General features: G+C 63.4%; 52 protein-coding genes (2 of these 52 running past the window's edge). 26 read left to right on the top strand and 26 right to left on the bottom strand.

The genetic code is table 11. From position 1 onward, the window contains the following. Positions 1-810, bottom strand: the 5' portion of a protein-coding gene (locus tag AC0L2Z_RS05460) for a hypothetical protein (RefSeq protein WP_473626991.1). Its footprint begins 690 nt before the window's first position; the window shows 810 of its 1,500 coding nt (coding positions 1-810); the start codon lies at positions 808-810; the stop codon falls past the left edge of the window. 348 nt (positions 811-1,158) lie between these two features. Here AC0L2Z_RS05460 and AC0L2Z_RS05455 point away from each other — a divergent pair, with 348 nt between their 5' ends. Further along, the gene (locus AC0L2Z_RS05455; RefSeq protein WP_473626990.1) at positions 1,159-1,737 is read left to right on the top strand and encodes a biotin transporter BioY; all 579 of its coding nucleotides are present in this window, start codon (positions 1,159-1,161) and stop codon (positions 1,735-1,737) included. Beyond that, positions 1,734-2,153 (top strand): DUF1284 domain-containing protein, encoded by a 420-nt coding sequence (locus tag AC0L2Z_RS05450; protein ID WP_473626989.1) that lies wholly within the window; start codon positions 1,734-1,736, stop codon positions 2,151-2,153. The genes AC0L2Z_RS05455 and AC0L2Z_RS05450 overlap by 4 nt, the downstream gene beginning before the upstream one ends. 46 nt (positions 2,154-2,199) lie before the next feature. On the opposite strand, the gene AC0L2Z_RS05445 is transcribed toward AC0L2Z_RS05450, so the two are convergent. From AC0L2Z_RS05445 to AC0L2Z_RS05400, 10 genes are all read right to left on the bottom strand, one after another. After that, complete coding sequence (locus AC0L2Z_RS05445; RefSeq protein ID WP_473626988.1) at positions 2,200-3,597, bottom strand: NAD(P)(+) transhydrogenase (Re/Si-specific) subunit beta; 1,398 nt, start codon at positions 3,595-3,597, stop codon at positions 2,200-2,202. Between the two features lie 6 nt (positions 3,598-3,603). Further along, a complete protein-coding gene (locus tag AC0L2Z_RS05440; protein WP_029347614.1) occupies positions 3,604-4,029 on the bottom strand; it encodes an NAD(P) transhydrogenase subunit alpha part 2 in 426 nt (141 codons plus the stop codon). Then, positions 4,029-5,300 (bottom strand): Re/Si-specific NAD(P)(+) transhydrogenase subunit alpha, encoded by a 1,272-nt coding sequence (locus AC0L2Z_RS05435; RefSeq protein WP_473626987.1) that lies wholly within the window; start codon positions 5,298-5,300, stop codon positions 4,029-4,031. Before AC0L2Z_RS05435 ends, AC0L2Z_RS05440 begins: the two co-directional genes overlap by 1 nt. Positions 5,301-5,386: 86 nt before the next feature. Further along, the gene (locus tag AC0L2Z_RS05430) at positions 5,387-5,611 is read right to left on the bottom strand and encodes an aa3-type cytochrome c oxidase subunit IV (protein ID WP_023796798.1); all 225 of its coding nucleotides are present in this window, start codon (positions 5,609-5,611) and stop codon (positions 5,387-5,389) included. Positions 5,612-5,811: 200 nt separating this feature from the next. Then, a complete protein-coding gene (locus tag AC0L2Z_RS05425; protein WP_023796799.1) occupies positions 5,812-5,961 on the bottom strand; it encodes a DUF3096 domain-containing protein in 150 nt (49 codons plus the stop codon). Between the two features lie 128 nt (positions 5,962-6,089). Continuing rightward, on the bottom strand, positions 6,090-6,869 hold the full coding sequence (locus tag AC0L2Z_RS05420; RefSeq protein ID WP_473626986.1) for an N-acyl amino acid synthase FeeM domain-containing protein: 780 nt from the start codon (positions 6,867-6,869) through the stop codon (positions 6,090-6,092). A 147-nt stretch (positions 6,870-7,016) separates the two neighbouring features. After that, complete coding sequence (locus AC0L2Z_RS05415) at positions 7,017-9,329, bottom strand: putative bifunctional diguanylate cyclase/phosphodiesterase (protein ID WP_473626984.1); 2,313 nt, start codon at positions 9,327-9,329, stop codon at positions 7,017-7,019. Positions 9,330-9,461: 132 nt separating this feature from the next. Continuing rightward, positions 9,462-12,941, bottom strand: coding sequence for an indolepyruvate ferredoxin oxidoreductase family protein (locus AC0L2Z_RS05410; protein WP_473626983.1), 3,480 nt, complete (start codon positions 12,939-12,941; stop codon positions 9,462-9,464). A gap of 220 nt (positions 12,942-13,161) precedes the next feature. Further along, positions 13,162-13,701, bottom strand: a complete 540-nt coding sequence (locus AC0L2Z_RS05405; protein WP_473515164.1) for a hypothetical protein — start codon at positions 13,699-13,701, stop codon at positions 13,162-13,164. Then, the gene (locus AC0L2Z_RS05400) at positions 13,694-14,302 is read right to left on the bottom strand and encodes a CGNR zinc finger domain-containing protein (protein ID WP_473626981.1); all 609 of its coding nucleotides are present in this window, start codon (positions 14,300-14,302) and stop codon (positions 13,694-13,696) included. Before AC0L2Z_RS05400 ends, AC0L2Z_RS05405 begins: the two co-directional genes overlap by 8 nt. Before the next feature lie 100 nt (positions 14,303-14,402). Here AC0L2Z_RS05400 and AC0L2Z_RS05395 point away from each other — a divergent pair, with 100 nt between their 5' ends. From AC0L2Z_RS05395 to AC0L2Z_RS05380, 4 genes are all read left to right on the top strand, one after another. Beyond that, a complete protein-coding gene (locus tag AC0L2Z_RS05395) occupies positions 14,403-15,308 on the top strand; it encodes a branched-chain amino acid ABC transporter permease (RefSeq protein ID WP_473626980.1) in 906 nt (301 codons plus the stop codon). A 274-nt stretch (positions 15,309-15,582) separates the two neighbouring features. Continuing rightward, a complete protein-coding gene (locus tag AC0L2Z_RS05390; protein WP_473515166.1) occupies positions 15,583-16,167 on the top strand; it encodes a TRAP transporter small permease subunit in 585 nt (194 codons plus the stop codon). Next, a complete protein-coding gene (locus AC0L2Z_RS05385; RefSeq protein WP_473626979.1) occupies positions 16,164-17,936 on the top strand; it encodes a TRAP transporter large permease in 1,773 nt (590 codons plus the stop codon). Before AC0L2Z_RS05390 ends, AC0L2Z_RS05385 begins: the two co-directional genes overlap by 4 nt. Positions 17,937-17,955: 19 nt before the next feature. Beyond that, positions 17,956-18,978: a zinc-dependent alcohol dehydrogenase family protein gene (locus AC0L2Z_RS05380; RefSeq protein WP_473626978.1), complete on the top strand. Its 1,023-nt coding sequence runs from the start codon at positions 17,956-17,958 to the stop codon at positions 18,976-18,978. A 60-nt stretch (positions 18,979-19,038) separates the two neighbouring features. Here the strand turns inward: AC0L2Z_RS05380 and AC0L2Z_RS05375 are convergent, their stop codons facing one another. Continuing rightward, positions 19,039-20,148, bottom strand: coding sequence for a TRAP transporter substrate-binding protein (locus tag AC0L2Z_RS05375; RefSeq protein WP_473515169.1), 1,110 nt, complete (start codon positions 20,146-20,148; stop codon positions 19,039-19,041). A 288-nt stretch (positions 20,149-20,436) separates the two neighbouring features. Between AC0L2Z_RS05375 and AC0L2Z_RS05370 the strand changes: the two genes are divergently transcribed. Continuing rightward, positions 20,437-21,210 carry a gamma-glutamyl-gamma-aminobutyrate hydrolase family protein gene (locus AC0L2Z_RS05370; RefSeq protein WP_473626977.1) on the top strand — a complete coding sequence of 258 codons (774 nt, stop codon included), beginning with the start codon at positions 20,437-20,439 and terminating at the stop codon, positions 21,208-21,210. Between the two features lie 21 nt (positions 21,211-21,231). Here AC0L2Z_RS05370 and AC0L2Z_RS05365 read toward each other — a convergent pair whose 3' ends face one another. The 4 genes from AC0L2Z_RS05365 to AC0L2Z_RS05350 all read right to left on the bottom strand — a co-directional run bounded on the left by AC0L2Z_RS05365 (position 21,232) and on the right by AC0L2Z_RS05350 (position 24,406). After that, positions 21,232-21,627, bottom strand: a complete 396-nt coding sequence (locus tag AC0L2Z_RS05365) for a hypothetical protein (RefSeq protein ID WP_473515171.1) — start codon at positions 21,625-21,627, stop codon at positions 21,232-21,234. A 90-nt stretch (positions 21,628-21,717) separates the two neighbouring features. Further along, a complete protein-coding gene (locus AC0L2Z_RS05360) occupies positions 21,718-22,701 on the bottom strand; it encodes a 2-hydroxyacid dehydrogenase (RefSeq protein ID WP_473626975.1) in 984 nt (327 codons plus the stop codon). Then, the gene (locus AC0L2Z_RS05355) at positions 22,698-23,720 is read right to left on the bottom strand and encodes a LacI family DNA-binding transcriptional regulator (RefSeq protein WP_077375012.1); all 1,023 of its coding nucleotides are present in this window, start codon (positions 23,718-23,720) and stop codon (positions 22,698-22,700) included. The genes AC0L2Z_RS05360 and AC0L2Z_RS05355 overlap by 4 nt, the downstream gene beginning before the upstream one ends. A gap of 278 nt (positions 23,721-23,998) precedes the next feature. After that, positions 23,999-24,406 (bottom strand): DUF2000 family protein, encoded by a 408-nt coding sequence (locus AC0L2Z_RS05350; protein WP_473515173.1) that lies wholly within the window; start codon positions 24,404-24,406, stop codon positions 23,999-24,001. A 35-nt stretch (positions 24,407-24,441) separates the two neighbouring features. On the opposite strand from AC0L2Z_RS05350, the gene AC0L2Z_RS05345 reads away from it, so the two are divergent. Next, complete coding sequence (locus AC0L2Z_RS05345) at positions 24,442-25,320, top strand: AraC family transcriptional regulator (protein WP_473626974.1); 879 nt, start codon at positions 24,442-24,444, stop codon at positions 25,318-25,320. Positions 25,321-25,336: 16 nt separating this feature from the next. On the opposite strand, the gene AC0L2Z_RS05340 is transcribed toward AC0L2Z_RS05345, so the two are convergent. Further along, positions 25,337-25,807: a MarR family winged helix-turn-helix transcriptional regulator gene (locus tag AC0L2Z_RS05340; protein WP_292480745.1), complete on the bottom strand. Its 471-nt coding sequence runs from the start codon at positions 25,805-25,807 to the stop codon at positions 25,337-25,339. Between the two features lie 218 nt (positions 25,808-26,025). After that, on the bottom strand, positions 26,026-26,757 hold the full coding sequence (locus AC0L2Z_RS05335; protein ID WP_473626973.1) for an intradiol ring-cleavage dioxygenase: 732 nt from the start codon (positions 26,755-26,757) through the stop codon (positions 26,026-26,028). Positions 26,758-26,954: 197 nt separating this feature from the next. Here AC0L2Z_RS05335 and AC0L2Z_RS05330 point away from each other — a divergent pair, with 197 nt between their 5' ends. The 5 genes from AC0L2Z_RS05330 (at position 26,955) to AC0L2Z_RS05310 (ending at position 33,002) form a co-directional block, all read left to right on the top strand. Next, complete coding sequence (locus AC0L2Z_RS05330; protein WP_473626971.1) at positions 26,955-28,013, top strand: CobW family GTP-binding protein; 1,059 nt, start codon at positions 26,955-26,957, stop codon at positions 28,011-28,013. Between the two features lie 261 nt (positions 28,014-28,274). Then, the gene (locus AC0L2Z_RS05325; protein WP_473626969.1) at positions 28,275-29,249 is read left to right on the top strand and encodes a WD40 repeat domain-containing protein; all 975 of its coding nucleotides are present in this window, start codon (positions 28,275-28,277) and stop codon (positions 29,247-29,249) included. Between the two features lie 126 nt (positions 29,250-29,375). Beyond that, entirely contained in the window at positions 29,376-30,758 is a 1,383-nt protein-coding gene (locus AC0L2Z_RS05320; RefSeq protein ID WP_473626967.1) for an aspartate aminotransferase family protein, read from the top strand. A 13-nt stretch (positions 30,759-30,771) separates the two neighbouring features. After that, positions 30,772-32,193, top strand: coding sequence for a glutamine synthetase family protein (locus AC0L2Z_RS05315; protein ID WP_473626965.1), 1,422 nt, complete (start codon positions 30,772-30,774; stop codon positions 32,191-32,193). An 86-nt stretch (positions 32,194-32,279) separates the two neighbouring features. After that, the gene (locus AC0L2Z_RS05310; RefSeq protein ID WP_280806757.1) at positions 32,280-33,002 is read left to right on the top strand and encodes a UdgX family uracil-DNA binding protein; all 723 of its coding nucleotides are present in this window, start codon (positions 32,280-32,282) and stop codon (positions 33,000-33,002) included. A 3-nt stretch (positions 33,003-33,005) separates the two neighbouring features. Here AC0L2Z_RS05310 and AC0L2Z_RS05305 read toward each other — a convergent pair whose 3' ends face one another. The 4 genes from AC0L2Z_RS05305 to AC0L2Z_RS05290 all read right to left on the bottom strand — a co-directional run bounded on the left by AC0L2Z_RS05305 (position 33,006) and on the right by AC0L2Z_RS05290 (position 37,379). Next, entirely contained in the window at positions 33,006-34,271 is a 1,266-nt protein-coding gene (locus tag AC0L2Z_RS05305) for a glycerate kinase type-2 family protein (RefSeq protein ID WP_473626964.1), read from the bottom strand. Continuing rightward, complete coding sequence (locus AC0L2Z_RS05300; protein ID WP_473626962.1) at positions 34,268-34,771, bottom strand: heme-degrading domain-containing protein; 504 nt, start codon at positions 34,769-34,771, stop codon at positions 34,268-34,270. Before AC0L2Z_RS05300 ends, AC0L2Z_RS05305 begins: the two co-directional genes overlap by 4 nt. A gap of 74 nt (positions 34,772-34,845) precedes the next feature. After that, positions 34,846-36,159 carry a guanine deaminase gene (gene guaD / locus AC0L2Z_RS05295; RefSeq protein ID WP_473626961.1) on the bottom strand — a complete coding sequence of 438 codons (1,314 nt, stop codon included), beginning with the start codon at positions 36,157-36,159 and terminating at the stop codon, positions 34,846-34,848. Between the two features lie 2 nt (positions 36,160-36,161). Further along, complete coding sequence (locus AC0L2Z_RS05290; protein ID WP_128168396.1) at positions 36,162-37,379, bottom strand: urate hydroxylase PuuD; 1,218 nt, start codon at positions 37,377-37,379, stop codon at positions 36,162-36,164. 243 nt (positions 37,380-37,622) lie between these two features. Here AC0L2Z_RS05290 and AC0L2Z_RS05285 point away from each other — a divergent pair, with 243 nt between their 5' ends. After that, positions 37,623-38,543, top strand: a complete 921-nt coding sequence (locus tag AC0L2Z_RS05285) for a LysR family transcriptional regulator (protein WP_023796825.1) — start codon at positions 37,623-37,625, stop codon at positions 38,541-38,543. Between the two features lie 21 nt (positions 38,544-38,564). Here the strand turns inward: AC0L2Z_RS05285 and xdhC are convergent, their stop codons facing one another. From xdhC to uraH, 4 genes are all read right to left on the bottom strand, one after another. Continuing rightward, positions 38,565-39,560, bottom strand: coding sequence for a xanthine dehydrogenase accessory protein XdhC (gene xdhC, locus AC0L2Z_RS05280; protein WP_473626959.1), 996 nt, complete (start codon positions 39,558-39,560; stop codon positions 38,565-38,567). Positions 39,561-39,633: 73 nt separating this feature from the next. Further along, on the bottom strand, positions 39,634-41,982 hold the full coding sequence (gene xdhB, locus AC0L2Z_RS05275) for a xanthine dehydrogenase molybdopterin binding subunit (protein WP_473626957.1): 2,349 nt from the start codon (positions 41,980-41,982) through the stop codon (positions 39,634-39,636). Continuing rightward, positions 41,982-43,463, bottom strand: coding sequence for a xanthine dehydrogenase small subunit (gene xdhA, locus AC0L2Z_RS05270; RefSeq protein ID WP_473626956.1), 1,482 nt, complete (start codon positions 43,461-43,463; stop codon positions 41,982-41,984). The genes xdhB and xdhA overlap by 1 nt, the downstream gene beginning before the upstream one ends. A 3-nt stretch (positions 43,464-43,466) precedes the next feature. Beyond that, on the bottom strand, positions 43,467-43,841 hold the full coding sequence (gene uraH / locus AC0L2Z_RS05265; protein WP_128172889.1) for a hydroxyisourate hydrolase: 375 nt from the start codon (positions 43,839-43,841) through the stop codon (positions 43,467-43,469). A 175-nt stretch (positions 43,842-44,016) separates the two neighbouring features. Between uraH and puuE the strand changes: the two genes are divergently transcribed. The 12 genes from puuE to AC0L2Z_RS05205 all read left to right on the top strand — a co-directional run. After that, positions 44,017-45,450, top strand: a complete 1,434-nt coding sequence (gene puuE / locus AC0L2Z_RS05260) for an allantoinase PuuE (RefSeq protein ID WP_128172888.1) — start codon at positions 44,017-44,019, stop codon at positions 45,448-45,450. 29 nt (positions 45,451-45,479) lie between these two features. Further along, the gene (locus AC0L2Z_RS05255) at positions 45,480-46,343 is read left to right on the top strand and encodes a bifunctional allantoicase/(S)-ureidoglycine aminohydrolase (RefSeq protein WP_473626953.1); all 864 of its coding nucleotides are present in this window, start codon (positions 45,480-45,482) and stop codon (positions 46,341-46,343) included. Next, complete coding sequence (locus tag AC0L2Z_RS05250) at positions 46,340-46,843, top strand: ureidoglycolate lyase (protein WP_027151451.1); 504 nt, start codon at positions 46,340-46,342, stop codon at positions 46,841-46,843. Before AC0L2Z_RS05255 ends, AC0L2Z_RS05250 begins: the two co-directional genes overlap by 4 nt. Then, positions 46,843-47,436, top strand: coding sequence for a nucleoside deaminase (locus tag AC0L2Z_RS05245; protein WP_473626951.1), 594 nt, complete (start codon positions 46,843-46,845; stop codon positions 47,434-47,436). Before AC0L2Z_RS05250 ends, AC0L2Z_RS05245 begins: the two co-directional genes overlap by 1 nt. Positions 47,437-47,520: 84 nt before the next feature. Next, positions 47,521-49,506 (top strand): CocE/NonD family hydrolase, encoded by a 1,986-nt coding sequence (locus AC0L2Z_RS05240; RefSeq protein ID WP_473626949.1) that lies wholly within the window; start codon positions 47,521-47,523, stop codon positions 49,504-49,506. Positions 49,507-49,662: 156 nt separating this feature from the next. After that, on the top strand, positions 49,663-51,252 hold the full coding sequence (locus AC0L2Z_RS05235) for an ABC transporter substrate-binding protein (RefSeq protein WP_128171041.1): 1,590 nt from the start codon (positions 49,663-49,665) through the stop codon (positions 51,250-51,252). A 16-nt stretch (positions 51,253-51,268) separates the two neighbouring features. Beyond that, on the top strand, positions 51,269-52,228 hold the full coding sequence (locus AC0L2Z_RS05230) for an ABC transporter permease (RefSeq protein ID WP_023796836.1): 960 nt from the start codon (positions 51,269-51,271) through the stop codon (positions 52,226-52,228). 11 nt (positions 52,229-52,239) lie between these two features. Next, on the top strand, positions 52,240-53,064 hold the full coding sequence (locus tag AC0L2Z_RS05225) for an ABC transporter permease (protein ID WP_128244537.1): 825 nt from the start codon (positions 52,240-52,242) through the stop codon (positions 53,062-53,064). After that, complete coding sequence (locus AC0L2Z_RS05220; protein ID WP_473626947.1) at positions 53,064-54,716, top strand: ABC transporter ATP-binding protein; 1,653 nt, start codon at positions 53,064-53,066, stop codon at positions 54,714-54,716. Before AC0L2Z_RS05225 ends, AC0L2Z_RS05220 begins: the two co-directional genes overlap by 1 nt. Before the next feature lie 8 nt (positions 54,717-54,724). Continuing rightward, positions 54,725-55,564, top strand: coding sequence for an alkaline phosphatase family protein (locus tag AC0L2Z_RS05215; protein ID WP_473507824.1), 840 nt, complete (start codon positions 54,725-54,727; stop codon positions 55,562-55,564). Positions 55,565-55,889: 325 nt separating this feature from the next. Next, a complete protein-coding gene (locus AC0L2Z_RS05210; protein ID WP_192355652.1) occupies positions 55,890-56,456 on the top strand; it encodes a sigma-70 family RNA polymerase sigma factor in 567 nt (188 codons plus the stop codon). Continuing rightward, on the top strand, positions 56,453-56,581 hold the 5' end (the start) of the coding sequence (locus tag AC0L2Z_RS05205; protein WP_473626945.1) for an anti-sigma factor. The gene runs 537 nt beyond the window's last position; only the first 129 of its 666 coding nucleotides appear in the window; its start codon is at positions 56,453-56,455; the stop codon falls past the right edge of the window. The genes AC0L2Z_RS05210 and AC0L2Z_RS05205 overlap by 4 nt, the downstream gene beginning before the upstream one ends.

The raw sequence follows: 56,581 nt of genomic DNA, 5'->3' as shown, positions 1-56,581 counted from the left end.
GAAATCGGCCCACAATATCTGCAGCAGATCATAGGCGATGATCGATCCCAGGCTGTGCGAGACCAGCACGATCCGGTCGTAGCCATCGTCCGTCATGAGGCGCCTCAACAGCGTCAGGCCACGGTCGCGGACAAGCGCGCGCTTCTCGACCGTTGCCGCTTCAGCCCGCACATAGGCGGCCACATCACCGAAATAAGGAAGACCGAACCGGTCCACCGACCAGACGACGAACGAGGCCAGGACCGTGACGAGCATGCCCGTGGTCCAGGAAATATGCCCTTGCAAGGCCGACGTCGCGAGCACGAACGCCGCGCCCAAGACTGTTATGACGGCCAGAAGCGTAACGACGTAGAGCCCGCGGGCGTCGCGCGGAATCTCGGCGGGCTTGCGCCAGAGCAGATTCGTCACCCAGGCGGCAAGCCGGCCCCGCGTCGTGCCTTGCGTGATGTCGGCCCAGTAAAGCTCGTAGAAATCAGTGCGGCGGCCATCGACATCATAAGGGGTGGTGATCCGGCGAAGTTCGTGCGAGTTCGTCCGGCTGTCAGGCGTGATCCAGCTCCGGTTGATCTTCGAGCCGGCGGGACCGCCCGGATCGGCGACTTGGGCATAAAACGGCGCGCGGGCGGGGTCATGACTCCAAACAGCCTGAACAAATTCCCTCAGCGTGCCCATCGGTCGCTGTTCGCCCATGCCATGCACGATGATCACGGCCTGGCTGAGCTTGCGCGGCGCCTTTCCGGGGGCCGGCAAGTTGGCCTTCGCGGGCGAGCCGGACTTGGTCGGCGAAGCGACAGGCTGGGGGCCAGACACCGGTGCCTCCGTTGGTGACAAATCCGTCCATCGGAACAGAACTTGCCCATCGTAGTGCTGAATCCGAAGCAAGTGCAAAAAGCGTCGCAGATATCTGTCGCAAATCGCCGACTTTTGCGGGAGGGTTTTGCGACAGAAATTTGTTGAAGAGTTCAACGCTGGCGATTTTGTCGCGAAACTTAGGACTGTGACTTCCGGCGCCGTTTGTCGCGCCGCCATGAAGCATCGGCAAGCCGCCGTTGCCGACAGCCGCCTGATCCGCTACTCCGTCCTCCCGGGCAGCACGTCGTTCAATCCCGCAAGTCAGGCATAGCGCCTGCTTCACAGCCAGTACGAAAGAGAACACATATGCCTCATAACCCCACCGCAGCCAGCCACGCGGCTTCAAGCGCGCCGCGCATCCGCGACTGGTCGCTGTCCTGGCAGATCGGGGCGGTCGTCCTGGGAACCGTATTTCTGGCGCTGGCGTCTTACATCGAAGTGCCTATGGTTCCGGTGCCCGTGACCATGCAGACCTTTGCGGTCACCCTGATCGGTGCGGTCTACGGCTGGAGACTCGGCGCGGCCACGATCGTTGCATGGTTGGTCGAAGGCGCGATCGGGTTGCCGGTTCTATCTGGCGGCGCTGCCGGTGCGCATTACTTTGTCGGCCCGACCGCCGGATACCTCTTCGCCTTCCCCGTGGTCGGCGCGCTCACGGGATGGCTGGCGGAGCGCGGCTGGAACGGCAACCGCCCATGGCTGGCGTTCGTCTCCATGCTCCTGGGCAACGCGCTTTGCCTCGTGCTGGGCGCGGCATGGCTTTCCGTCGCCATTGGCATCGAACAGGCAATTGTCCACGGCGTCGCGCCGTTCCTGATCGGCGGGGCGCTCAAGTCGGCATTGGCCGCGGTGACGCTCAAGCTCATGACCCGCGCGCAAAAATGACCGTCCGGCTGCGGCCGCACCATCTCCATTGCCTGCTGACTTACGCAGGCAAGGGTTACAGCGCTGCGTTCGTCGCCAATTTCGACGCGATCGCGGCTCGGCTCTCCGCAGGCGAACACATCCTGATCGTCTCCGGGCCTGACGATATTTGCGCGCCCCTGCTCGGTGAGGCGGAGCCGCACTGCCTTCGCGACAGCGTGACGGAGCGCGACCGTCAGGCGGCGGCCAGTGTTGGTACGCTTCTGGGGTACTCGATTGCCGAGGACATGGAACTTCAGCTCCATCCCTCGCTTCTGCGAAGTATGCGCGATGCGTTCTCTTCGGGCCGCACCCGGGGTGCTTGCGGCGGGTGCGAGTGGTTTGACCTTTGCAGTTCAATCGCCGCTTCAGACTATGGAACGGTGGCACTCCGGTGAAAGGCAACGTTCGCAGTGGGACGATTGTCGGGGTCGCCAACCCGGATCAGTGATCCATGGCCTTGACGATCTCTTCGGTCATCTTCTTGGCGTCGCCGAGCAGCATCATGGTGCCGTCCTTGTAGAACAGCGTGTTGTCAATGCCGGCATAGCCGGAGCCGAGCGAGCGCTTGACGAACAGACAGGTGCGAGCCTTGTCGACATCGAGGATCGGCATGCCGTAGATCGGCGACGATTTGTCGTCGCGGGCGGACGGGTTGGTGACGTCGTTGGCGCCGATGACATAGGCGACGTCGGCCTGCGCGAATTCGGAGTTGATGTCCTCGAGTTCGAACACTTCGTCGTAAGGCACGTTGGCTTCGGCCAGCAGCACGTTCATGTGGCCGGGCATGCGGCCGGCGACCGGATGAATGGCGTATTTCACGTCGACGCCATTGGCCTTGAGCTTGTCGGCCATCTCGCGCAGCGCGTGCTGCGCCTGGGCGACCGCCATGCCGTAACCAGGCACGATGACGACCTTCTGCGCGTTCATCATCAAATAGGCGGCATCGTCGGCCGAGCCCTGCTTGACCGTGCGCTCGATGCCGTCGTCGGCAGTGGCGGACGTCTCGCCGCCGAAGCCGCCGAGGATGACCGAGACGAACGACCGGTTCATGCCCTTGCACATGATGTAGGACAGGATCGCGCCGGACGAGCCGACCAGTGCGCCGGTGATGATCAGCGCCAGATTGCCGAGGGTGAAGCCGAGTGCCGCAGCCGCCCAGCCCGAATAGGAATTCAGCATCGAGACGACCACCGGCATGTCGGCGCCGCCGATCGGGATGATGAGCAGGACGCCAAGGACAAGCGATGCCGCCACGATCAGCCAGAACACCAGCTTGGACTCGGTGGTGACCAGCAGCACGATCAGCACGATCAGTCCGATGCCGAGGGCGGCGTTGATGAAGTGGCGGCCGCCGATCATGATCGGCTTGCCCGACATGCGGCCGTCGAGCTTGAGGAAGGCGATGACCGAGCCGGTGAAGGTGATGGCGCCGATGGCAACGCCGAGGCTCATCTCGATCAGCGCCTGGGCGTGGATGTCGGCGACCGTGCCGATGTCAAAACTTTCCGGCGCATAGACGGCGGCAGCCGCCACCATGACGGCGGCAAGCCCAACCAGCGAATGGAAGGCTGCGACCAGCTGCGGCATCGAGGTCATGGCGATGCGCCGCGCGGTGACCGCGCCGACCGAGCCGCCGATCAAAAGACCGAGCACGATGAGGCCGAAGCCTCCCGCCGAAGGGGTCGCCAGCGCCAGCGTGGTGGCAATGGCGATGCCCATGCCGATCATACCGTACATGTTGCCCTGGCGGCTGGTGGTCGGGTGCGACAGGCCGCGCAATGCCAGGATGAACAGGATGCCGGAGACCAGATAGAGGAAGGAGGCGAAGTTGGCGTTCATGGCGCTCTACTTGTCCTTCTTCTTGTACATCGCCAGCATGCGCTGGGTGACGAGAAAGCCGCCGAAGATGTTGACCGAGACCAGCATCAGCGCGACGAAACCGAAGCCGGTGGCGATGCCGGACGCCGAGATGCCGACGGCAAGCAGCGCGCCGACGACGATGACCGAGGAAATGGCGTTGGTGACGGCCATCAGCGGCGTGTGCAGCGCCGGCGTCACCGACCAGACGACGTAATAGCCGACGAAGATCGCCAGCACGAAAATGGCGAAGCGGAAGACGAACGGATCGATTGCCCCGCCGGACAGCGCGTGCGCGGCGTCGCCCGCCGCATCGGTGCCGCCTGGAGCTGTGGCCAGATCCTGCACAGCGAGCCGGACGGCGGCGGTAGCCTGGTCGAGCTGGTCGAGGGCTTTCTGCAAGGTCTGGTCCATCACGCGATCCCTTTCGACTTATTAGCGGGCGATTTGGGTGCGGCAGCTTTCCTGGATGCGGCAGCTTTCTTTGGCAGGGCTGGATCTTTTGCAGCGGCGGGCTTCGCAGGCTCAGCCGAGGCGATCATCACCGCCGGCTTGCCGGCGAAAGCCGGATGCACGACCTGGCCACCATCGGTCAGCATCGTCGCCTTGACCAATTCGTCGTCGCGGTTGATGGCAAGCGTCTTGGCGGTCTTGTCGACCAGCGTCTCGAGGAACGCAAACAGGTTCCTGGCATAGAGCAGCGAGGCGGAGGCAGCGACGCGGCCCGGCACGTTGAGATGGCCGACGATTTTCACGCCGTTGGCCGTGGTCACCACCTGCCCGGGCACGGCGCCCTCGACATTGCCGCCGCGCTCGACCGCCAGGTCGACGATCACCGAGCCCGGCTTCATCGAGGCGACCATCGCGGCTGAAACCAGCTTCGGCGCCGGACGGCCCGGAATCAGCGCCGTGGTGATGACGATGTCCTGCTTGGCGATGTGCTCGGCAGTCAGCGCGGCCTGCTTGGCCTGGTATTCCCTGGACATTTCCTTGGCGTAGCCGCCAGCCGTCTCGGCCGCCTTGAACTCCTCATCCTCGATCGCCAGGAACTTTGCGCCGAGCGAGGCGACCTGTTCCTTGGCGGCGGGACGCACGTCGGTGGCGGTGACCACGGCACCGAGACGACGCGCAGTAGCGATCGCCTGCAGGCCGGCGACGCCGACGCCCATGACGAAAGCTTTCGCCGCCGGCACGGTGCCCGCCGCCGTCATCATCATCGGCAGCGCCCGGTCATACTCGGCAGCCGCGTCGATCACCGCCTGATAGCCGGCGAGGTTGGCCTGGCTGGACAGGACGTCCATCGATTGGGCGCGCGTGATGCGCGGCATGAACTCCATCGAGAAGGCGGTGACGCCGGCCCTTGCCAGAGCATCGACGGCAGCATCGTTGCCATAGGGATCGATGATGGCGATGACGGCACTGCCCGGGCGATAGGCCTTCAGCTCCGCCTCATCAGGCCGCCGCACCTTCAGCACCACATCAGCCTTGGCGACATCGCCGGCCTTACCGATCGCAGCGCCGGCCTTGGCGAACTCCTCGTTGGGAATGCGCGATGCCGTGCCGGCGCCGCTTTCGACGATGACGTCAAACCCCAGCCCCGCCAGCCGCTTCACCGTGTCGGGCGAGGCAGCAACGCGTGGCTCGTTCGCATCGAGCTCACGAGGGATGAAAACCGTCTGTCCCACCGCATGATCCTTTCGGCTGGAACCTGTCTGCGCAGGACGCCGACCGAACTTCCGGCGATGTCGCGGGCAAGGGGGTTTTGAAGAATTTACCGGAGAATGAAAGCGCCGACGGCGAGGATCAGAACGAACAGGACAAAGCCCGAGAAGAAGCCGCCCGCAAAGAAACCGAACGCCATTGCCAGAAGCACGGCGGCGCAAAACAGCGACCCGTATTTGGCGAGCATGATAAAGCCGGCATAGGTGCGGTCGTGCTCGGCATAGTCCATCTTCGCGCCTAGTTCGACAGGACCGGTCGGCGAGTGATCAGCCATAGGAATACCCCTTCGAAGACATCTTTCAGGCACATAGCGAAAAGCCAGGCCGAGGGCAATGGCGCTATTGCCGCATCGCTGGAGACAACAGCCTCAAAAGAAAATTGGAGCCGCCAGATGCAGGATGTCGTTTCGGAGGCGCTCGCGGCTGCCGCCCTCGCGCTTGCTTTCCGGCTAACGCGCCGCGCCTGCCGACATTTTCAGCCGGCGAGCTGCGGAAACAGCCCAAGCAGGCCGACGACGATCAGATAGAGCGCGACGATGTAGTTGAGGAGTCGCGGCATCACCAGGATCAGCACGCCGGCAATCAGCGAGATCAACGGAGTGAGCGCGAGCGTGGGAATGGTCATGTCGGGTTCCTCTCTATAGAATTTCCGCCGAAGCGACGCAGATTGACGTCGCCCACGCACCACCGGCGCGCCTCCCAGAACGCCGAAGCGGCCTGAAAGCTCCAGCCGCGCTTTAAATTTGCCAACTGTCAGGCGGCTTCGCGGTAGTATTTGGCGGTCGGCAGAATGGTCAGCGGCGCGAGTTCACCGGCACCAGGTGTCTCAAACAGCATGCGCTGCTCCATCGGCGTCGACCGAAAGAATGGGAAACGGGAGAAAGACCGTTCGCGAATGGCGCTGACGTCGGCGCGGTAGAGCACGACCTTGTAATTCAGGCCCGGATAATTGCGCAACTCGCCAATTTGCTCGGAACAGTAAATGCGACGATAGAAGCCTGCATGTTCCGGGCGGATGGTGGAGAGACAATAAGGCGCGTCGAAGTAGAAGCATGCCATGCCAGCGAGGCGCAGCGTCAGATACGGAATTTGCGGATAGACCCGCGACCAGTCCGGATCGGCGGCAAAGCGGCTGGGATCGGCAAAATGCAGACCAGACGCCAGCATGGGGCGCAATATGTCGCCATAAACCGTCGTGGAAGGCGACTGCGGCGTGGCGCTGCAGGCATGGTGAATACGCAGCGTACTGACCAGAACGCCGTCGATATAGATTCCGAACTTGGAGCAATTGGCCGCTTCGTCGAGCTCGTCATGCACAATATGGTCGGGATTCTCCGGGACCATATCGCTCAGACGGTAAGATTTGTAGCGCAACCTGTAAATGTCTTCGAGATCTTCGCCCTTGTCGCAGCGGCGATATTCCGTCCGCTCAAGCATCGCCGAGACGTTCTTGGCAAAGCCTGACATATCGTCAGACGCATTAGTCCCGCCCGCACCCGCCGCCTGGCGAGGCGAAGTCAACTCGACAATCATCAACTCGTTCCCCGCAACTGCCGCCGCGATCAACACTACGGCAGGGCCGTATGATGTAAAGATGAAAAAAAGATAGAGATCATTTACCAGCTATTAAGGTTAACAATTGGCATAATTATACTAAAGTACCAGTTTTTTCGGTAGAATTCAGCGATGCGTCGCCTTGCTGGCCGTCTTGATGTCCTTGGCGAAGGGCCAGACCGTGCTCGCCATCGTTTCGATGCCGGATGCGCTGAGCGCCGAGCCGAACAGGAATCCCTGAACCAGGTCCGGCTTGACCTGCAAGGCCAGGATCTTGAGCTGCTCGAAAGTCTCGACGCCCTCGACAGTCACCGAAAGCCCCAGCGGCCGTGACAGATTGACGATGCCCTTGAGCAGTTCGAGCGAACGGCTGTTCTGGGTGACGTCCATCAGGAATGAACGGTCGATCTTGATCTTGTCGAGCGGCAGTTTGTGGAGATAACTCAGGCTCGAATAGCCGGTGCCGAAATCGTCGAGCGCGATGCGCACGCCAAGCCGCTTCAATTCCTCGATATACTGACGCGTCAGCGACTTGTCGTCGAGCAGCGCCGTCTCGGTGACCTCGATCTCCAGGCGCCCGGCGGCGAGGCCGGAGCTGGCGAGCGCATCGCGAACCTTTTGCACAACGTCGCGGTTGCGAAAGTCCTTGGCCGAGAGATTGACCGAGACACTGGTCCGTGCTGGCCATTTGGCGCATTCGACGCACGCCGCATGCAGGACGAAGGTGCTGATCTCGGAGATGATGCCCATTTCCTCCGCCAGCGGAATGAAGATGCTGGGCGAGATCGGTCCGAGATCGGGGTGGTCCCAACGGCACAGCGCCTCGCAGCTGGCTATGCGCATCGTGCTCATCGCCACGATCGGCTGGTAAACCACCCGCAACCCCTTGCTTTCCACCGCAGTGCGCAGATCCGCCTTCATCAGCTGACGATTGCGGAAAGCGGCATCCATCGATGCCTCGAACAGCCGCCAGGTGTTCTTGCCGAGTTCCTTGGCTTTGTAGAGCGCCAGGTCCGCCTTGACGATCATGGCGTCGACATCGGTATCCCTGACCCGCGACAGCACCGCGCCACCGCTGGCCTGGATACGCAGTCCGTGGCCGGCGACGTCGACCTCGCCCTGCAGTTCAATGAAAATCCCGTCGATTTGGCTGGTCAGGTGGCTCTCGTCCTCAACGCGGTCGAAGAAGGCCATGAACTCGTCGCCGCCGAAACGGCTGATGGTGATGCCTGGTCCGGCGATCGCTGCCAGCCGCTCCGCGACGGCGTAGATCAATCCGTCGCCGACCGGGTGGCCAAGCGTGTCGTTGACGCTCTTGAAGTCGTCGAGGTCGAGCACGGCGAGCCCGCAGAGACGCTCGAGGTCACCGGATGCCATAGCCTCTCCGATCAGCTCGTGGAAATAGGCGCGGTTGGGCAGGCCGGTGAGGCTGTCGTAGCGCGCCATGAAGCGGATCTTGCCTTCTGCCTCGACGCGGGCCGTCACATCCTCGAAGGTGATGACGCCCAGTTCCTGGCTGCCCTCACGCGCCGAGAACTCATAGTGCTGCCCGTTCGCGAGCGAGACGAGAACCTTGCGGTCGCGGCCCTCGCGCAGGGCGCGCGTAAGCTGGGCTTCGATGTAGCGGCAGTCCTTCGGCGCCAGCATGCCGCCGGCAACGCCGCGCATCAGCAGGCCGTGGATCGATCGCCCGAGCAGCGCGTCGGGCGACTTGAGCGACATCAGATGCGCGGCTTCGGCGTTGGCCACCACCACCCGGCCGTCAGGGCCGAGCATGACAAGCCCGTGCGACATGGTGTTCAGCGCCCGATTGAAGCGCTGGGCGAGGCGGTTCGCCTTCTTCTCTTCGGACAAGGCGGCGAAAAGCACCTCCCTGACCACATCGGCGAAGCGTTTGATCGCGAATAGGAAGGGAGCCGACATCAGACCGAGGATCACATGGTAGACATCGCCACGCAGGATAAAGCCCAGCGAGATCGACCACGTCATGGTCATGATGAAGATCATGACCATCCTCGGGGAGCCGTAATTGCGGCCGGCGATCGCCGTGGCGGACGCCAGCGTAACGCAGACAGCGGCGATTTCGGCATAGTTGTCATGCGCCAAGTAGATGCCGGCGAAACAGAAGGCGCCCAGCATGAAACCATGCATGGAGCCGTAGAAAATGTAATCATTTTCGCGGCGGCGCGCCTCCTCCCAATTCCTGGGTGACGGGGCGTGGCGGTATTTTCTGATGTTGCGCAGGCGCAGAAATGCGACGATCAGAAATCCGGCGACCACCGCAATGTAGATCGGATCCCTGGTCTTCCAGTAGACCAGGGCGACCAGCAGGGTTTGGGCAAAGAATCCAATCGAAAGCGTCAGGCTGTCGCGGAACAGAGTTTCCACGAACGGAATGTAGACGTCGACCGGGATCTCGTTTTTTCTTTTCAGATTCACGCCTGAGTCCCACCCTGGGGAGGCAAGCTGTGTCACATCAGCCTTAAGAAAGATTTAGAGAGGCGGTTCCGGGCCTCACCATCAGGTCGGCTAACGCCAGGGAAGCTACCCTTCAGGTAAACAAGACATCGATCACTCGGCGGCCTGGAGTTCCGGCCGAGCCGCTGTCTTCGCCAGACGATCGAGCAGCCTCAGGCGCTCGCCGGCGGCCTTTTCGGCGCTGGCCCGCCTGACGTGACCATAGCCGCGAATGAGTGCCGGCACCGAGGCAAGCGCTGCCGCGGCCTCGACCTTGCCTGGCGCCAGCGCGCCGGCGACAAGCTCCAGGTCGGCCTCGTACTGCGCAAGAAGCTGCCGTTCCATACGCCTTTCGGAGCTGTAGCCGAACACATCAAAGACCGTGCCGCGCAAGCCTTTCATCGCTGCCAGCAGGCGGAATCCCTTCATCATCCAGGGACCGAAGCTCGACTTCCTCGGCTTGCCGTCCTTGCCGCGCCTGGCCATGATCGGCGGCGCGAGATGGAATTCGAGTTTGTCGTAGCTCTGGAACTGCTTGCCCAGTTCAGCGGCAAAGGAGCCATCGGTGTAGAGCCTTGCCACCTCGTATTCGTCCTTGATCGCCATCAGCTTGAACAGGTTTCTCGCGGCGGCTTCGGTCACATCAGTCGAATCGGGCGCCACGCTGGCTTCGGCCTTGCGCAGCACGGCCACTCTGTCGGCATAGCGCTTGCCATAGGCGGCGTTATGATAGGCGGTGAGGAAGGCGACGCGGCGGGCGATGACGTCATCGAGCGTCTCGGCGACAGCGGTGTTCTGTGCAGCCGCGCCCGGCTGGACGACGAGGGCGCGCACGAAATCCGGCTGGTGGGCGGCGCGGCGGCCCCAGCGGAAGGCTGAGACGTTCATCGCCACCGACTGGCCGTTGAGCTCGATCGCCTTTTCGACTGCCTCGGCAGACAGCGGCAAGCCGCCGTGCTGAAAGGCGAAGCCGAGCATGAACATGTTGGCGCCGAGCGAGCTGCCGAACAGCGCGGTGGCGGTGCGGGTGGCATCAAAAAAATGCGCCTTGTCGTCGCCGGCGGCAGTGCGGATCGCCTTTTTCAGCCGCTCAACCGGCAGCGAGAAATCGGCCGACCGGGTAAACTCGCCGGGCATGATCTCCGCGGTGTTGGCGAGGAAGATCGTGTGGCCTTCGCGCACCGCGGCGAGCACCTTTTGGGCGCCCGACACGACGAGGTCGCAGCCAAGCACAAGGTCTGCCTTGCCGGCCGAAACGCGGATGGCATGGATATCGTCCGGGCTGCGCGCGATGCGGACATGGGTGAACACCGAGCCGCCCTTCTGGGCAAGGCCGGCCATGTCGATCATGCCGCAGCCCTTGTCTTCGAGATGAGCCGCCATGCCAAGCACCGCGCCGATGGTGACGACGCCGGTGCCGCCGACGCCGTCGATGATCGCCGCCCAGCCTTGGTCGCCGAGCGGGAATTCCGCGGGCGCGGGAACGCCGTCGAGCGGATCGGTGGTGCCGGCCATACCCTCGGCCTTCCTGATCTTGGCGCCATGCACGGTGACGAAGGACGGACAGAAGCCGTTGATGCAGGAGAAATCCTTGTTGCAGCTCGACTGATCGATCTTGCGCTTGCGGCCGAATTCGGTCTCGACCGGCTGGATCGACACACAATTCGACTGCACCCCACAATCGCCGCAGCCTTCGCAGACCAGTTCGTTGATGAAGACGCGCTTGTCGGGATCGGGGAAGGTGCCGCGCTTGCGGCGGCGGCGCTTTTCGGCGGCGCAGGTCTGGTCGTAGATCAGCACGGATGTGCCTCTGACCGCGCGCAATTCGCGCTGCACGAGGTCGAGGTCGTCGCGGTGATGGATGGTGGCGCCGGCGGGGAATTCGACCTTGCCGGTATATTTGGCCGGCTCGTCGGTGACGATGGCGATCCGCCCGACGCCCTCGGCCCGCACCTGCCTGGCAATCATGTCCACGGTCAGGCCACCCTCGTGCGGCTGGCCGCCGGTCATCGCGACGGCGTCGTTGTAGAGGATCTTGTAGGTGATGTTGGCGTCGGTCGACAGCGCGAAGCGGATCGCCAGCGCGCCGGAGTGGTTGTAGGTGCCGTCGCCGAGATTCTGGAAGATGTGGTCGCGCTTCGAGAACGGCGCCTGGCCGACCCATTGCGCGCCCTCACCGCCCATGGCGGTGAAACCTACGGTGTCGCGATCCATCCACAGCGCCATGAAATGGCAGCCGATGCCAGCGGCGGCGAGCGAGCCGTCGGGCACCTTGGTCGAGGAATTGTGCGGACAGCCGGAGCAGAAGAAGGGCGTGCGCGAGGCAATGTCTGTTGTCTCGGCGAGCATCGCCTGGAACTGGCGAAGCTTTGCCACCCGCGCGGCGATCTCGTCCGACGGACCGATCGTCCGCAAGATTCTCTCGCCGAGAGCGATGGCGATGTCGTTGGGATCGAGCGCGCCCTTGGCCGGGAACAGCCCGTCGCCGCGCTCGTCCTTCTTGCCGACGATGACCGGCTGCATGGCGGTGCCGTAAAGGTTCTCGCGCAGTTGCACCTCGATCAGCGAGCGTTTCTCCTCGACGACGACGATGGTGTCGAGGCCGCGAGCGAAGTCGGTGATGTGCTGCAGGTCGAGCGGCCACGGGCAGCCAACCTTGAACAGCCTGATGCCGATGCGGTTGGCGGCGGCTTCGTCGACGCCGATGTCTTCCAGCGCCTGGCGAACGTCGAGATAGCTCTTGCCGACGGTGACGATGCCAAGCTTCGGGCCACTGCCGCCGGAATAGACGATCCGATTCAGCCCGTTGGCGTGGATAAAGGCCGAAGCGGCGGCGCGCTTGTATTCATGCAGTCGCTCCTCCTGGCCGAGCATGTCGATCTCGTTGCGGATGTTGAGGCCGCCGGGCGGCATGTCGAAGTCCGGGACGACGATATCAAGCCATTCGAGCGCGGCATCGACCGAAGCCGTCGATTCGATGTTGTCCTTGACGCATTTGATCGCCGCCCAGGTGCCGGCGAAGCGCGACATGGCAATGCCATAGAGCCCATAGTCGATGATCTCCTGGACCCCGGCCGGATTGAGGATCGGCACCATGGTGTCGACAAACAGGAACTCGGTCGCGTGCGCGTTGGTCGAGGATTCGGCCATGTGGTCGTCGCCCATCAGGGCGAGCACGCCGCCATGCCTTGACGAGCCGGCAAGATTGGCATGGCGGAAGACGTCGCCGGAGCGGTCGACGCCCGGTCCCTTGCCGTACCAGACCGAAAAGACGCCGTCATGCGTGCCCTCGCCCAGCAATTCGGCCTGCTGCGATCCCCAGCAGGCGGTGGCCGCGAGTTCCTCGTTGAGGCCGGGCTGGAAGACGATGTCCGACTGGGCGAGCTGCTTCCTGGCCTTCCAAAGCTGCATGTCGAGGCCGCCGAGCGGCGAGCCGCGATAGCCGGAGACGAAGCCAGCGGTGTTCAGGCCAGCCCGGCGGTCGCGCTCGCGCTGCATCAAAAGCATGCGAATGACCGCCTGCGCGCCGGAAAGGAAGATGCGCTCCTTTCTCAGGTCGAACTTGTCGTCGAGCGCGACATCATGCAGCGTCATCAGGCATTTCCTCTGCGGAGGCCGCAGTTCGAGCGCAGCCAACGTCTGAGTTGGAGGCTGCAGTGTTTCTCCCCTTGCCGGGCAGGTCAAACAAAATCGAAGATGCCAGGCGAAGCGCAACAAACGATCCGGTCCACGCCCGATGCTGTAAGAAACGCTCACCAATTGGTTCGTCAGCGCCAAGAAAATTCCGGCCGCGACCGATACCGGCGATGTTGCGTCAGCCGGCCTTCGAGCAGTCGGGCTTGGGCGCGCCCGGCAGCTTACCGTCCGGATGACCGGCAAGCTCTGGATTGGGCGTATAGAGCTGATCGATGACCAGCGGCCGGTCGGGCAGGACCGATTGGTCCTGAGTCGACATCAGCGTGGTGTCGATCTTCTGGAGGACTGCACCTTGGGTATCCTTGATGCTGATCGATATCGCATAGGGCCTGTCCCTAGCGATGCAGGAAAGCGCCGGACTCTCCAGCGACACCTTGCCGAGCTTCGGCCAGACTTTCTGTTCGATGATCAGCGGCTCGCCGCCTGCCGGATTCTGGAAGCTGGCGACGGCAACCTGTCCTTCCTCCATAGGCTGCAGCGGCCTCAACGTGACGACAAAGGTCGCCCTTGCGAGGCGATAATTGAAGACGACCAGCTTGCCGGAAATCTCGAACAATCTGCCTTCGCCGTCCTTGCCGGTATCGCGGCAGGCGCCGAGCGTTGCCGCTGCCACGAGAAAGGCGCCGACAACGGCCAGGCGCAAGATTTTCCTAGACATTGGCGGTCCCTCTGGCTGCCGTTCGGCGGCGATAGTGGCGACTTGCCTTCTGGCGGTTGCCGCACACCGCCATGTCGCACCAACGGCGGCTGGAATTGCGGCTTCGGTCAAGAAACAACCAGCTGCAATTGGGGCAGATCCTCAGCCTTGCGACGGTGTCAGCCGGCAGCAGCGACAGTGCGGAAACCGCCAGTGCCGCCTCGAAGGCGATGGGCGTCGCCGGATCGCCGAACGGCCGTCCCGGCGCACCGATCTCGGTGCGGCTGTCTGCGAGGCCTTCGGCGCAGGCCTTCAGGAAGCCAGGCAGATCGCCTGTGGTGACCGCGCCCCTTGACACTGCACGACGAAACAGCCGGTCGGTCGTCTCGCGGATCGCCAGCACGACCGGCGCGATCCTGTCCGGGAACGGCGCTTCGAGCCGCCTGCCGCCAAGCTCGGCGTCGCGAAAGACGCTCGCCGCGTCGGCGAAACGGGCGATCTCCGCCGGATCTTTGAACCGGTCGAAGGTTTTCTGGGGATCGCCGCGCAGCACGACGGTGTTCGCCGTATCGAGCGCAAGAAGGCCGCCAGTGAAGCGGTGCGGGGTCCAGGAAACCGTCATGGGCGCCATTTCTAACCGATAAGCTGCATTTGACAAGTTAGATTGCCGATGCAAATCTGCTCCGCACGGACGCGGTTCTCCGCGATCCAAGGACATTGGCATGCTCTATTTCTTCCAGCAGGTGCTGAACGGGCTGCATTCCGGCGCGCTCTATGCCCTGCTCGCCTTCGGCTATGTGCTGACCAACGGCATCCTGCACCGGACGAACCTCGCCTATGGGGCGCTGTTCGCCTTTTGCGGACAGACGATGATCCTAACCGCGGCCTTCGGCTATCAGGCCCTGTGGCTGACCCTGTTCGCGGCCGTCGCGCTCGGTATTGTCGCGGCGTTCCTGTATGCGGGGCTGATCAGCCATGTCCTGTCGCGCAGCATCTTCGAGCCGCTGGCCGACCGCACGCCCAATGCGATCGTGGTGACGACGCTGGGCATATTGCTGCTGCTGTCGGAGGCAAGCCGCATCGCCGCTGACACGCATGATCTGTGGCTGCCGCCAATGCTGGCCCAGCCCATCATTTTTGCGAACGGGGCCAACTTCAATGCCACCCTGACGCTTATCCAATTGCTCGACTGCGGGATCGTCGTGGCAACCATTGTGCTCGCCTCCTGGGCGTTCGCCCGCTCGAGCTTCGGCCGGCGCTGGCGCGCCGTGTCCGACGACCCCAAAGCCGCCGCCTTGTGCGGCGTCGACGTGCGCGCGGTGTTTCGGCACGCGGTGCTCGCCGGCGGCCTTTGCGCGGCGCTGGCCGGTGTCCTCGCCGGCCTCTACTATGGCAACATCAGCTTCGGCTCCGGCCTGGTCTACGGGCTGAAAATCCTGTTCGTGACGGCGGTGGGCGGCTATCTCTCGCCGTTGCGGGCAGCACTTGGCGCTGCCGCTTTCGGCATGGCCGAATCGCTGTGGGCCGGCTATTTTCCGGTCGAGTGGCGCGACGCCTGGATGTATCTGTTCCTCGTCGCCATGCTGGTGCTGATCGGCGCCGGGCGAGACCAGAGCAAGATCGTCTGACTGCGCCAACCTGGGTAGCGCTGGCCGCAGACGCCACTTTGATTTTTGCGCATGATCCCTCCCGCGGCTGTTTCGCCCCTTCCCCATGCCACAAGTTTGTTTTACTCGGTCTGCCCTGTGTTGACCCGCCGGTCCACGCACGGCATACCGTTGGGCCACATCGAAGCCGCGGAAAACAAGCGGGAATCGGCGCGGCGCTAATACTTTGAGTCACGCATCGTGCTTTCCGAAAATCGACACCGATTTTCGGGCCGAAGCGTAAAGGGAGGAATGTATGGCAGGGCTTCTCACTCTATCCAGAACGATTGACCGTGTGAACGAGTTCATCGGCAAATGGGTGTCGTGGCTGATCCTGCTGGCAATCCTGGTCAGTGCCGCCAATGCAGTCATCCGAAAGACGTTCGACATGTCGTCGAACGCGTGGCTGGAATTGCAGTGGTATTTGTTCGGCGCCGCCTTCATGCTGGCCGCTGCCTACACGCTTAAGCAGAACGACCATATCCGCATTGACATCGTCTACGGCATGTTCTCGCGCCGCGTGCAGCACTGGATCGACCTTTTCGGCCATGTCTTCTTCCTGATGCCGTTCGTGACGCTGATGGTGATCTATTTCGTCCCCTATGTGTCACTGTCGTTTCACAGCGGCGAAATGTCGAACAATTCCGGCGGGCTGATCATCTGGCCGGCGAAGGCGATCCTGCTGGCCGGCTTTTTCCTGCTCGCGCTGCAGGGCATCTCGGAGATCATCAAGAAGATCGCCATCATGCGCGGCGACATGGACGATCCCACACCGTTCATATCGGTGCATGAACAGGCCGAGCTCGAAGCGAAGGCGCTCGCCGAAGAGGTGCGCTCGTGATCGAGTTCATCGCCCAGAACATGGCGCCGATCATGTTCGCCTCGCTGGTCATCTTCCTGCTGATCGGCTACCCGGTCGCCTTCTCACTCGCCGCCAACGGCCTGCTGTTCTTCTTCATCGGTGTTGTGCTGTCACCCTATTCGGGCGGATCGATCAATCTCGCCTGGCCGCTGCTGCACGCGCTGCCGGATAATTTCTACGGCAGCCGGGTAATGTCGAACGACACGCTGCTGGCCATCCCGTTCTTCACTTTCATGGGCATCGTGCTCGAACGATCGGGCATGGCCGAGGACCTTCTCGACACGATCGGCCAATTGTTCGGACCGATCCGCGGTGGCCTCGCCTATGCCGTGATCTTCGTCGGCGCGCTGCTTGCCGCAACCACGGGCGTGGTGGCCGCCTCCGTCATCGCCATGGGCCTGATTTCGCTGCCGATCATGCTGCGCTACGGCTATGACCGCCGAGTGGCGTCCGGCGTCATTGCCGCGTCGGGCACGCTCGCCCAGATCATTCCGCCGTCGCTGGTGCTGATCGTTCTGGCCGACCAGCTCGGTCGCTCGGTCGGCGACATGTATGCGGGTGCGCTGATCCCGGGGATGGTTCTGACCGGCCTTTACACGACGTATATCGTGATCATGTCGATCGTCAGGCCGAACTCGATGCCGGCCCTGCCGCTGGAGGCCCGCACCCTCGGCCACGGTGTCCTGTCGCTGCTGGTCGCGGTGCTGGCGGCAGTCGTGGTTTCCTACGCGGCCTATCGCTATCTGGCGCCCTCGCAGGGCCAAAACGCCGACATCCTCGGCGCCACCATCGGCGTGATCCTCATCTATGTCGTGGCAATCGCCGACCAGCGCCTGAAGATCAACATGATGTCGCGGCTGGCGCAGCAGGTGATCATCGTGCTGATCCCGCCACTGGCGCTCATCTTCCTGGTGTTGGGCACCATCTTCCTCGGCATCGCGACGCCGACCGAAGGCGGCGCCATGGGCGCTGTCGGCGCGCTGATCATGGCGGCGATGAAGGGGCGGCTGTCGCTGGACGTGATCAAGCAGGCGCTGGCGTCGACGACGCGGCTATCCTCCTTCGTGCTGTTCATCCTGATCGGCGCGCGCGTGTTCTCGCTCACTTTCTACGGCGTCAACGGCCATATCTGGGTCGAACACCTCCTGACATCGCTGCCGGGCGGCGAGATCGGCTTCCTGATCGGCGTCAACATCCTCGTCTTCCTGCTCGCCTTCTTCCTCGATTTCTTCGAGCTCGCCTTCATCATCGTGCCGCTCTTGGCGCCGGCCGCCGACAAGCTCGGTATCGACCTGATCTGGTTCGGCGTGCTGCTCGGCGTCAACATGCAGACCAGCTTCATGCACCCGCCATTCGGCTTCGCGCTGTTCTACCTGCGTTCGGTCGCCGCCCGGGTGCCCTATCTCGATCGCCTCACCGGCAAAAAGATCGCGCCGGTAACCACCGGCCAGATCTATTGGGGGGCGGTGCCCTTCGTTTGCATCCAGGTGATCATGATCGGCTTGACCATCGCCTTCCCGCAAATGGTGATGCACTACAAGGGCACGGCAGCGGACCCGGGCACGATCGACTACCAGGTGCCGGAAACGCCGAGCCTGTCGCCGCTCGGCGTTCCGCCTGCGGATGGCGGCACGGCGCCGACTGCGCCTTCACCGGATCTGTCGCAGCCGCCGAATTTCGGTGAAACGCCGGCTGCCAAGCCGGCAGCGCCAGCGCCCGATCTGTCGCAGCCACCGAGTTTCAATTGACGCCGGAGGCTCTACAGACATGAAAGCGGTGCGGCTGGAGGGCGTCGGCAGCATCGCCCTTCGGGAGGTCGACAAGCCCGTGGCCGGGCCGGACGATCTCCTGGTGCGGATCGAGGCATGCGGCGTCTGCGGCACTGACCGGCATCTTTTCCATGGCGAATTTCCCTGTGCGCCGCCGGTGACGCTCGGACATGAATTCTCCGGGATCGTCGAGGCGATTGGAACCGCCGTGTCCGGCTTTTCTGTCGGCGATCGCGTCACCGGCGATCCCAACATCGCCTGCGGGCGCTGTCCGCACTGCCACGCCGGTCGCATCAATCTCTGTCATAATCTGGTTGCCATCGGCATCCGCCGCGATGGCGGCTTCGCCGAATATGTCGTGCTGCCTCACACGCAGGCCTTCCTCCTCCCGAACGACCTGAGGCCGACGCATGGCGCGTTCTGCGAGCCGCTTGGCTGCTGCCTGCATGGCGTGGACCTGGCGCAGGTCAGACCCGGCTCCTCGGTCGCCGTGCTGGGCGGCGGCGTGATCGGCCTGCTCACCGTGCAACTGGCGAGGCTTGCCGGCGCGACGACAATCATCCTGTCGACGCGTCAGGCCTCGCGGCGTGCCCTTGCAGAAGAATTGGGCGCAACAGCGACGGCCGATCCAACCGCTTGCGACATCATCGACACGGTCGTCGGTCCGTCGGGCCTCCTGCCGGGTGGCGTCGATGTGGTGTTCGAATGTGCCGGCGTAAGGGACACGGTCGAGCAATCGATGCGGCTCGCCAGGGCCGGTGGCACGGTTGTCGTCGTCGGCGTGATGCCTCAAGGCATGAAGGCCGAATTCGAGCCTTTCGACCTGTTGTTCCGGGAATTGAGGGTGCTGGGCTCGTTCCTCAATCCGTTTACGCATCGCCGGGCTGCCGATCTCATCGCCTCGGGTGCGATCGAGATCGACAAGCTCATCTCCCGCCAGGTGACGCTTGAGGAGGCGGCTGCGGTGATCGCCAATCCGCCTGCGCCAGGCGAGGTCAAGGTGCTGGTGGTGCCGCGCTGATCAGCAAATCAAAGCGCTTCGGCGCCACGCGTCCGAAGAACGCGTGGCGCCGAACTGTTGTCAGAGTTTGGCGGAGCGCTGCTGGACCATCATGAAGGTGTCGTAATTGTACTCGGCCACCTGCGCCCAGAGATAGTGCTCCTTTCGGAACGCCTTGATCGAGTCCCATATCTTCTTGAACGGCGCGTTTGAGGCTTCCATCTCGGCATAGACCTCGTTTGCCTTTTCGAAGCAGGCTGCCAGGATTTCCGGGCTGAACGGACGCAATTTGGCGCCCGCTGACACCAGCCGCCTGACGGCCGCCGGATTCAGAAAGTCGTATTTCTGCAGCATGTTGGCGTCGGCGGCCTGCGCGGCGGTGCGCACCAGCGCCTTGTAGGCCGGCGAAAGCTCCTCGTATTTTGCCTTGTTGAACATCAGATGGACGGTCGGCCCGCCTTCCCACCAGCCAGGATAATAATAATTGGGAGCGACCTTGTAGAAGCCGAGCTTCTCATCGTCATAAGGGCCGACCCATTCGGCGGCGTCGATGGTGCCTTTTTCCAGCGCAGGATAGATGTCGCCGCCGGCGATCTGCTGCGGCACGACGCCGAGCCTTTGCACCACTTTGCCGGCAAAGCCACCGATGCGCATCTTGAGGCCGGAAAGGTCGGCGACGGTGTTGATTTCCTTGCGGAACCAGCCGCCCATCTGCACGCCGGTATTGCCACCGGGCAAGCCAAAAAGGCCCTGCGTGGCGAGAAACTCGTTGAACAGGTCGATGCCGCCGCCGTGGTAGTGCCAGGCATTGATGCCGCGCGCGTTGAGCGAGAACGGAACCGCGGCACCCAAAGCCCAGGTCGGGTCCTTGCCCCAATAATAATATGCCACCGTATGGCAGGCCTCGACGGTGCCGGCGGTGGTGGCATCCGCGACCTGCAGGCCGGGCACCAGTTCACCGGCAGCGAAGACCTGCACCTGGAAGTTGCCGTCGGTCGCCTCCGAGAGCATCCTGGAAAAGACCTCGGCGCCACCATAGATCGTATCGAGGGACTTCGGGAAGGAGGACGCAAGGCGCCATGTCACTTTCGGGTTGGTTTGGGCGATAGCCGGCGCGGCAAGCGCCGCCGTAGCCGCCGCAGCGCCGACACCGGTCACGCCGGCCTTGCGGATGAATGATCGACGATCCATGAAGTCCTCCCTATTGGATCAACAGACCGACGTTCGGGAGATGCTCTGTGCCCGGATCGGCTTCGCGGCAAACAATACACGGGCAAGAAGTCGAGTCCAGCCATGGGAGCCGGTTTTGCCGGCGGCGTTTTCGCGAAATACGCGGGCGCGAACACGCCTCCTGCAACTTAAGTCTAACGCCCTTTCCGTGGCCCATGCGACATGCCGAACTTGTCATGGCAAAGCGCCGTCGGATCGCCTATTTTAAAGGCAGAACATATCCTTGCACCGAATGGACCAGGATCAAAAATGCAGCAGCCGCTTGTCGCCATATCGACCGACGTCCGCCAGTTCGACAACTACACCTGGCATGCCGCGCCGCAGCAATATCTGGAGGCGGCGCTTTCGGCGGCCGGCGTGTTCCCGGTGCTGGTGCCGTCCTTCGGCGGCCGGCTCGATTTCGATGAACTCCTGTCATCGGTCGACGGCGTCATGATCACCGGCTCGAACTCCAATGTGCATCCCTCGCACTATGGCGGCGATGCCAGCGAGGCCAACGGCCCCTACGATCCGGCCCGCGACGCCACGACGCTGCCGCTGATCCGCAAGGCAGTGGAGCGCGGCGTGCCGCTGCTCGCCATCTGCCGCGGCATCCAGGAGATGAATGTGGCGCTGGGCGGCACGCTGGCCGCAGAAATCCAGGAGCGCGAGGGGTCGCTGGACCATCGCGCACCGGCGAGCGACAATCAGGACGAACGCTTCGCCATCCGCCAGACCATTTCGATCAAGCCCGGAAGCTGCCTCGCCGGCGTGTTCGGGGCAGGCGACATCATGGTCAATTCGGTGCACCGCCAGGCCATCGACCGGCTCGGCCCGAAGCTGCAGATAGAGGCGGTCGCCAGCGACGGCACGGTCGAGGCGGTTTCGGTGCGCGACGCCCGCGCGTTCGCCGTCGGCGTCCAGTGGCATCCCGAATACTGGGTCAAGTCGGACAGCGTCTCAGCAAGGATATTCCGCGCCTTTGGCGACGCGGTGCGCCTGCACGCCGCGGCGAAATCTGGCGCACGGGCCGCCGCGGAATAGTTCAGCCGTCGAACGTCAACGTCAATCGCTGCTGGCCGCCAGCGACAGCAGCGGCAGGGCTGGTTCGTAGGATTCATAACCGTCGCCGTCGGCGACGCCGAAAGTGACGATCGGGTCGATGCCGTTCGCGCTGAAGGTGACCGTGCCGTCATCCTGCTCGCGCCAGAATTTCGCGCGCTCGATGCCGGGCAAGACCCGGTGGCAATTCTCAGTGACCGTCAACAGCGACAGGCCATGCGCAACCTCAGTGCCGCGCTTGACCGCGCAGGACGCTTCGTCGCCATTGGCCACCAGCCTGTAGTCGCCGGGTGACTGCGCCGACTCATCGGCTGTGCGGCCTTCGCCTGCGCCGCTGTAAAACAGCTGAACGCTGCCGAACAGCGCGACCACCGCTATCAATGCAGCAAGTGCTTTCATCTGCGTTCTCCGGGTGTTTGGCGATAGATAAAGAATGATGTCAAAGTGTTAAGCCGTCGTTAATCGTTAACAAATAGGAAAGCATGCCGCTCAGCTGCGCGCCTTGAGCTTTTCCGTTTCCGGCACCGGCGTCAACGCCCTCCCTTTCGAAAACCAGGAAATCAGATTGTCGACGCACAGATCGGCCATGGCGCGGCGGGTATGTTCCGAAGCCGAGCCGACATGCGGCAAAAGTGAAGTGTTGGGGGCGGCGAGCAGCGCCGGCGGCACGTTCGGCTCGTCGGCGAAGACATCGAGCCCGGCAGCGGCGATGGTGTCGCCGGCAAGCGCCGCGGCAAGTGCTGCCTCGTCGACCGTGCTGCCGCGACCGATGTTGACGAAGACGCCATTCGGGCCGAGCGCCGACAGGATCTCGGCGTTGACCGCCTTTTCCGTCGAGGCGCCGCCGGGCGCCAGCGAGATCAGCGTATCGACCGCCTCGGCAAGGCCTTTCAGCGTGCCGTGGTATTCGTAGGGCAAACCTTCGACCTGGCGCCGGTTGTGATAGGCGATCGGCAACCCAAAGGCCTCCAGCCGGCGCGCAATGGCGAGACCGATGCGGCCCATGCCGAAAATACCGACACGACGGCCGCGCAAGGTCAGCCGACTTAGCGGATAGTTGCCATTGCGTGCCCAACTGCCGTCGCGCAGCCAGGTTTCGGCGCGCGGCAGCTCACGGACGGTGTTGATCAAAAGCCCGATCGCCGTATCGGCGACCTCCTCGGTCAGCACATCCGGCGTGTTGGTGACCATGACGCCGCGCTGCGCTGCGTGACGGGCATCGACCGAATCATAGCCGACGCCGAAATTGGCGATGATTTCGAGATTCGGCAGCGCGTCGATGAGGGCTGCGTTGATCCCGCCAAAGGCGGCAATGCCGCGCACCGTCCGGCGCATCTCGTCGGTGACCAGCGACGCATCCGGCCGTTCGATCCAGGCGCGGCTGAACGTCCGGTCGATGCGGCCTACCGCGTGGTCGTTGAATTGGCCCGGCACCAGAATGGCGACTGCTTGCTGCTGTTCGGCTTTTGTCATGCACGTTCCACTGGTTTGCCGGTCGACTGGCGCACATGCAGTTCCGGCTTGATCAGTTCCTGCGACGGCCGCACCATCTGACCATTGAGCTTGTCGAGCAGCGCGCTAGCGGCGCGGCGGCCGACTTCACGCTGGCCATTCCACACGGTGGTCAGCGCCGGCGTCGCGATCGCCGCTTCCTCGAGATCGTCATAGCCGGTCACGGATATGTCAATGCCCGGCACCAGCCCGGCGCGTGCAATGCCGTTCATCAGGCCGATGGCGACGAGGTCGTTCCAGCAGCAGGCCGCGGTCGGCTTGTCCTTCAGCGCCAGGAACTGCCCGGCGGCCTCGAAGCCAGCCTGTTTGGTGCGCGGGCCGGGAATGCGCCAGGACGGCCTGACCTCCAGCCCTGCCGCCTCCATGGCGTTGAGATAGCCCTGGTAGCGGTCGCGGCCGGTCGAGGTCTGGTCGGTGCCGCCGATCATGGCGATGCGTTTATGGCCGAGCGAGATCAGATGGTTGGTGGCTAGCCCGGTGCCATAGGCATCGTCGCCACGAAACACCGGCACGTCAGCGCCTTCGACGGTGCGTGCGATCAGCACCGCCGGCAGGCCGTTTTCCTCGGCCATGAAGATGTCTTCGGGCGGCGTGCCGATGGCCGGCGACATGATGACGCCGTCGGCGCCAAGCTGCAGAAGCGTGTCTATGAAGGTGCGCTGCTTTTCGAGCTGGTCGTAATGGTTCGACAGGATGAAGGTCTGCCGGCTGCGGTCGAGCTCGCTTTCGATCGAGCGCAGGATCTCGGCGAAAAAGGGATTCATGATGTCGTGGACGACGACGCCGACGATGCCCGAACGCGAGGTGCGCAGGCTGGCGGCGCGGCGATTGTAGATATAGCCGATGGCGCGGGCATGTTCCTTGATGCGGTCGCGGGTGATTCCAGCAACCAGCGGGCTGTCGCGCAGGGCCAGCGACACCGTGGCCGTGGACACACCGAGCGCATCCGCGATCGTCGAAAGCTTGATCTTCTGTGCCAGCGCCTTGCGCTCCCCCGACGATCCAGAGCTGATCCATGATCTCCAGCGAAACCGGATGCCCGTTTTCGGGATCATGGTCTAAACAGTTTAAACGCGGCCTTATGCCACCCTTCCGAAACAAATCAAAGTTTTTTTGCCAGCGCCTCCATCTCGACATCGAGGGCAGCGCGGTTGCGAACGCAAAGCCGGTGCTTGCGATGAACAATGAAAGCCGCTGGCGACGATGACGAGTACCTAGGACATCAAGCATCAACAGGATGAACCAGTGTCGCTATGCATCAGGGATGCATGCGGGCACCCTTGGTGATCTTGTCGACAAGCTTCTTTTCGGCGCGCAGCGCGATGCCGACGACCTTGGCGTCGTCGGGTGCGAATTTGGCAAAGACGGCGCGGTTCGCCGCGTCGTGGCCGGTCGAAAACATTTCGTCGACGTAGAGCGAGGTCTGCACACCGCGCTCCAGCGCCCGCCGATGGATCGCAGTGAGCGTCGAGCGTTCGGCCGAAAGCACGATGATCGGCTGGACCGAGAGCGGATTGTAGATATTGCCGGCGCGGTCGCGATAGGGTTCGCCGATGATGTCGCTATACTGCGCGACGATGCCGCTGGTCAGGAACGCGGTGACGTTGAGCTTTTGCCAGACGGGAAGGTCGTCCTGCAGCACGATTGCAAATTTCGTGTCGAACATGAGACAATTGCCATTCGAGGTTTGTGAATGAATCGATGTCACACGGTCTAGATGGCGAGGCCTTTCAGGGTCTTGGACGTTTGTGCGTTGACGCGGCTGAAAACTGCGTCATCTCGGCGCCCGATTGCGTCGGAATGGAGCGTATCGAGGCCCGGTTCCATGGCTGCGCCTTCGATCTCCATCGTCACGATACCTACGCCATCGGCGTGACGCTGCATGGCGTCCAGACTTTCCGGTATCGCGGCGCAACGCATCACAGCCTGCCCGGTCAGATTATCGTGCTCCATCCCGACGAATTGCACGATGGCGGCGCCGGCACTGAAGACGGTTTGCGTTACAGGATACTTTATCTGGAGCCATCCATCGTGCTGGACTGCCTCGATCAGACAGGCGCATCGCTGCCTTTCGTCAGGAATGCCGTGGTGACGGATCCTGTTTTCCGCACGCGGCTGCTTTCGGCGCTGGGGCCGTTGGACCAGAAGCTGGACGATCTGTTTGTCGCCGACTTCGTTGCGCAATTGATGCAAAGCCTGGCACGGTATTCAGGTCGGCCGGCGAAACCGATCCCAAGGACAGCGTGGCGGGCTGCCAGCCTGGCACGCGACTATCTGGAAGAAAATGTTTTCCGTACCGTCCGTTCCGAGGAGCTGGAGGCGATCACCGGGCTCGATCGCTACGCCCTATCGCGGCATTTCCGTGCCGCTTTCTCCACCAGTCCGCACCGCTTTCTCTTGATGCGCCGGCTTCAACGAGCACGCCGCATGATAGAGGCGAGCGAGTCATTGGCGCAGATCGCAATAGCGGCCGGTTTCAACGACCAAAGTCATTTCAGCAGGCACTTCAAGAAGGCGTTCGGTGTCACGCCGGGCCGCTGGTCGGCATTGGTGCATGGATCGTCAGCAGCCGCTGCCTGATGGCGTCAGCCGCGGATCATTCGTCGGCGTCGATCTCGTCATCGACGAGAACCATCTCTCCGTTCGAGAGGTTCGCCTCAACGCGGGCGAGCAGCTTGAACAGCGCCTTCTGGTCCTTTTTATCGAGGCCCTTCAGCGCCTGCTTCTCGGTCTTCTTCACCGATTTCTCGATGGCATAAATGATTTCGCGGCCAGTGTCGGTCAGAAAGATATGGGCCTGGCGGGCATCGGCGGAAGAAGCGCGTTTTTCCAGAAAGCCTTGCGCCTGCAGCCGGTTGATGGTCTTGGTGATGGTCGGCGGGCGAACACCGAGGCGACCGGCAAGATTGCCGGGCGTCTGCCCGTCCTCACGGTCGAGCGCCAGCATGATCTGGTCCTGGCCGGCATAGAAGCCGTGCGCCAAAAGCCGCGCGGCGAGTGCCGTACGCGCCAGCCGCGCCGCCGAATGCAGCCGGCTCATTGTCGCAGTCTTGTCCGCCTTGGCCATGGCTATCCCTCTTCGGCCGAACCGGTATGGACAGCATAGAGGCAGCCGCCCGGTTGGCAATGGACGATCAAAAAAGATCCGGCTTTGCAAAACAGCTTTGCCGGCAAGCAATGCGGTGTCCGCCGAGGCTAATGCCAGATGTTTATTTCAGTTAGATGACAAACGACTTTTCAGCGCAGGTGGTCGGGTTCGGCAGGAGCGCCGCACCGATGCGGGTCTCAATCAGCCCTCACCGCGACGATCATCAAGGCCTGGTAGGCGTCCGCCACCTCGCGCAGCGCCGCCTGCGAAAGCGGCCCGGCGCGCCGCGCGATACCGTCCCTGGCGTTCGACGTATCCCGCTTGCCGGACCGGTCGGTGTAGGGCGCGACAGTAGTGAATATCTGTTCGCTCAGGCCGTCGGGGAAAAACAGCTGGCCGGTCATCACCGAATTGTCGTTGGGGAAGACTTTGAAATGGATGTGGGTGGTGCGGCCGCGATACCAGCCGGGATAGATGGTGGCGAACGAGACGATACCGCTGTCATCGCTCTTTTGCCAACCGCGCAGAAAACTCTGGCCTGACGTATCGACATCCTGGCCGTCGCCTTGTCCCGGATAGCCTGAATAATGGCCTTGCGCGTCGCAATGCCAGATATCGACCCGCGCGCCGGCAAGCGGCCGGCAGCCTGCGTCGATGACCTGCAACCGCAGATTGAGGGCAATGCCCGCTTTGCCTTCGGTGATATCGGCGCGTTCGAGCTTCGGGTCGAAATAGAACGGGCCCTCGGTCGCTTCCGGTGTGATCGCGCAGACGCCGGCGCCGCTATCGAACAGGGCAAGCCCGGCATAGGGCGAGGCCTGCTGCGCCAGCGCGATGCCCGGCAGAAAGACACCGCCGCCCGCGCTAACGGCAATGAGGCCAAGCGCCTGGCGCCGGCTCAACGGCAAGGAGGACGGTTTGTCGGACATCCGGCGCCTCTTTTTGGTTTCTGTCGAGCAAGCTGGCTTGGTCTTATCTAGTCAGTGAGACCAGCCAACGCCAATGAAAACCCAGCAAATTTGGGAAAACCCGGCAATGTTGGCGACCTGTTTGGCCCATCGGTTGCCACGTGCAAAAGCACGGCGTGCATCCTATATGGAGCCAACAATCCTTTTCGAGGCCCAACATGAGCGATGCACAGACGATACAAATCCCCGTAACCGTTCTCACCGGCTATCTTGGCGCCGGCAAGACGACGCTGCTAAACCGCATCCTTTCGGAAAGCCACGGCAAGCGCTACGCCGTCATCGTCAATGAGTTCGGTGAGATCGGCATCGACAACGAGTTGATCGTGGAATCCGACGAGGAAATCTACGAGATGAACAATGGTTGCGTCTGCTGCACGGTGCGCGGCGACCTGATCCGCGTCGTCGAGGGCTTGATGCGCCGGCCAGGCCGCTTCGACGCCATCGTGATCGAGACGACCGGCCTCGCCGATCCGGTGCCGGTGGCGCAGACCTTCTTCATGGACGACGACGTGCGCTCCAAGACCAGGCTCGACGCGGTGGTGGCGCTGGTCGACGCCAAGCACCTGCCGTTGCGGCTGAAGGATTCCCGCGAAGCCGAGGACCAGATCGCCTTTGCCGATGTCGTCGTGCTCAACAAGACCGATCTCGTCACGCCGGAGGAACTGAGCAAGGTCGAGGCGACGATCCGCGCGATCAACCCGGCGGCCCGGATTCATCGCACCACGCGCGCCGGCGTGGCGCTGTCCGAGGTGCTCGACCGCGGCGCCTTCGACCTTTCCCGGGCGCTGGAGAACGATCCGCATTTCCTCGAGGCGCGTGACGACCACGACCATCATGATCATGACCATCATGACCATGATCATCACGATCATGACGGGCATCATCACCATGACCACGCGCACCCGTCCGATATCCATGACGTGACGGTGCAGTCGGTGTCTCTGCGGGGCGGCGAGATGGACCCGAAAAAATTCTTCCCCTGGATCGAGAAGATCACCCAGATGGAAGGCCCTAACATCCTGCGTCTGAAAGGGATCATCGCGCTTAAAGGCGATGACGAGCGCTACGTCATTCAGGGCGTGCACATGATCATCGAGGGCGACCACCAGCGCGCCTGGAAGGACGGCGAGAAGCACGAGAGCCGGCTGGTCTTCATCGGCCGCGAACTCGACGCCGAGCGGCTGAAGAAGAGTTTTGATGCCTGCCAGGCGGCTTGATTTTCGGGCCTTATAACGCTAGCGCTGCACGTTCTCTCCTTCTCCCCTTGTGGGAGAAGGTGGCCGAGCGAAGCTCGGTCGGATGAGGGGTGTTCCAGCTTGGCAACGACGGCACTCCGTCCAGCACCCCTCAACCGTCTTGGCGCTGCGCGCCAATCCACCTTCTCCCACAACAAGGAGAGAAGGCAAGCTGCACCTATCCGCGCTGGCGGCTCCCCCGCGGAGGTAGACGACCAGCGGAAATCTCGAACGGAATCTCCCATGCCGACAGTCGCCCCGCTTGATCTCCAGGGACATTGCATCGCCGCCGTCTTCCTTGGCGACGTGCCGCATTTCGCACTGGCCGACGGCACAATCCATCGGCTGGACCATGGCCACAAGACGGCGCAGGCCAATGACGGGCTTCTCGCCGCCTTCCACGATGCGGCCAACGACCGGCTGATCACCGGCGGCGAGGACGGCAAGATTTTTTCCGTTACCGCCGGCGGCAATGCGGCAGAATTGGCAAGCGCCGGGAAGAAATGGATCACCAGCGTTGCCGCCGGACCACAGGGCGCCATCGCCTATGCCTCGGGCAAGATCGCCTTCGTGCGTTTCTCCGACGGCAAGACCAAGGAATTCCTGCATCCGCGTTCGGTAGAGGGGCTGGCGTTCTCGCCCAAGGGGATGCGCTTCGGCGTCGCCCGCTACAATGGCGCGACGCTGCATTTCCCGGCGGCGAACGGCAAGCCGGTCGAGCTGGAATGGGCCGGCGCCCATACCGGCATCACCTTCTCGCCGGATGGCGCCTTCCTCGTCACCACCATGCAGGAGAACGCGCTGCATGGCTGGAAGCTCGCCGATGGCAAGCACATGCGGATGACCGGCTATCCCGGCAAAGTCAAAAGCCTGGCATGGGCGCCCAAGGGAAAATGGCTGGCCAGTTCCGGAGCCCCGGCGGCGATCGTCTGGCCGTTTTCGGGCAAGGACGGGCCGATGGGCAAGGCGCCGCTGGAACTCGGCACGCGCGGCAACGCCATGGTGACCTCGGTCGCCTGCCATCCGAGCCAGGATGTCGTCGCCGTCGGCTATGACGACGGCATGGTGATGGCGGTGCGTTTCGCGGACGCCAAGGAGGTGCTTCTGCGCCGACCGGGCAAGGGCGCCATTACCTCGATGATGTGGGACAAGGAGGAACGCCGCGTCGCCTTCGGCAGCGCCGCCGGCGACTGCGGCGTCATCGATATTTCGGCCTAGGGCCGTAGGGGAGTAGGGCAGTAAGGGAGTAGGAACACATTCCCCTATTGCCCTCTGTCACTGAACCGCGCGGCCAATTGCGGTTCCGGCCGTCGATTGGCTAGAGTGACGCATGAGGGGGTATTCATGCATACAATCGACCATTCAAAGATGGCGATCGGTGGCATCAGCACTGCTCGCATCGCGGATCTGCGCGAGACCGAGGCCGAAGCCTTCCGCAAGGCAAGGCCGAAATCAGCAGCCAAGGTCGGCAACGGCCTGCCGGGCTTCTTCGGCGGGGTGCCGATGCACTGGATGAACGACTGGCCGACGCCGTTCCCGATACTGGTCGACAGCGCCAGAGGCGCCACTATCACTGACATCGACGGCAATCGGCTCGACGATTTCTGCCTCGGCGACACCGGCTCGATGTTCGGCCACTCGCCGCCGCCGGTCGCCCACGCCATCCGTAGGCAGGCCGGACGCGGCCTGACCTACATGCTGCCTTCGGAAGATGCACTCGCCATCGGCCCGCTGCTGCAACAGCACTTCGGCCTGCCGTTCTGGCAGATTGCGACAACGGCGACCGATGCCAACCGCTTCGCGCTGCGCGTCGCCCGCGCCATCACCGGCCGGGGCAAGATCCTGGTCTTCAACGGCTGCTATCACGGCTCGGTCGACGAGACGATGGTGCGCCTGGTCGACGGCAGACCGGCCAACCGGCCAGGACTGGCCGGCGAATTCCGCGACCTGACCGGGGCGACCGATGTCGTCGAGTTCAACGATGTGCCGGCGCTTGAGACAGCACTCCGGGACCAGCAAATCGCCTGTGTCGTCACCGAGCCGGTGCTGACCAATTCCTGCATGGTGCTGCCCGATCCCGGCTTCCACAACGCGCTGCGGCGTCTCACCCGCGCCGCTGGCACCCTGCTTCTGATCGACGAGACGCACACGATCTCGACCGGTCCCGGCGGCTACACCAGGAAACATGGCCTGGAGCCGGACCTGTTCGTGCTCGGCAAGCCAATCGCCGGCGGCGTGCCAGCCAGCGTCTGGGGCATGAGCGATGGCGTCGCCACCCGCTATGCCGACTATGTCAGGACCAAGGAACCAGGCTATTCCGGCATGGGCACGACGCTCTCGGCCAATCCACTGCAGTTCGCAGCGATGCGCGCCACGCTCGAAGAGGTGATGACCGACGAGAACTATAGCCATATGGACCATCTGGCGCGGCGGCTCGACGCCGGGCTGACCACCGTCATCGCCCGTTACCGCCTGCCTTGGCATGTTGCCCGAGTCGGCGCCCGCGTCGAGTTCATCTGCGCACCCGGCCCGCTGAGGAATGGCGGCGAGGCGGAAGCAGCGCACGCACCGGCGCTCGAAGCGGCTGTCCATGTCGCGCTGGTCAATCGCGGCGTGCTGATCGCGCCGTTCCACAACATGATGCTGATCTCGCCGGCGACCAGCGCTGCCCAAGTGAACCGCCTGATCACCGCCTTCGGCGCGGTTGCGGCAAGGCTCGCGGCATGAGACAAGCTTGCACATGAGAGAAGCGCACAAGCAAACTTTGAACGCCATCATCGCCTCCCCTTCGGGCTCAACGCCCGCCGAGGCGCATACCTTTCTCGACGCCCATCCCGAGATCGAAGCGTTCGACATCGTGCTGACCGATGCCAATGGCGTCGGGCGTGGCAAGATCGTGCGCCGGCACGAGTTGATGAGCATCTTCGAGGGCGGCAGGCATATGCCGATCTCGATCCTCGGCCTCGACATCACCGGCGAGGACGTGCACGAGACCGGACTGATCTGGACGACGGGCGACGGCGACCTGCGGGCATGGCCGATCCCCGGCACGCTGGTGCCGCTGTTCGGCACACAGCCGCCGCGCGGCCAGGTGCTGATGGCGATGTACCATCTCGATGGCCAGCCGATGTCCTCCGACCCGCGCCTGGCGTTGGGCCGGCAGGTGGAGATACTGGCGGCCAAGGGCCTGCATCCGGCCGGCGCCTTCGAGCTCGAATTCTTCCTGCTTGCCAACGAGCGCGACGCCGACGGCAAGGTGCAGCCGGCGCACGCGGTGCTCGACGGCCGCCGCTCGGCCAAGACAGAGGTCTATTCCGTCGACCATCTGCACGGCATGGAGCCGCTGTTTTCCGATATCTATGCCGCGGCCAGGGTGCAAGGCATCCCGGCCGAGACGGTCATTTCCGAATATGCGCCCGGCCAGTACGAACTGACGCTTAACTATCGCAAGGACGTGATGCGGGCCGCCGACGACCTCGTCATGCTGAAGCGGCTGGTGCGGGCGCAGGCGCGCCGCCACGGCGTCACCGCCTGCTTCATGGCCAAGCCGATCGAGAAATACGCCGGCTCCGGGATGCATTTCCATGTCTCGCTGCAGGACAAGGCCGGCAACAACGTCTTTGCCGAAGCCAGCGGCGAGACCTGGTCCTTGCCGCTGCTGCGCGGACTGGGCGGCCTCATCCAGACCATGGCCGAATCGATGCTGGTGTTTGCACCGCACGCCAATTCATGGCGGCGTTTCGTTTCGCAATCCTATGCGCCGGTGGCGCCGACCTGGGGCGTCAACAACCGCTCGGTGGCATTGCGCGTGCCGGCTGGCGACGCAAAAAACCGGCGCATCGAGCACCGGCCGTCGGGCGTCGACGCCAACCCCTATCTGGTGGCGGCAACCGTGCTGGCCGGCATCGTCAAGGGTCTCGATGAGAGCCTCGATCCAGGCCCCGAAACCACCGGCAATGGCTACGAATCAGCAATCACGCGCACCACCATGCCGGTGGACTGGCGCGCCGCGATCGAGGCGGCAAGGGCCTCGACATTCCTCAAAGCGGCGCTGGGGGAAGATCTGCACCGAACATTCGTGGCGATCAAGCAATCCGAATATCTGCGGGTGGCGCGTACGGTCAGCGAACTGGATTATCATCTCTATCTGCACGAGGTGTGAGGCATCGCATCGCCGGTCATTCGCCCAGCGAAAGCCGGGTCCCGGCTATTTGAAGGAACCTTTCGGGGGCTTCGCTCATTCCGCATCTGATCGCAGCAGCGGGCAAGGCCGCATCAGCCATGATCGCCAGGATGCAGACAAATTCTCCACACCACGCCAAGGTGCAGGCAAGACGCTGGCCCAAGCCTGAATTGCCTGAGACGGCAGAAGACGATGGCGCAAGCACCATTCCCGAACTCAGCGAAGTGGCGAAGGCCTGTCGCCGCTGCCCGCTGTGGCGCAACGCAACGCAGACCGTGTTCGGCGAAGGGCCTGACAAGGCCAAGGTGGTTTTCGTCGGTGAACAGCCAGGCGACCAGGAGGATCTGGCCGGCAAACCTTTCGTCGGTCCGGCGGGAAAAGTCTTCGACGCCATCCTGGACGATGCCGGCGTCGACCGGCTGAAAGTCTATGTCACCAATGCGGTCAAGCATTTCAAGTTCGAGCCGCGCGGCAAGCGGCGCATCCACTCGAAGCCGAATACCGGCGAGGTACAGGCCTGCCGCTGGTGGCTCGACAGGGAACTCGATCTGATCAAGCCCAATCTGGCGGTGGCGCTCGGCGCAACGGCGGCGCAGTCACTGCTCGGCAAGGTCGTGCCGATCATGAAGATGCGCGGCGCGGTCGTGGATCGGGACGATGGCTTGCCTGTGTTCGTCACCATCCACCCGTCCTTCATCCTGCGTATTCGCGAGCCGGCGGACAAGCAGGCCGAACGCGAGCGGTTCCTGCAGGACATGAAGGCAGTGAAAAAGCTGATGGCCGCCTGACCCCTATCTGATCAGGATTGCCCTCAAATCATTGACGTTCGTCCCGGTCGGGCCGGGCACGAAGAGATCGCCGACGGCGTTGAATGCCGTCCAGGCATTGTTGCCGGCAAGCATCGCCTTGGCATCGACGCCTGCCGCCCGCATCCGCGACACCGTCGAGCCGTCGGCAAAGGCGCCGGCATTGTCCTGCGAACCGTCGATGCCATCGGTGTCAGCGGCCAGTGCATGGGCGCCCTCCATGCCGCTGATGCCGATGGCGAAGGCAAGCAGAAACTCGGTGTTACGACCGCCCTTGCCCTTCGCCCGCACGGTCACCGTCGTCTCGCCGCCTGATAGAATCAGCACGGGCTTCGGGAAAGGCCGGTTGCGCGTCGCGACTTCACGGGCGATTGCCGCATGGACACCCCCAACTTCGCGCGCTTCGCCCTCGATGGAATCGGAGAGGATGGCCGCCTCGATGCCATGGCGCCTGGCTTCGGCCGCAGCCGCTTCCAGCGAGACACCGGCCGAGGCGATCAGATGCACTTCGTTGCGCGAAAAACGCGGATCATCGACGCGCGGCGCATCGGCGGCCGGCGAATTGATATGCGCCATCACGGCAGCCGGCAGTTTCATGCCATAGGCGGCGATCGATGCCAGCGCCTCTTGGCGGTTGCCGGAATCGGGAACCGTCGGGCCGGAAGCGACAAGCGCCGGATTGTCGCCGGGAATGTCGGAGACCACCAAAGATACCAGCTTTGCCGGATAGGCAGCTGCCGCCAGCCTGCCGCCCTTGATGGTGGAAACATGCTTGCGGATGGTGTTCATGGCGGCGATCGGCGCGCCGCAGGCGAGCAGCGCCTCGTTGACGGCGATCTCGTCAGCCAGCGTCAGACCTTCGGCGGGCGCCGGCAGCAGCGCCGAGCCACCGCCGGAGATGAGCGCCACGACCAGATCGTCCGCGGTCAGCCCCTGCACCTTTTCGAGCAGCCGGCGCGACGCTTCGAGCCCTGCGGCATCCGGCATCGGATGCGCCGCCTCGATGATCTCGATGCGCTGGCATGCCGCGCCATAGCCGTAGCGGGTGACGACCAGCCCTTCGATCCGCCCGTCCCACACTTTTTCGAAAGCCGCCGCCATCTGCGCCGAGCCTTTTCCTGCACCAATGACGATGGTGCGCCCCTTCGGCATTGCCGGCAGATGATCCCTGATCGTCCTCTGCGGATCAGCGGCGGCAACGGCGGCATTGAAGATGGCGGCGAGGAAGGATTTGGGATCGAGCGCCGTCATTTTGCTTCCGGCGGCAGTGCCAGCTCGCGCCCGTCGACGCCGAGGTGGCTGCACAGCGCATCGACGACGACGCCGTGATCCTCACGCTCCGGCAGGCCCGAGACCGCGATCACACCGATGACGCCGGAACCTTTGACCGTTATGGGAAAGCCACCACCGGCCAGCACATAGTCCGATATGTCGAGCCCCTCGCCTGGCTTGAAGCTGCGGTCGGGACGCTGCTGCTCCAGCACCATGCGGTAGGTGCTTTTCAGGAACCGCTGCACCACGTTGATCTTGCGCCGCGCCCAATCCGGATTGGAGGCGTTCGAGCCCGGCATTGCCGCGTAGAACAGCGGCCGGTCGAAGGTCCTGATGTCGACGATGATCGGCAAGCTCTGGGCCAGTGCCCGGTCGCGGATCGTCGAGCCGATCTTGAAGGCGACAGCTTCGTCGAAGACCGAGAAGACAAGCTCGGCTTCCTGTTTCTGGATCAGAGCGATATCGTCTGCAACCGCCATGTCGTTCCCCTATCAACGTCGCGGCACCCTTTGACCGATGGCTGCCGCTGGGTCAAGCGGGGCGTGTGGGATAGCTAAACCGCCATATCGGTCTTCATCGCCCGCCCGGCGACGTAGACCTCGCGCACGGCACGGTCGTCGCCCAGCGTCTGCAGCAGAAACAGCTCCTCCGCCAGCGTGTCCGCCGTCTCCATCCGCAGCCGCATGGCCGGCGTGGCGCGGGCATCGAGGACGACGATGTCGGCATCGCTGCCTTGGTCGAGCGTGCCGATCCTTTCCACGATCGACAGCGCCTCGGCATTGCCGCGGGTGAGTTGCCAGAACGACTGGAACGGATTGAGCTTCTCGCCGTTCAGCGCGATCACCTTGTAGCCCTCATCCATGGTGCGCAGCATCGAGTAATTGGTGCCGCCGCCGATATCGGTGGCGGTGGCGATGCGGAGTGGTTTTTCGCGGCGGCGGTAACGCTGATAATCGAACAGGCCCGAGCCGAGGAACAGGTTCGAGGTCGGACAGAACACGGCGACCGAGCCCGTGTCCGAAAGCGCATCCGCCTCGCGTTCCGAAAGATGGATGCAGTGGCCGAACAGGCTTTTGCGCCCGAGCAGCCCATAGCGCTCGTAAACATCGGTATAGTCGCGTGCCTGCGGATAGAGTTGCAGTGTAAAGGCGATCTCGGCGTGGTTTTCCGACAGATGCGTCTGCATGTGCAGATCAGGATATTCGCGGCAGAGCGCGCCCGCCATTTCCAACTGTTCGGGCGAGGAGGTGATGGCGAAGCGCGGCGTGATGGCATAGTGCTGGCGCCCCTTGCCATGCCACTCCTTAATCAGCGCCTTGCTGTCGTCATAGGCCGATTGCGGCGTGTCGAGCACGCCCTCCGGTGCGTTGCGATCCATCATCACCTTGCCGGCGATGTTGAGCATGTTGCGGTGATGCGACTCGGCGAAGAACGCCTCGGCCGATTCCTTGTGCACCGAGCAATAGGCGGCGACGGTCGTCGTGCCGTGGCGCAGCATCTCGTCGAGGAACAGCCTGGCGATGCGGCGGCCATGCTGGGCGTTCTGGAATTTGGTTTCCTCGGGAAAGGTGTAAGTATTCAGCCAGTCGAGCAGTTCGGCGCCGTAGGAGGCGATGACCTGCATCTGCGGAAAATGCGCATGCGGGTCGATGAAACCAGGCAGCAGCACATGCGGACGGTGGTCGATCTTTTTTGCGCCTTCATCAGCCTTTTTCTCGACGTCGGCATAGGCGCCCGCGGCAACGATCCTGCCGTTGCGAAGCAGCAGGCCGCCGTCGTCCTCGTAGCGCCAGGCGGAATGGTCGTCGACGGTCTCAGGCCAGCGCAGGAAGGACAGCGTGCGGCCGCGCAGGAGGGTGCTGGTCATGCTTATTTCCCCGCCTCCTCGAACCATGCCACCAGCAGCGTCCGCTCCTTGTCGGTGATATGGGTGACGTTGGCGGGCGGCATCGCGTGGCTGCGGCCGGCCTGCAGGTAGATCTCGCGGGCCTGCCCGGCGATACCGGCGTCCGTGTCGAGCATCACACCTTTCGGCGCGTGATAGATGCCCTCGTAGGACGGCTCCTGCGCATGGCACATCGAGCAACGGCCAAGCACCGTATCGCGCACTGCGGGAAAATGCGCCGAGGCGATATAGACCTGTGCCGTCGAGGACGCCTTGACTTCGCCGGTCAGCACTTTCGGCGCGGTTGACAGCCAGATGATGACGACGAACAGGACGGCGGCAGCCAGCCAGATCCAGGTCGGGTTGCCCTTGCGCGCATGCATGGTGTTGAAATAGTGCCGGATCAGCACGCCGATGATGAAAACCAACGAGGCGATCACCCAGTTGAACTGGGTAGCAAACGCCAGCGGGTAGTGGTTCGACAGCATCAGGAAGAGAACGGGCAGCGTCAGGTAATTGTTGTGCAGCGAGCGCTGCTTGGCGATCTTGCCGTATTTCGGATCTGGCTTCCTGCCGGCGATCAGATCGGCGACGACGATCTTCTGGTTCGGAATGATGACCATGAAGACATTGGCCGACATGATCGTCGCGGTGATGGCGCCAAGATGCAGGAAAGCGGCGCGGCCGGTGAACAGATGGGTAAGACCCCAGGCGATGAACACCAGCACGCCATAGAGCACCAGCATCAGGCCGGTGTCGCTCCTGCCAAGCGGCGAACGGCATAAGAGATCGTAGACCACCCAGCCGACGCCGATCGTCGCCAGCGACAGCAAGATGCCTGTAGGCACCGACATGGCAAGCACGTTGGGATCGATCAGGAAGAGGTCCGCGCCGGCATAGTAGACGACGCACAGCATGGCAAAGCCCGACAGCCAGGTAGCGTAGGATTCCCATTTGAACCAGGTCAGGTGCTCAGGCATTTCGGTCGGCGCCACGAGATATTTCTGGATGTGGTAGAAGCCGCCGCCATGCACCTGCCATTCTTCGCCGAAGGCGCCGACAGGCATGCCCGGACGCTGGCGCAAGCCGAGATCGAGCGCGACGAAATAGAAGGACGAGCCGATCCAGGCTATGCTGGTGACGACATGCAGCCAGCGCACGGCGAAACTCAGCCAGTCCCAGAAAATCGCAAAATCGATCATTGAAAAGTCGTCCCTGCCGATTGGGTGACTTTACGGACTGGAGCGCAAACGGAAAGGGCCGAGCGGCACGATGACTTTCAAAAAAAAATGGAAAATACTACAGCGCCGCGCGTCCCTTGGACGCGCAAAGGACGCTGTAGAACTTTTATCTGGTGCATGATCCTTTCCGAAAATCGATTCCGATTTTTCGGGGTCATGCACTAGGGTTATCCCTGCGCAGCCGCATGAGAGCCCCAAAGCCGCATGGCCTATCTCGACAACATCTCCGTCTTCGTTCGCGTCGTCGAGCTCGGCAATCTGTCGGCGGCGGGGCGCGACATGCGCATTTCGCCAGCGGTCGCCTCCAACCGCATCAAGGAGCTCGAAAAACATCTCGGTGTCAGGCTGTTCAATCGCACGACGCGGCAATTGATGCCGACCGAGCACGGCACGGTGTTCTACTCCGGCGCCAAGCAGGTGCTTGAGGCGGTCACCGAGGCGGAAGCCGCTGTCAGCGCTTTGTCCGGCCAGCCGCGTGGCACCATCAAGGTGACAGCGCCGCTTGGCCTCGGCCGGCGGCTGGTGGCGTCGGGAATCCCCGATTTCCACGACAAATATCCTGACATCGAGGTTCGGCTGAGGCTTTCGGACCACAATGTCGACATCATGAAGGAAGGCATCGACGTCGCGTTCAGACTGGGTATCATCGAGGATTCCAGCCTGAGAATGCGCGGCATCATGGAGTGCGAGCGGGTGCTGGTGGCGGCGCCGAAATATCTGGAGACGCGCGGCGAACCGACCGAGCCGCAGGAACTGATCGCCAGCAAACACGACTGCCTGATGCTGCGCTACGCCGGCGCGCGCGAATATGTGTGGACGCTGCAGACGGCCGACGGTCCGCGGAAATTCGAGGTGCACGGACCCTATGACACCGACGATGGCGACGTGCTGACCGGCTGGGCGCTGTCGGGCCGCGGCATCATCAACAAGCCGCGCTTCGAGGTCGAGCCGTTCATCCGCGACCGCCGTCTGAAGGTGATCCTGCCCGACACTCCACCGACGCCGGTGCAGTTCGCCGCCGTCTACCCGCACAAGAAGCTGCAGGACCCGAAGGTGCGGCTGCTGCTCGATTTCATGGCCGAGCGCTGCCAACGGCTGATCAAGGAAATTCTGGCCGGCAAATGAGCGTTGCTCGAATTCTGGCCGTCAGCCGGCCATTGCCTTGCCACGAGAGACGGGGTGCGGCGCGGCTCGCGCGCCAGCATGGGCGGCCAGTGCCGTCATGATCTCGGCCGCCGCCAAGGCCGCAATGACTTGCGGACGCTTGTCCTTGACCGCATCGCCGCCGATCGGCGAGACGAGGCCGGCAAATTGCGCCTCGCTGCCGTCCGCCGCCTTCAGGAACCAGTTCCTGAATGTCGCCTTCTTGGTCTTCGAGCCGATCATGCCGACATAGGCGGCATCCCGGCGTTTCAGTGCCTCGGCGACGATCAGGAAATCCAGTGCGTGGTCGTGAGTGAGGACGACGAATGCGGCGCCAGCCGAAGCCTTGCGCACCATCGCCTCGGGCATTGGCGTCAGGCTGGTTTCGACCGTGTCCGGCATGCCCTCCAGCGCCTCGGCCCGCGTCTCGACAACGACGACACGGACCGGCAGCAAGGCCACCGCCGAGGCTAGCGCCTGGCCAACATGGCCGCCGCCGAAGATGTAGACATGCGGCAGCTGCGCCTGCTCGGCGTCCGCCGCCGCGACCAGCTCTTGCGCCAACGCCGTGTCGACCAGCCGGATCAGCACCTCGACCCTGCCGCCGCAGCACTGCCCGATCTCGGGCCCGAGCGGGACATCGAGGGTAGCGCGGACATCCCTCCCCCTTGAGGGGAGGGTGGCGGCGAAGCCGTCGGGTGGGGTCGCCGCGCCAGTGCTCGACATTTTCTTAGGTCGCGTGCTTCCTCTACCGACCCCCTCTGGCCGCTCCGCGGCCATCTCCCCCTCAAGGGGGGAGAAAAGCAGCTGCCGTGCCTTATCGATCGCGATGAATTCGAGCTGGCCGCCGCCGATCGTGCCAAAAATCGCCGCGCCCGAGACGAGCATGAAGGCGCCCTTCTCGCGGGGCGTCGAGCCTTTGGTCCCGGCCACCTCGACCAGCGCGACACGGCCGGCGCCGCCAAGAAATGCTTTCAGGGTTTGCACTTTCGAGGTCATGTTTTTGCTTTCCCTATCGGGAAACATAGGGTTTTTCGGCCCGGATTGCACGCCTTCAACCCCGGGACCGACTTCAAGCACCAGCCTTGGCTTCCCTCTTCAGCCGTTCGATCGCCATCAGCACCCGCTCCGGCGTCGCCGGTGGGTCGAGGCGCGGGCAGATCCGGTGGTCGGCAACGCTTGCCACCGCATCCGACAGCGCATGCAGCACCGAGATGCCGAGCGGCAGCGGCGGCTCGCCGACCGCCTTGGAGCGGTGCACCGTCGGCTCGCTCGCTTCCGGCCAATCGGCCAGCGTCACATTGAAGATCTTCGGTCGGTCCGAGGCGAGCGGAATCTTGTAGGTCGACGGCGCATGGGTGCGCAGCCGGCCGTTTTCGTCCCACCAAAGCTCCTCCGTCGTCAGCCATCCCATGCCCTGGATGAAGCCGCCTTCGACCTGGCCAAGGTCGATGGCGCGGTTCAGCGAGCGTCCGGTCTCGTGCAGGATGTCGGTGCGCTCGACGACATATTCGCCGGTCAGCGTGTCGACCGAGACTTCCGAGCACGCGGCGCCATAGGCGAAATAGTAGAAGGGACGACCCTCGCCCTTGTCGCGATCCCAATGGATTCTCGGCGTCTTGTAGAAGCCCGCCGCCGAAAGCTGGATGCGCGCCATATAGGCCTGCCTGATGAGATCGGCGAAGGCGATCTCCTGGTTGCCAATGCGCACCCGGTTGGGCAGGAACAGCACCTGGTCGCGCGGCACCTGGTATTTTTCGGCTGCGAAGTTGGTCAACCGCTCCTTGATCTGCCGGGCCGCGTTCTGCGCCGCCATACCGTTGAGGTCGGAACCGGACGATGCGGCCGTCGCCGAGGTGTTCGGGACCTTCCCGGTCGTGGTCGCGGTGATCTTTACCTGGTTGAGGTCGATCTGGAATTCTTCCGCCACCACCTGCGCCACCTTGACGTAGAGACCTTGCCCCATCTCGGTGCCGCCATGGTTCAGATGCACCGAACCGTCGGTGTACACATGCACCAGCGCGCCGGCCTGATTGTAGTGCGTCGCGGTAAACGAGATGCCGAACTTGACCGGCGTCAGCGCCAATCCACGCTTGATGAAGCGGCTGTTGGCGTTGAAAGCTTCAATGGTGCGGCGACGCCTCGCATAGTCGCAACTCGCATTCAGCTCGGCGACGATGCGGTGGATGATGTTGTCCTCGACCGTCTGGTGATAGGGCGTGACGTTGCGGTCGCTGGTGCCATAAAAATTCTTCTTGCGAATCTCGAGCGGGTCCTTGCCAACGGCAAAGGCGACCTCTTCGATGACACGCTCGGCGCCGACCATGCCTTGCGGCCCGCCGAAGCCGCGGAAGGCGGTGTTCGACACGGTGTTGGTGTAGAGCGGCGCCGATTGCGCATGAACCGCCGGCCAGAAATAGGTGTTGTCGCAGTGGAACAGCGCGCGATCGGTGACCGGGCCCGACAGGTCCGCCGAGAAGCCGCAGCGCGCCGCAAACATGAAATCGACGCCGAGGATATTGCCCTCGTCGTCGAAGCCGACCTCGTAATCGACGAGGAAGTCATGGCGCTTGCCGGTGGCGATCATGTCGTCGTCACGGTCGGGCCGGATTTTCACCGCGCGATGGTGTTTTTTCGCAGCAATCGCCGCGAGCGCGGCAAACTGGTTGCCTTGCGTTTCCTTGCCGCCAAAGCCGCCGCCCATGCGGCGGATCTCGACCGTGACGGCATGGCTCGGCACGCCGAGCGCATGGCTGACCATGTGCTGGATTTCGCTCGGATGCTGGGTCGACGAATAAATCGTGACGTCCTGATCCTCGCCGGGAATGGCCATGGCGATCTGGCCTTCGAGATAAAAATGGTCCTGGCCGCCGATGCGCATTTTTCCTTTCAGCCGGCGCGGCGCCGCCCTGATCGCAGCCGCGGCATCGCCGCGCCTCAGGGTCAGCGGCGGCGTGACCAGCTTGTCCTTCCTGGGATCGAGGACGCCGATGTCGGTGACGAAAGGCAATTCCTTGTATTCGACCTTGGCCTGCCTTGTGGCGCGGCGCGCCTGCTCGCGGGTTTCGGCGATGACGCAAAAGATCGGTTGGCCGAAGAACTGCACCTTGCCGTCGGCCAGCACCGGTTCGTCGTGGCGGCCGGTCGGCGAAATGTCGTTTTCGCCCGGCACGTCGCTCGCCGTCAGCACGTCGACGACGCCGGGTGCTGCGCGCACCGCCGCCAGGTCCATGCTGCTGATGGTGGCATGCGTGGCCGTCGAAAGCCCGAGGCAGCCATGCAGCATGCCGGATGATTCCGGCATGTCATCGATATAGACGGCCGTGCCGCGGACATGCTTGTGCGCGGAATCATGACGCTGGTCGGTGGCAACGCCACCAGCGATTTTCTGCGACTTGAGGTTTGGAGCGTGCTTGGTCATCACGCCGCCTCGTGGCGCGATATCTGGATCGGTGCTTTGGTGCCGCTGGTCTCGGCCAAGAACCGCAACAGCAGGTTGCGCGCCGCCAGCGCCCGGTATTCGGCGCTCGCCCGCATGTCGGTCAGCGGGGTAAAGTCTTTGGCGTACTCGGCCATGGCGGTCTCGACCATCGGTTCCGTCCAGGGCCTGCCGAGCAGCGCCTTTTCCACGCCGAAAGCCCGCTTCGGCGTTGCCGCCATGCCGCCATAGGCGATGCGCACCTCCGCCACCGTGCCGTCCTTGGCCAGGGCCAGCAGGAATGCGCCAAGTGCGGCGGTGATGTCCTCGTCACGGCGCTTGGTGATCTTGTAGACGGCGAATTTGGTATCCCTGCCCGGCACTGGGACATGCACGGCCTCGACGAATTCGCCCGGCTGTCGGTCCTGCTTGCCATAGGCGATGAAGAAGTCTTCAAGCGAGATCGTCCGCCGCTTGTTGCCGCGGCGCAGCGTCAGCCGCGCGCCGAGTGCGATCAGCGGCGGCGGCGTGTCGCCGATCGGCGAGCCATTGGCGATGTTGCCGCCGATCGTGCCCATGTTGCGCACCTGGTCGCCGCCGATGCGATCGAACAGCGGGCCCAGCGCCGGGATGCGTTTCGCCAGCATTGAGAAAGCCTCGGTGTAGGTGACACCAGAGCCGATCGAGATGATGCCCTTGTCTTCGGAAATCCGGCACAGCCCGTCGAGATTGCCGATGAAGATCGCCGGCGCAATCTCGCGCATGTGCTTGGTCACCCACAGGCCGACATCGGTCGAACCGGCAACGATGGTGGCGCCCGGCTCCTTGTCGAGCACGGCGGCGAGGTCGTCGGCATCGGCCGGGACGACCAGGCGCTGCTTGCCGGCGCCGATCTCGATGCGCGAACCGTCTTTCATCGCTTCGAGCTTGCTCGTGATCGCCTCGCGCTCCGCTGCCAGCGGATCCTTTGCCGCCTTGCCGTAGCTGGAGATGGCACGTGCCGCCCGCATGATCGCCTCGTAGCCGGTGCAGCGGCAGAGATTGCCCTGAAGCGCCTTTTCGATGGCTGCATCCGACGGCTCCGGTGACCGCATCCACAGGGCATAAAGCGACATGACGAAGCCCGGCGTGCAGAAGCCGCATTGCGAGCCGTGGAAATCGACCATCGCCTGCTGCACCGGATGCAGTTTTTCGCCGTCGCCGCGCAGATGCTCGACGGTTACCACATGCGTGCGATCGAGCGAGCCAAGGAAGCGGATGCAGGCATTGACGCTTTCATAGACCAGCCGGCCGCCTGACAGTCTTCCGACCAGCACGGTGCAAGCGCCGCAGTCGCCCTCGGCGCAGCCTTCCTTGGTGCCGCGCAGCGAGCGCTCGAGCCGCAGCCAGTCGAGCAAGGTCTCGTCGGGCGCGACCGTGGTCAGCGCAATTTGCTCGCCATTGAGAATGAAGCGTATCTCGCTGCGTATGTTGAGCGTGGCCATGCCTCAACTCCCGCGATAGGTCGAATAGCCGTAGGGCGATATGAGCAGCGGCACATGATAGTGCATCGGCTCGGCCATGCCGAAGCGGATCGGCACGCTGTCGAGGAAGGCCGGTTCCGGCAGTCTCAGCCCCTGCCGGCGCAGATAGTCGCCGGCGGCGAAGACCAGCTCGTATTCGCCGGTGCTGAATTCCGCGTCGGCAAGCAGCGGCGCGTCACAGCGGCCGTCGGCATTGGTGATCGCTGTCTTCAGATGCGTCCGCATGTCGTCGTTGATGCGGTAAAGCTCGATCGACAGGCCGGCCGCCGGCCGGCCGGTCGCGGTGTCGAGGACATGGGTCGTCAGACGTCCGCCTTCGGCTTTCGACGTTTCCGCCACTGGCTGCTCCCATTCCGGTACACTCAAAACGTGCTTGACGAATTGTGCGCCAATTAAAGGCGATGCATAAGTCCCGGTCGAGTGAAGTGCTGCAAAAACACTTTCAAAAATTTTCGGGGGAATGCGCAAGCAATCCTTTCGACTATCCTGATCACACTATCCGGCAGGAGCGACAATGCGTTACGAACGAGACATGCGCGGCTACGGCGCCAATCCGCCGGATCCGAAATGGCCCGGCAGGGCGCATGTCGCGGTGCAGTTCGTCGTCAATTACGAGGAAGGCGGCGAAAATTGCGTCCTGCACGGCGACAAGGCTTCGGAAGCCTTCCTGTCCGAGATCGTCGGCGCTGCACCCTGGCCCGGGCAGCGCCACCGGAACATGGAATCGATCTACGAATATGGCGCCCGCGCCGGTTTCTGGCGATTGCTGCGCCTGTTCACCGAGGCTGAGGTGCCGATCACCTGCTACGGCGTCGCCACAGCACTGGCGCGTTCGCCCGACCAGGTCGTGGCGATGCAGGAGGCCGGCTGGGAGATCGCCTCGCACGGGCTGAGATGGATCGACTACCGCGACCATGCGCCGGAGGACGAGCGCCGCGACATGGACGAGGCAATCCGGCTGCACTACGAGGTGACCGGGGCACGGCCGACCGGCTGGTACACCGGCCGCACGTCGATCAACACCGTGCGGCTGGCGGCGGAAGAGGGCGGCTTCGACTATGTGTCGGACACCTATGACGACGAGCTGCCGTACTGGTTCGAGCATGGTGGGCCGGACGGGTCGGCAAAGCCGCAGCTCATCATCCCCTATACGCTCGACGCCAACGACATGCGTTTCGCCACGCCGCAGGGCTTCAACTCGGGCGACCAGTTCTTCGCCTATCTCAGGGATAGTTTCGACACGCTCTATGCCGAGGGCAAGGCAGGGCGGCCGCGCATGATGAATATCGGCCTCCACTGCCGCCTCGTCGGCAGGCCGGGCCGGGTCGCGGCGCTGAAGCGCTTCGTCAACTACGTCAAATCGCACGACAGGGTCTGGCTGGCGCGACGCATCGACATTGCAAGGCACTGGCAAGAGAACCATCCGTTCCGGCCACCGACGCTGCGCCCGTCGAAGATGGAATTCGAGGCTTTCGTCCAGGCATTCGGCGGCGTATTCGAGCATTCGCCGTGGATCGCCGAGCGCGCCTATGAGCTGGAGCTCGGTCCGGCGCATGACAGTGCCGGCGGTCTGCACAATGCGCTGTGCCGTGTCTTTCGCGGCGCCAGCGAGACCGAGCGGCTCTCCGTGCTCAACGCCCACCCCGACCTTGCCGGAAAACTGGCTCAGGCCAAGCGGCTGACAACGGAATCGGCCAGGGAACAGGCTTCCGCCGGGCTCGAGGCGCTGACCGATAAAGAGCGCGAGCTGTTCTCCAAGCTCAATGCCGCCTACGTCACCAGTTTCGGCTTCCCCTTCATCATCGCGGTGAAAGGCAAGACCAAGGAAGAAATCCTGGCGGAGTTCGAGGCGCGCATCGGCAACAGCCGCGGCGTTGAATTCGAAACCGCCTGCAAACAGGTCGAGCGTATCGCACTGCTCCGCCTCAAGGACATGCTTCCGCAATAGGCCTGGCTTCCGCAACAGGCTCTGAACTGATGGATACGATGAAAATGGCCGACCGAACCTATTACGCGCCGCAGGGCGGCCACTCCGGCCAGAGTGAGCTGCTGACCGGCCGGGCCGTCTTCACCGAGGCCTATGCCGTCATTCCACGGGGGGTGATGCAGGACATCGTCACCAGCGCCCTGCCGTTCTGGGACGAGACCCGCGTCTGGGTGCTGTCGCGCCCGCTGTCGGGTTTTGCCGAGACGTTTTCGCAATACATCGTCGAGGTCGCGCCCGGCGGCGGCAGCGACCGGCCGGAACCGGATGCCGGCGCCGAGGGCGCCCTGTTCGTGGTCGAGGGCGAGCTGACCGTTTTGCTGGCTGGCGAGAAACATGTCCTGCAGCCGGGCGGCTTTGCTTTCCTGCCGCCGGCCAGCGGATGGACCGTTCGCAACGAGGGCGGCGCACCCGTTCGTTTCCACTGGATCCGAAAAGCCTACGAATCCGTGGAGGGCATCGATACGCCGCAAGCCCTTTTTGCAAACGAACAGGACATCGCGCCCACGCCCATGCCCGGCACCGAAGGCAGATGGGCGACAACGCGTTTCGTCGATCCCGAAGACATGCGCCACGACATGCACATCACCCTGGTTACACTCGAGCCGGGCGCGGTCATCCCCTTCGCCGAGACCCATGTCATGGAGCACGGCCTCTATGTGCTGGAGGGCAAGGCGGTCTACCGCCTTAACCAGGACTGGGTCGAGGTCGAGGCCGGCGACTATATGTGGCTGCGCGCCTTCTGCCCGCAGGCCTGCTATGCCGGCGGTCCGAGCCAGTTCCGATATCTGCTCTACAAGGACGTCAACCGGCATGCCAAGCTTGGCGGCGCCGGCGTCGCGAGGCGCGCGCCATGAGCCGCATTGTGGCGCGCCCGCTGACCCGCGAGAACTTCGCTGAATTCGGCGACGTCATCGATATGGGCGGCGACAATCACTACCCGATCAATGGCGGCAAGGCGGAACGCTACCACGACCTCGCCACCGCCGAGGCGCAGGGACCGAATGCGCGCGTGCTGATCTCTATGGTGCGCGGCACGCCTTACGATTTTCCGCTGAAGCTCACCATGGTCGAGCGTCACCCGTTCGGCAGCCAGGCTTTCATCCCGCTGTCGCCACGGCCGTTCCTGGTCGTCGTCTGCCATGACAGCGACGAAGGCCCAGGAGAGCCGCACGCATTCATCACCGCGCCCGGGCAAGGCGTCAATTACCCACGCAATCGGTGGCACGGCGTGCTGACGCCGATCGGTGAGGCCCAGGATTTTCTCGTCGTCGACCGCGGTGGCGACGGCTCCAACCTCGAAGAGTGCCATTTCTCGCACGGTTACGAGATCGATCTGCCGGACAGGAGCCAATAATGGCCGATACTTCGCTGATCGACCGCCTGCTCGACGTCATCGAGCATGACATCGTGCCGAAGACGGCCGAAGGCGTCGCCCATGGCAACAAGCTGTTCGGCGCGGCGATCTTGAGAAAGGATGACCGCTCGCTGGTGCTCGCCGAAACCAACAACGAGGCGGAAAATCCGCTCTGGCATGGCGAGGTGCACTGCCTGAAGCGGTTCTACGAAATGCCGAAGGCCGAGCGCGTCGACACCAAGGACGCGATCTTCCTCGCCACGCACGAACCCTGCTCGCTCTGCCTGTCGGCGATCACCTGGACCGGCTTCGACAATTTCTACTATCTGTTTTCGCACGAGGATTCGCGCGACAGCTTCGCCATCCCACACGACCTGAAGATCCTGAAGGAGGTCTTCACCCTCGACCCTGGCGGCTACAATGCCGAGAACGCCTATTGGAAGAGCTTTTCGATCCGAAGACTGGTGCGGTCGCTGCCCGGGGCCGAGCGCAAGCGGCTGGAAGCACGGATCGGCAAGATCTCGGCGCGCTACGACGAACTGTCCAGCGCTTACCAGGCGAGCAAGGACGAAAACGACATTCCGTTGAGTTGACGCGGATTGACCAATCGAATTCGTTGGCTGGCCCACGACGACGTCCCACGGGCTCCATCATTTGGCGGTCCTGGAGTCGCCCGCATGAAAACCGTCACTGAATTTCCCCGCAAGGTCGTCGAGTTTCCGGACATGGGCATCGGCATGCCGGATGGCTGCCGGCTGTCGGCGCGCGTGTGGATGCCGGCCGATGCCGCCGACGATCCGGTGCCGGCGATCCTCGAGCACCTGCCCTACCGCAAGCGCGACGGCACGATCTTTCGCGATCAGCTGACGCATCCCTATTTCGCCGGCTATGGCTATGCATCGATCCGCGTCGACATGCGCGGCAATGGCGATTCCGAAGGGCTGATGGACGACGAATATTCCGAGCAGGAATTGCAGGACGCCTGCGATGTGATAGCCTGGGCGGCCGCCCAGCCCTGGTGCAACGGCAATGTCGGCATGATGGGCATCTCCTGGGGCGGCTTCAACTGCCTGCAGGTTGCAGCCAAGCAGCCGCCGGCGTTGAAGGCAGTCATCAGCCTGTGCTCGACCGTCGACCGCTATGCCGACGACATCCACTACAAGGGCGGCTGCCTGCTGATCGAGAATTTCGGCTGGGCCTCGACCATGCTGTCCTATTCGTCGCGGCCACCGGACCCGCTGCTGGCCGGCGACAACAGATGGCGCGACCTATGGCTGACCCGGCTGGAGAACCAGCCCTTCCTGGCGCCGCTGTGGCTGAGACACCAGCACCGCGACGCCTATTGGAAGCGCGGTTCGATCTGCGAGGACTATTCCGCCATCCAAGCCGCCGTGCTGTCGATCGGCGGCTGGCATGACGGCTATCGCAATACGATTTCCTACCTCGCGGCCAATATCGAGGCGCCGGTCAAGGGCATCGTCGGCCCGTGGATCCACAAGTACCCGCATTACGCCGCACCGAAACCAGCGATCGGCTTCCTGCAGGAGGCCTTGCGCTGGTGGGACCGGTGGTTGAAAGGCATCGACACCGGCGTCGAGGCCGACCCGGCCTACCGCGCCTATGTGATGGACAGCGTGCGCCCCGCGCGTTGGCATCCCGAGCGGCCCGGCCGCTGGGTTGCCGAAGCAGACTGGCCATCGCCCAACATCAAGGCTGAGGCCATCGAACTGATCCCGGAAGGCGCCAGGCCTGCAATCGTGGCTTCGCCACAAAGCTGCGGCCTCGCCGGCGGCGAATATTTCCCCTTCACCTTCGGGCCGGAACTGCCCGGCGACCAGCGCCCCGACGATACGCTGTCGGTGTGTTTCGACCAGCCCCCGCTCGGCGAGGCGATCGACATTGTCGGCGCGCCGGAGGTTTTGATCCAGGTCGCCTCGGATCGACCGCAGGCGAACATCGCGGTGCGGCTGTGCGACGTGCATCCTGACGGCGCATCCGAATTGATCTCCTACGGCGTGCTCAACCTGACGCACCGCAACTCGCATGAATTCCCCGAGGCGCTGGTGCCGGAAGAGACCGTTTTGGCGCGGGTGGTGCTCGACCAATGCGCCTATCGCGTGCCATCAGGCCATCGCCTGCGTATTGCCGTTTCGAACGCCTACTGGCCGATGATCTGGCCATCGCCGGAACCGGTTCGGCTCGACCTTTCGGCGGCTACGCTGAAGCTGCCGCTGCGTCCGCCGGCGCAAGGCGACGAAGTCACGTTCCCTACGCCCGAGGCAGCCGTGCCCTGGGCAACCGAAACGGTCCGTGCCGCCAATTCGGAGCGTCATGTTGATCGCGACGAGAAGACCGGAATCGTCACGCTTTCCATTGTCGACGATTTCGGCGAGGTGCGCGACCTGGAGCATGGCCTCGCCAATGGCAGCGTCGCCCGCGAGACATGGGCGATCCATCCTGACAATCCGCTGTCAGCGTCGGGCAAGACGCACTGGACGCAGACGCTGTCGCGAAATGGATGGTCGGTGCGCACAGAAACGTCAGCCGAGATGCGGTCCGATGCGCAAAACTTCATTATTAGCGCCAGAATCGAAGCCTATGAAGGCGAGGAACTGGTTTTCGAGCGTAATTTCGAAGAGAAAATCCCGCGCGATCTGCTTTGAGCGCTTATGCGGATTGGTCCAATTGCGACGTACGATTTACGCCACGGCATGTCGCATTCGGTCTTGCTTACGGCGGTCCCTTGCGGTCATTATTCTCCTCACAAGAAACCATAAAAAACGACCACAAGGTCGAACCAACAGAGTGAGGAACTCAACATGTCAAACGAACTGGAATTTCTTAGCCTGCGCGTCGCATCCGGCAAACTGAGCCGTCGTGATTTTCTCGGCCGGGCGGCAGCGCTCGGCGTCACCGCGACCTTCGCCAACTCGCTGCTTTCAAGTGCAGCGCGCGCCGCGGGTCCGGTCAAGGGCGGCACGTTGAAGGCCGGCCTGGTCGGCGGCGAGTCCACCAACAGCCTCGATCCGGCCCTGTTCATGACGCAGGTGCCGTTCGCCTTCGGCAAGATGTGGGGCGAACTGATCGTCGAGCTTTCCCCGGAAGGCACGCTCGAGAACCGCATCGCCGAGGAGATCGGCTCGTCTGACGACGCCAAGGTCTGGACGCTGAAGATTCGCGACGGCGTCGAATTCCATAACGGCAAGACGGTAACCGCCGAGGACGTCGCCGCCACACTCGAACGCCATTCGGACGAGAAGTCGAAGTCGGGCGCGCTCGGCTACATGAAAGGCATCGAGAGCATCAAGGCCAGCGGCAAGGAAGTCGTGCTGACGCTGAAAGAAGCCAATGCCGACCTGCCCTATCTGCTTAGCGATTACCATTTGATCATCCAGCCCAATGGCGGCAAGGACAAGGCCGACGCCGGCATCTCGGCCGGACCCTACAAGATCACCACCAACGAGCCCGGCGTGCGCCATGGCGGCGAGCGATTCGCCAATTACTGGCAGGCCGACAAGATGGGCCATGCCGACCAGATCGAGATCATCGTCATCAACGACGCCACGGCGCGCACTTCGGCCTTGCAGGGCGGCCAGGTCAACATGATCAACCGCGTCGAGCCGAAGATCGTCGACCTGATCAAGCGGCTGCCCGGCGTCACCATCCGCAACCATGCGGGTCCTGGCCACTACGTCTTCATCATGCATTGCAACACGGCGCCGTTCGACAACAACGATTTGCGCATGGCGCTGAAGCTGGCGATCGACCGCGAGGAGATGCTCGACAAGATCCTCAGAGGCTATGGCTCGCTCGGCAACGACTTCCCGATCAACTCGGCCTATCCGCTGTTTTCCGAGGACATCGAGCAGCGCAAATACGATCCCGACAAGGCCAAGTTTCATTTCAAGAAGTCGGGCCATGACGGCGCCGTCCTGCTCAGGACATCGGACGTCGCCTTCCCCGGCGCCGTCGATGCCGCGCAGCTGTTCCAGCAAAGCGCGGCCAAGGCCGGCATCACGCTGGAGATCAAGCGCGAGCCGGGCGACGGCTACTGGTCGGAAGTATGGAACAAGCAGCCCTTCTGCGCCTCCTACTGGGGCGGACGCTCGACGCAGGACCAGATGTACTCGACTGCGTACCTGTCGACGGCCGACTGGAACGACACGCGTTTCAAGCGTCCCGAGTTCGACAAGATGGTGCTGGCGGCGCGTGCCGAGCTCGACGAAGCCAAGCGCAAGGCGATGTATCGCGACATGGCGATGCTCGTCCGCGACGAAGGTGGCCTGATCCTGCCGATGTTCAACCAGTTCATCGACGCGACGGGCGCCAAGGTCGCCGGCTGGGTCGACGATCCGCATCAGGAGCTGATGAACGGGTACGCTCTGGCAAAGTGCTGGCTCGAAGCCTGAGCCCGGCCTTGCGGATATGTCCTCACCCATCGTGAAACTGGTGGCCCAGCGCATTGCGCTGGGCATCCTCCTGCTGTTGGCCGTATCGGTCCTGATCTTCGCCGGCACCCAGATCCTGCCCGGCGACGTCGCGCAAGCCATCCTCGGACAGTCGGCGACACCGGAGTCGCTTGCCAATTTGCGCGAGCAGCTCGGCCTCAACGATCCGGCCTTTATCCGCTATTTCCGCTGGCTCGGCGGCGTCGTGACCGGTGATCTCGGCACCGCCATGTCCAGCGGGCAGGATATTGCGACGTCGATCAAGGGGCGGTTGTGGAACACGCTGTTCCTCGCCTTCTGGGCGGCGGTCGTTGCCGTGCCGCTGGCGATCATCCTCGGCCTGATTGCGGTGCGTTACCGCAATGGCTGGGTCGACAAGCTGATCTCCGGACTGGCGCTTGCCTCGACCTCGTTTCCCGAATTCTTCATCGGCTATGTGCTCGTCTATTTCTTTGCCGTGAAATACCAGATCTTCCCCGGCATCTCGACGGTCTATGATGGGATGCCGTTCGGCGAGCGCATGCAGGCGATCATGCTGCCGGCGGCGGCACTGACGCTGGTGGTGCTCGCCCACATGATGCGCATGACGCGCGCCGCGATCCTCAATGTCATGCAATCGGCTTATGTCGAGACGGCGGAGCTCAAGGGGCTTTCGGCATTCGCCGTCATTCGCAGGCATGCCTTCCCCAATGCGATTGCGCCGATCATCAACGTCGTCATGCTCAACCTCGCCTACCTGATCGTCGGCGTCGTCGTTGTCGAAGTGATCTTCGTCTATCCGGGCATGGGGCAGTATCTCGTCGACCACGTCACCAAGCGTGACGTACCGGTGGTGCAGGCGGTCGGCCTGATCTTCGCCGCGGTTTATATCAGCCTGAACATCATTGCGGACATAGCGGCGATCGTCGCCAATCCGCGTCTCAGACATCCGAAGTGAGGGGCGGCGCTGTGCTCGACATAAAACGCATCCCCATCCCTGCGCTGATCGGCCTGGTGCTGACGGCATTGTTCGTGCTGGCGGCGATCTTCGCGCCCTGGATCGCGCCTTACGGCAATGGCGAGATCGTCGGCGACGTCTGGGCACCGATGTCAGCGACACATTTGCTGGGCACCGACAACCTCGGCCGCGACCTTCTTTCGCGCATGATCTACGGCGCCCGCGTCACGCTGTTCATCGCGGTGCTGGCCACCGCGCTGTCCTTCTCGCTCGGCGCCATCCTTGGCTTCTCGGCGGCGGTTTTCGGCGGCTGGTTCGACACGCTTATGTCGCGCCTTGTCGATCTCCTGATGTCTATCCCGACGCTGATCATGGGCCTCGTCGTGCTCTCCGTGCTGCCAACCAATCTGGTGACGCTGATCCTGGTCATGGGCATTCTCGACTCGACCCGTGTCTACCGCCTGTCGCGGGCGGTCGCCGTCGACATCAACGTCATGGATTTCGTCGAGGCGGCCAAGCTGCGCGGCGAAGGCAGCGTGTGGATCATCTTCCGCGAGATCCTGCCCAATGCGTTGTCGCCGCTGGTTTCGGAACTCGGCCTGCGCTTCATCTATGCCGTGCTGTTCCTGTCGACGCTGTCCTTTCTCGGCCTCGGCGTGCAGCCGCCTAGCGCCGACTGGGGCGGCATGGTCAAGGAAAACAAGGACGGCATCGTCTTCGGCATCGCGGCGGCGCTCATCCCTGCCGCGGCGATCGCCATGCTGGCGATTTCCGTCAACCTTGTCGCCGACTGGGTGCTCAACCGCACGACGAGCCTGAAGGGAGGGCGCGGGTAATGGCTGACCAGCGAGCAAAGTCCGTGCTGCTCGATATCCGCAATCTGCGCATCGAGGCCACCGTGTTCCCGCCGGGCGAAGCGCCGAAGAACATCGTGCTGGTCCACGACGTCTCGCTGTCGCTCGAGAAGGGCAAGGTGCTCGGCCTGATCGGCGAGTCTGGAGCCGGCAAGTCGACCATCGGCCTGGCGTCGATGGGCTATGGCCGCGGCGGCGTGCGGATCACCGGCGGCGAAGTCATCCTCAACGGCCGCGACATCCTCAAAGGCGGCAAGGAGGGCTTTCGCAAGCTGCGCGGCCGCGAGGTCTGCTATGTCGCGCAATCGGCTGCCGCCGCCTTCAACCCGGCGCACAGGCTGATGGACCAGGTCGTCGAGGCGACGCTGCTGCATGGCACGGCGACACGGGCCGCGGCCGAAAAGCGCGCCATCGCGCTGTTCAAGAAGCTCAGCCTGCCGAACCCCGAAAGCATCGGCGAACGGTTTCCGCACCAGGTGTCAGGCGGCCAGCTGCAGCGCGTGATGACTGCGATGGCGCTGTGCTCCGAGCCCGACCTGATCGTCTTCGACGAGCCGACCACGGCGCTCGACGTGACGACGCAGATCGACGTGCTGGCGGCGATCAAGGACGCCATCCGCGACACGCATGTCGCGGCGCTGTACATCACTCATGACCTTGCCGTGGTCGCCCAGGTCTCGGACGAGATCATGGTGCTGCGCCATGGCCGGCTGGTCGAATGGGGCGGCACCCGCCAGATCATCAAGGAGCCGCGCCAGGAATACACCAATGCGCTGGTGTCAGTGCACGAGATCGAGCACCAGGAGCAAAGGCCCGGCACGACGCCGTTCCTGTCGGTCAAGAACATCACCGCCGCCTATGGCCGCAGCCACATCAAGGTGCTGAAGAACGTCTCGGTCGACATCTATCCTGGCCAGACGCTGGCGGTGGTCGGCGAGTCCGGCTCGGGCAAGTCGACGCTGGCGCGCGCCATCACCGGCCTTCTGCCGCCCGAACAAGGCACCGTCACCTTCGACGGGCGGCCGCTCGCCAACCGGCTTGCCGATCGGCCCAAGGAGGATCTGCGCCAGTTGCAGATGATCTACCAGATGGCCGACGTGGCGATGAACCCGCGCCAGACCGTCGGCACCATCATCGGCCGGCCGCTCGAATTCTATTTTGGTTTGCGCGGCCGCGAGCGCGACAAGCGCGTCGCCGAGCTGCTCGACAAGATCGAGATGGGCAAGGGTTTCATCGACCGCTACCCGGCCGAGCTTTCCGGCGGCCAGAAGCAGCGTGTCTGCATCGCCCGTTCGCTTGCCGCCAAGCCGAAGCTGATCATCTGCGACGAGGTGACCTCGGCGCTCGACCCGCTGGTCGCCAACGGCATCCTGAAGCTGCTGCTCGAGCTGCAGAAGGAGGAAAACGTCGCCTATTTGTTCATCACCCACGACCTCGCGACGGTGAAGTCGATCGCCGATTCGATCGCGGTGATGTATCGCGGCGAGGTGGTGCGCTATGGCGCCAAGAGCCAGGTGCTGGCGCCGCCGTTCGATGCCTATACCGACCTTCTCTTGTCCTCAGTCCCCGAAATGGAGATCGGCTGGCTGGAAAAGGCGATCAAGGGACGGCGCATGGCCAGCGCGGGCAATTAGACACACCGGTGGCGCTGAAGACAAAACTTCTGCTGATCATCCTCGACGGCGTGCCTTACCGCAACTGGCGCCGGCTGATGGGCAACCTCGAAGGCTGGGTGCAATCGGGCGAAGCGCGCGTCTGGAAGATGCGTTCCGTGCTGCCGTCGACCTCTGCCTGCTGCTATGCCTCGATCCACACTGGCGTAGCGCCGCAGGTGCATGGCATCTTGACCAACGAGAACCGCTTCCGCGTCGAGCAGCCGGATATCTTCTCCGAGGTCAGCAGGGCCGGCGGCAAGACAGGTGCGGTCACCCATTCCTACTGGTCCGAATTCTTCCGGGCCTATCCGTTCGATCTGGTCGAGGACATGGAGTTCGACGAGCCGGGCGGGCCGATCACCCATGGCCGGTTCCACACCATGACCGGCTACAATGCCCGCAACCAGATGACGCCGAGCGACGTCGACCTGTTCGCGACGCTGACCATGCTGACCAGACGCCACGGCATCGACTACGGCATCCTGCACACCTGCACGCTGGACTCGATGGGCCACCGCTTCGGCCATGACTGCCATGAGATGGACCATGCCGTCTATGCGATGGACGGCATGCTCGCCGCCTTCCTGCCGCGCTGGCGGAAAGCCGGCTACGAGGTCATCGTGACCGCCGATCACGGCCAGACCGATCGCGGCCATCATGGCGGCCACGACGACGAGATGCAGGATTTTGCTCTGTATTATTTCGGACAGGGCAACGGGCCGGAGGCCGACACGCTGCTAGACCAGCTGCAGCTTGCGCCGACGGTGCTTGCGCGCCTCGGCGTCCCGGTGCCCGCGACAATGAAGGCCAGGCCGTTCCTCGACTGAGCGCGCGTCTTCCCTTCTCCCCCTTGTGGGAGAAGGTGGATTGTCGCGAAGCGGCAAGACGGATGAGGGGTGTTGGAAGAAACTCGGCGTGAAAATATTGAGGGATTTGAAGCGCTTATTTCTTCGGTGTAGCGATCCGTCCAGCACCCCTCATCCGACCGAGCTTCGCTCGGCCACCTTCTCCCACAGGGGGAGAAGGGAAGAACCTCCCTCTGGCAACACTGCCGCTCTTCGGCTAGCTTTCAGGGAATTTGGGCGGAAAGCGGTGAACCTTTTTGGGCCGATCAGCGACAGAGCAGACAGGAGCCAGGCGGCTCGATCGGCCATGACGGCAGCGACGGAAACCGATCGTGCGCTTGTCGGCCGGGTCGCGAAGGGCGACCGCGCCGCCGTGCGGCTCCTGTTCATGCGCCACCACGCGCGGGTCTACCGTTTCGTGGTGCGCCAGACCGGATCGGAAATGATGGCCGACGATATCGCCAACGAGGTGTTTCTCGAACTCTGGCGCCAGGCGCCCGGCTTCGAGGGGCGCTCGGAAGTCTCGACGTGGCTGCTCGGCATCGCCCGCTTCAAGGCGCTGTCGTCGTTGCGCAAGAAAAAGGAAGACTGGATCGACGACGATGACGCCGCCCAGATCGCCGACGGCGCCGATACGCCGGAAGTCGTCACCATGAAGGAAGACAAGGGCGCCGCGTTGCGGCGCTTCGTCGATGCCTTGCCGGAAGAACACCGAACGGTGATCGACCTTGCCTACTACCACGGACAGTCGGTGAGCGAGATCGGCGAGGTGCTCGGTATCCCGGTCGCCACCGTCAAGACCAGAATGTTCTACGCCCGCAAGAAACTCGGCGAGGCCCTCAAGGCCGCCGGTTACGACAGGGGGTGGCCATGAGCGCCGCTGAAAAGATGTCGCGCCGCGATGAAATGGAAACGCTGCTGCCGTTCTATCTGAATGGCTCGCTGGAAGGTGCAGAGCTCGAAGCCGTCGAGGAATGGCTGGCGACCGACCCGGCAGCG

Source organism: Mesorhizobium sp. WSM4850 (assembly GCF_055811735.1).
The sequence above is the reverse complement of the archived record's forward strand: the minus strand, read 5'-3'. Positions and strand labels throughout refer to the sequence as shown.

What these genes read in the sequence shown, in the direction of transcription:
- AC0L2Z_RS05455 (WP_473626990.1), top strand. Translation starts at nt 1,159, where the DNA reads ATGCCTCATAACCCCACCGCAGCCAGCCACGCGGCTTCAAGCGCGCCG.
- AC0L2Z_RS05450 (WP_473626989.1), top strand. Translation starts at nt 1,734, where the DNA reads ATGACCGTCCGGCTGCGGCCGCACCATCTCCATTGCCTGCTGACTTAC.
- AC0L2Z_RS05445 (WP_473626988.1), bottom strand. Translation starts at nt 3,597, where the DNA reads ATGAACGCCAACTTCGCCTCCTTCCTCTATCTGGTCTCCGGCATCCTG.
- AC0L2Z_RS05440 (WP_029347614.1), bottom strand. Translation starts at nt 4,029, where the DNA reads ATGGACCAGACCTTGCAGAAAGCCCTCGACCAGCTCGACCAGGCTACC.
- AC0L2Z_RS05430 (WP_023796798.1), bottom strand. Translation starts at nt 5,611, where the DNA reads ATGGCTGATCACTCGCCGACCGGTCCTGTCGAACTAGGCGCGAAGATG.
- AC0L2Z_RS05425 (WP_023796799.1), bottom strand. Translation starts at nt 5,961, where the DNA reads ATGACCATTCCCACGCTCGCGCTCACTCCGTTGATCTCGCTGATTGCC.
- AC0L2Z_RS05420 (WP_473626986.1), bottom strand. Translation starts at nt 6,869, where the DNA reads ATGATTGTCGAGTTGACTTCGCCTCGCCAGGCGGCGGGTGCGGGCGGG.
- AC0L2Z_RS05410 (WP_473626983.1), bottom strand. Translation starts at nt 12,941, where the DNA reads ATGACGCTGCATGATGTCGCGCTCGACGACAAGTTCGACCTGAGAAAG.
- AC0L2Z_RS05405 (WP_473515164.1), bottom strand. Translation starts at nt 13,701, where the DNA reads ATGTCTAGGAAAATCTTGCGCCTGGCCGTTGTCGGCGCCTTTCTCGTG.
- AC0L2Z_RS05400 (WP_473626981.1), bottom strand. Translation starts at nt 14,302, where the DNA reads ATGACGGTTTCCTGGACCCCGCACCGCTTCACTGGCGGCCTTCTTGCG.
- AC0L2Z_RS05395 (WP_473626980.1), top strand. Translation starts at nt 14,403, where the DNA reads ATGCTCTATTTCTTCCAGCAGGTGCTGAACGGGCTGCATTCCGGCGCG.
- AC0L2Z_RS05390 (WP_473515166.1), top strand. Translation starts at nt 15,583, where the DNA reads ATGGCAGGGCTTCTCACTCTATCCAGAACGATTGACCGTGTGAACGAG.
- AC0L2Z_RS05380 (WP_473626978.1), top strand. Translation starts at nt 17,956, where the DNA reads ATGAAAGCGGTGCGGCTGGAGGGCGTCGGCAGCATCGCCCTTCGGGAG.
- AC0L2Z_RS05375 (WP_473515169.1), bottom strand. Translation starts at nt 20,148, where the DNA reads ATGGATCGTCGATCATTCATCCGCAAGGCCGGCGTGACCGGTGTCGGC.
- AC0L2Z_RS05370 (WP_473626977.1), top strand. Translation starts at nt 20,437, where the DNA reads ATGCAGCAGCCGCTTGTCGCCATATCGACCGACGTCCGCCAGTTCGAC.
- AC0L2Z_RS05365 (WP_473515171.1), bottom strand. Translation starts at nt 21,627, where the DNA reads ATGAAAGCACTTGCTGCATTGATAGCGGTGGTCGCGCTGTTCGGCAGC.
- AC0L2Z_RS05360 (WP_473626975.1), bottom strand. Translation starts at nt 22,701, where the DNA reads ATGACAAAAGCCGAACAGCAGCAAGCAGTCGCCATTCTGGTGCCGGGC.
- AC0L2Z_RS05350 (WP_473515173.1), bottom strand. Translation starts at nt 24,406, where the DNA reads ATGTTCGACACGAAATTTGCAATCGTGCTGCAGGACGACCTTCCCGTC.
- AC0L2Z_RS05345 (WP_473626974.1), top strand. Translation starts at nt 24,442, where the DNA reads ATGTCACACGGTCTAGATGGCGAGGCCTTTCAGGGTCTTGGACGTTTG.
- AC0L2Z_RS05340 (WP_292480745.1), bottom strand. Translation starts at nt 25,807, where the DNA reads ATGGCCAAGGCGGACAAGACTGCGACAATGAGCCGGCTGCATTCGGCG.
- AC0L2Z_RS05335 (WP_473626973.1), bottom strand. Translation starts at nt 26,757, where the DNA reads ATGTCCGACAAACCGTCCTCCTTGCCGTTGAGCCGGCGCCAGGCGCTT.
- AC0L2Z_RS05330 (WP_473626971.1), top strand. Translation starts at nt 26,955, where the DNA reads ATGAGCGATGCACAGACGATACAAATCCCCGTAACCGTTCTCACCGGC.
- AC0L2Z_RS05325 (WP_473626969.1), top strand. Translation starts at nt 28,275, where the DNA reads ATGCCGACAGTCGCCCCGCTTGATCTCCAGGGACATTGCATCGCCGCC.
- AC0L2Z_RS05320 (WP_473626967.1), top strand. Translation starts at nt 29,376, where the DNA reads ATGCATACAATCGACCATTCAAAGATGGCGATCGGTGGCATCAGCACT.
- AC0L2Z_RS05315 (WP_473626965.1), top strand. Translation starts at nt 30,772, where the DNA reads ATGAGAGAAGCGCACAAGCAAACTTTGAACGCCATCATCGCCTCCCCT.
- AC0L2Z_RS05305 (WP_473626964.1), bottom strand. Translation starts at nt 34,271, where the DNA reads ATGACGGCGCTCGATCCCAAATCCTTCCTCGCCGCCATCTTCAATGCC.
- AC0L2Z_RS05300 (WP_473626962.1), bottom strand. Translation starts at nt 34,771, where the DNA reads ATGGCGGTTGCAGACGATATCGCTCTGATCCAGAAACAGGAAGCCGAG.
- guaD (WP_473626961.1), bottom strand. Translation starts at nt 36,159, where the DNA reads ATGACCAGCACCCTCCTGCGCGGCCGCACGCTGTCCTTCCTGCGCTGG.
- AC0L2Z_RS05290 (WP_128168396.1), bottom strand. Translation starts at nt 37,379, where the DNA reads ATGATCGATTTTGCGATTTTCTGGGACTGGCTGAGTTTCGCCGTGCGC.
- AC0L2Z_RS05285 (WP_023796825.1), top strand. Translation starts at nt 37,623, where the DNA reads ATGGCCTATCTCGACAACATCTCCGTCTTCGTTCGCGTCGTCGAGCTC.
- xdhC (WP_473626959.1), bottom strand. Translation starts at nt 39,560, where the DNA reads ATGACCTCGAAAGTGCAAACCCTGAAAGCATTTCTTGGCGGCGCCGGC.
- xdhB (WP_473626957.1), bottom strand. Translation starts at nt 41,982, where the DNA reads ATGACCAAGCACGCTCCAAACCTCAAGTCGCAGAAAATCGCTGGTGGC.
- xdhA (WP_473626956.1), bottom strand. Translation starts at nt 43,463, where the DNA reads ATGGCCACGCTCAACATACGCAGCGAGATACGCTTCATTCTCAATGGC.
- puuE (WP_128172888.1), top strand. Translation starts at nt 44,017, where the DNA reads ATGCGTTACGAACGAGACATGCGCGGCTACGGCGCCAATCCGCCGGAT.
- AC0L2Z_RS05255 (WP_473626953.1), top strand. Translation starts at nt 45,480, where the DNA reads ATGGATACGATGAAAATGGCCGACCGAACCTATTACGCGCCGCAGGGC.
- AC0L2Z_RS05250 (WP_027151451.1), top strand. Translation starts at nt 46,340, where the DNA reads ATGAGCCGCATTGTGGCGCGCCCGCTGACCCGCGAGAACTTCGCTGAA.
- AC0L2Z_RS05245 (WP_473626951.1), top strand. Translation starts at nt 46,843, where the DNA reads ATGGCCGATACTTCGCTGATCGACCGCCTGCTCGACGTCATCGAGCAT.
- AC0L2Z_RS05240 (WP_473626949.1), top strand. Translation starts at nt 47,521, where the DNA reads ATGAAAACCGTCACTGAATTTCCCCGCAAGGTCGTCGAGTTTCCGGAC.
- AC0L2Z_RS05235 (WP_128171041.1), top strand. Translation starts at nt 49,663, where the DNA reads ATGTCAAACGAACTGGAATTTCTTAGCCTGCGCGTCGCATCCGGCAAA.
- AC0L2Z_RS05230 (WP_023796836.1), top strand. Translation starts at nt 51,269, where the DNA reads ATGTCCTCACCCATCGTGAAACTGGTGGCCCAGCGCATTGCGCTGGGC.
- AC0L2Z_RS05220 (WP_473626947.1), top strand. Translation starts at nt 53,064, where the DNA reads ATGGCTGACCAGCGAGCAAAGTCCGTGCTGCTCGATATCCGCAATCTG.
- AC0L2Z_RS05210 (WP_192355652.1), top strand. Translation starts at nt 55,890, where the DNA reads ATGACGGCAGCGACGGAAACCGATCGTGCGCTTGTCGGCCGGGTCGCG.